Annotated in this window: 44 protein-coding genes, 1 other RNA gene and 1 pseudogene (1 of these 46 only partly in view); 29 read left to right on the top strand and 17 right to left on the bottom strand. The window is 41.5% G+C overall.

Going from position 1 to position 57671, the window contains the following annotated elements:
• Window positions 1-263 precede the first annotated feature (263 nt).
• A complete protein-coding gene (locus H6F92_RS10385; RefSeq protein ID WP_190357772.1) occupies window positions 264-1130 on the top strand; it encodes an alpha/beta fold hydrolase in 867 nt (288 codons plus the stop codon).
• Between the two features lie 345 nt (window positions 1131-1475).
• Here H6F92_RS10385 and H6F92_RS25910 read toward each other — a convergent pair whose 3' ends face one another.
• From H6F92_RS25910 to tnpA, 3 genes and pseudogenes are all read right to left on the bottom strand, one after another.
• Complete coding sequence (locus H6F92_RS25910; protein WP_242030090.1) at window positions 1476-1598, bottom strand: DUF29 family protein; 123 nt, start codon at window positions 1596-1598, stop codon at window positions 1476-1478.
• 142 nt (window positions 1599-1740) lie between these two features.
• Window positions 1741-2181, bottom strand: a complete 441-nt coding sequence (locus H6F92_RS10375) for a DUF29 domain-containing protein (RefSeq protein WP_190357771.1) — start codon at window positions 2179-2181, stop codon at window positions 1741-1743.
• Window positions 2182-2564: 383 nt separating this feature from the next.
• A pseudogene (tnpA, locus tag H6F92_RS27045) lies at window positions 2565-2849 on the bottom strand (IS200/IS605 family transposase).
• Window positions 2850-2994: 145 nt separating this feature from the next.
• Between tnpA and H6F92_RS10365 the strand changes: the two are divergent.
• Both H6F92_RS10365 and H6F92_RS10360 read left to right on the top strand, forming a co-directional pair.
• The gene (locus H6F92_RS10365; RefSeq protein ID WP_190357770.1) at window positions 2995-3999 is read left to right on the top strand and encodes a glycoside hydrolase family 10-like protein; all 1005 of its coding nucleotides are present in this window, start codon (window positions 2995-2997) and stop codon (window positions 3997-3999) included.
• Between the two features lie 404 nt (window positions 4000-4403).
• Window positions 4404-7466: an N-6 DNA methylase gene (locus H6F92_RS10360; RefSeq protein ID WP_190357769.1), complete on the top strand. Its 3063-nt coding sequence runs from the start codon at window positions 4404-4406 to the stop codon at window positions 7464-7466.
• Window positions 7467-7590: 124 nt separating this feature from the next.
• Here the strand turns inward: H6F92_RS10360 and cruG are convergent, their stop codons facing one another.
• Entirely contained in the window at window positions 7591-8778 is a 1188-nt protein-coding gene (gene cruG, locus H6F92_RS10355) for a 2'-O-glycosyltransferase CruG (RefSeq protein WP_190357768.1), read from the bottom strand.
• A 1-nt stretch (window position 8779) separates the two neighbouring features.
• On the bottom strand, window positions 8780-9694 hold the full coding sequence (gene cruF / locus H6F92_RS10350; protein ID WP_190357767.1) for a gamma-carotene 1'-hydroxylase CruF: 915 nt from the start codon (window positions 9692-9694) through the stop codon (window positions 8780-8782).
• Window positions 9695-10162: 468 nt separating this feature from the next.
• Here cruF and H6F92_RS10345 point away from each other — a divergent pair, with 468 nt between their 5' ends.
• On the top strand, window positions 10163-11701 hold the full coding sequence (locus H6F92_RS10345) for a serine/threonine-protein kinase (RefSeq protein ID WP_190357766.1): 1539 nt from the start codon (window positions 10163-10165) through the stop codon (window positions 11699-11701).
• 344 nt (window positions 11702-12045) lie between these two features.
• Here the strand turns inward: H6F92_RS10345 and H6F92_RS10340 are convergent, their stop codons facing one another.
• Window positions 12046-13635 (bottom strand): glycoside hydrolase family 57 protein, encoded by a 1590-nt coding sequence (locus tag H6F92_RS10340; RefSeq protein WP_012268235.1) that lies wholly within the window; start codon window positions 13633-13635, stop codon window positions 12046-12048.
• 147 nt (window positions 13636-13782) lie between these two features.
• Between H6F92_RS10340 and H6F92_RS10335 the strand changes: the two genes are divergently transcribed.
• On the top strand, window positions 13783-14937 hold the full coding sequence (locus H6F92_RS10335) for a histidine kinase (protein WP_190357765.1): 1155 nt from the start codon (window positions 13783-13785) through the stop codon (window positions 14935-14937).
• Here the strand turns inward: H6F92_RS10335 and H6F92_RS10330 are convergent.
• Window positions 14915-15742 (bottom strand): alpha/beta fold hydrolase, encoded by an 828-nt coding sequence (locus tag H6F92_RS10330; RefSeq protein ID WP_190357764.1) that lies wholly within the window; start codon window positions 15740-15742, stop codon window positions 14915-14917. The two genes, H6F92_RS10335 and H6F92_RS10330, sit on opposite strands and share 23 nt — an antisense overlap.
• 386 nt (window positions 15743-16128) lie before the next feature.
• On the opposite strand from H6F92_RS10330, the gene rnpB reads away from it, so the two are divergent.
• Both rnpB and rnc read left to right on the top strand, forming a co-directional pair.
• Window positions 16129-16604, top strand: an RNA gene (gene rnpB, locus H6F92_RS10325) — RNase P RNA component class A.
• A 281-nt stretch (window positions 16605-16885) separates the two neighbouring features.
• Window positions 16886-17590 carry a ribonuclease III gene (gene rnc / locus H6F92_RS10320; protein ID WP_190357763.1) on the top strand — a complete coding sequence of 235 codons (705 nt, stop codon included), beginning with the start codon at window positions 16886-16888 and terminating at the stop codon, window positions 17588-17590.
• Between the two features lie 16 nt (window positions 17591-17606).
• Here the strand turns inward: rnc and H6F92_RS10315 are convergent, their stop codons facing one another.
• The 4 genes from H6F92_RS10315 to H6F92_RS10300 all read right to left on the bottom strand — a co-directional run bounded on the left by H6F92_RS10315 (window position 17607) and on the right by H6F92_RS10300 (window position 21678).
• A complete protein-coding gene (locus H6F92_RS10315) occupies window positions 17607-18677 on the bottom strand; it encodes a WD40 repeat domain-containing protein (protein ID WP_190357762.1) in 1071 nt (356 codons plus the stop codon).
• 87 nt (window positions 18678-18764) lie between these two features.
• Complete coding sequence (locus H6F92_RS10310; RefSeq protein ID WP_079206042.1) at window positions 18765-19058, bottom strand: hypothetical protein; 294 nt, start codon at window positions 19056-19058, stop codon at window positions 18765-18767.
• Between the two features lie 544 nt (window positions 19059-19602).
• A complete protein-coding gene (locus H6F92_RS10305) occupies window positions 19603-21018 on the bottom strand; it encodes a mechanosensitive ion channel domain-containing protein (protein ID WP_190357761.1) in 1416 nt (471 codons plus the stop codon).
• A 9-nt stretch (window positions 21019-21027) separates the two neighbouring features.
• Entirely contained in the window at window positions 21028-21678 is a 651-nt protein-coding gene (locus H6F92_RS10300) for a nitroreductase family protein (RefSeq protein WP_190357760.1), read from the bottom strand.
• A 461-nt stretch (window positions 21679-22139) separates the two neighbouring features.
• On the opposite strand from H6F92_RS10300, the gene H6F92_RS10295 reads away from it, so the two are divergent.
• On the top strand, window positions 22140-23564 hold the full coding sequence (locus H6F92_RS10295; protein WP_190357759.1) for a PP2C family protein-serine/threonine phosphatase: 1425 nt from the start codon (window positions 22140-22142) through the stop codon (window positions 23562-23564).
• Between the two features lie 13 nt (window positions 23565-23577).
• Here H6F92_RS10295 and H6F92_RS10290 read toward each other — a convergent pair whose 3' ends face one another.
• A complete protein-coding gene (locus tag H6F92_RS10290) occupies window positions 23578-24819 on the bottom strand; it encodes an AmpG family muropeptide MFS transporter (RefSeq protein ID WP_416338796.1) in 1242 nt (413 codons plus the stop codon).
• A gap of 306 nt (window positions 24820-25125) precedes the next feature.
• Here H6F92_RS10290 and H6F92_RS10285 point away from each other — a divergent pair, with 306 nt between their 5' ends.
• Window positions 25126-25746, top strand: a complete 621-nt coding sequence (locus tag H6F92_RS10285) for a GNAT family N-acetyltransferase (protein ID WP_190357757.1) — start codon at window positions 25126-25128, stop codon at window positions 25744-25746.
• A gap of 418 nt (window positions 25747-26164) precedes the next feature.
• The gene (locus tag H6F92_RS10280) at window positions 26165-27577 is read left to right on the top strand and encodes an LCP family protein (protein ID WP_190357756.1); all 1413 of its coding nucleotides are present in this window, start codon (window positions 26165-26167) and stop codon (window positions 27575-27577) included.
• Window positions 27578-27671: 94 nt separating this feature from the next.
• Here H6F92_RS10280 and H6F92_RS10275 read toward each other — a convergent pair whose 3' ends face one another.
• Window positions 27672-28355, bottom strand: coding sequence for a Uma2 family endonuclease (locus H6F92_RS10275; protein WP_190357755.1), 684 nt, complete (start codon window positions 28353-28355; stop codon window positions 27672-27674).
• A 155-nt stretch (window positions 28356-28510) separates the two neighbouring features.
• On the opposite strand from H6F92_RS10275, the gene H6F92_RS10270 reads away from it, so the two are divergent.
• On the top strand, window positions 28511-29152 hold the full coding sequence (locus H6F92_RS10270; protein ID WP_190357754.1) for a Uma2 family endonuclease: 642 nt from the start codon (window positions 28511-28513) through the stop codon (window positions 29150-29152).
• Window positions 29153-29350: 198 nt separating this feature from the next.
• Window positions 29351-29854: a hydrogenase maturation protease gene (locus H6F92_RS10265; RefSeq protein ID WP_190357753.1), complete on the top strand. Its 504-nt coding sequence runs from the start codon at window positions 29351-29353 to the stop codon at window positions 29852-29854.
• Here H6F92_RS10265 and H6F92_RS10260 read toward each other — a convergent pair.
• From H6F92_RS10260 to H6F92_RS10250, 3 genes are all read right to left on the bottom strand, one after another.
• Window positions 29781-31463 carry a mechanosensitive ion channel family protein gene (locus H6F92_RS10260; protein ID WP_190357752.1) on the bottom strand — a complete coding sequence of 561 codons (1683 nt, stop codon included), beginning with the start codon at window positions 31461-31463 and terminating at the stop codon, window positions 29781-29783. The two genes, H6F92_RS10265 and H6F92_RS10260, sit on opposite strands and share 74 nt — an antisense overlap.
• A 3-nt stretch (window positions 31464-31466) precedes the next feature.
• Window positions 31467-32564, bottom strand: a complete 1098-nt coding sequence (locus tag H6F92_RS10255; protein ID WP_190357751.1) for a saccharopine dehydrogenase family protein — start codon at window positions 32562-32564, stop codon at window positions 31467-31469.
• 91 nt (window positions 32565-32655) lie between these two features.
• Window positions 32656-34095, bottom strand: a complete 1440-nt coding sequence (locus tag H6F92_RS10250; protein WP_190357794.1) for a sensor histidine kinase — start codon at window positions 34093-34095, stop codon at window positions 32656-32658.
• 702 nt (window positions 34096-34797) lie between these two features.
• Here H6F92_RS10250 and H6F92_RS10245 point away from each other — a divergent pair.
• From H6F92_RS10245 to H6F92_RS10170, 16 genes are all read left to right on the top strand, one after another.
• Entirely contained in the window at window positions 34798-36147 is a 1350-nt protein-coding gene (locus H6F92_RS10245) for a glycoside hydrolase family 10-like protein (RefSeq protein WP_242030084.1), read from the top strand.
• Between the two features lie 221 nt (window positions 36148-36368).
• Window positions 36369-36590 carry a peptidoglycan-binding domain-containing protein gene (locus tag H6F92_RS10240; RefSeq protein WP_190357750.1) on the top strand — a complete coding sequence of 74 codons (222 nt, stop codon included), beginning with the start codon at window positions 36369-36371 and terminating at the stop codon, window positions 36588-36590.
• Between the two features lie 27 nt (window positions 36591-36617).
• Window positions 36618-37400, top strand: a complete 783-nt coding sequence (locus H6F92_RS10235; protein WP_008198577.1) for an SH3 domain-containing protein — start codon at window positions 36618-36620, stop codon at window positions 37398-37400.
• Window positions 37401-37513: 113 nt separating this feature from the next.
• The gene (locus H6F92_RS10230) at window positions 37514-38386 is read left to right on the top strand and encodes an SH3 domain-containing protein (RefSeq protein WP_151696143.1); all 873 of its coding nucleotides are present in this window, start codon (window positions 37514-37516) and stop codon (window positions 38384-38386) included.
• Window positions 38387-38427: 41 nt separating this feature from the next.
• A complete protein-coding gene (locus H6F92_RS10225) occupies window positions 38428-39327 on the top strand; it encodes a glycoside hydrolase domain-containing protein (protein ID WP_190357749.1) in 900 nt (299 codons plus the stop codon).
• 32 nt (window positions 39328-39359) lie between these two features.
• On the top strand, window positions 39360-40145 hold the full coding sequence (locus tag H6F92_RS10220) for an SH3 domain-containing protein (protein WP_190357748.1): 786 nt from the start codon (window positions 39360-39362) through the stop codon (window positions 40143-40145).
• Window positions 40146-40231: 86 nt separating this feature from the next.
• A complete protein-coding gene (locus tag H6F92_RS10215) occupies window positions 40232-41530 on the top strand; it encodes a family 10 glycosylhydrolase (RefSeq protein WP_190357747.1) in 1299 nt (432 codons plus the stop codon).
• 49 nt (window positions 41531-41579) lie between these two features.
• Complete coding sequence (locus H6F92_RS10210) at window positions 41580-42344, top strand: alpha/beta hydrolase family protein (RefSeq protein ID WP_190357746.1); 765 nt, start codon at window positions 41580-41582, stop codon at window positions 42342-42344.
• Between the two features lie 7 nt (window positions 42345-42351).
• Complete coding sequence (locus H6F92_RS10205; protein WP_265795791.1) at window positions 42352-42621, top strand: 3D domain-containing protein; 270 nt, start codon at window positions 42352-42354, stop codon at window positions 42619-42621.
• A gap of 41 nt (window positions 42622-42662) precedes the next feature.
• Window positions 42663-43460 (top strand): DUF2272 domain-containing protein, encoded by a 798-nt coding sequence (locus H6F92_RS10200; RefSeq protein ID WP_002750566.1) that lies wholly within the window; start codon window positions 42663-42665, stop codon window positions 43458-43460.
• 42 nt (window positions 43461-43502) lie between these two features.
• Window positions 43503-44990, top strand: a complete 1488-nt coding sequence (locus tag H6F92_RS10195; RefSeq protein ID WP_190357745.1) for a hypothetical protein — start codon at window positions 43503-43505, stop codon at window positions 44988-44990.
• Between the two features lie 58 nt (window positions 44991-45048).
• On the top strand, window positions 45049-46050 hold the full coding sequence (locus H6F92_RS10190; protein ID WP_190357744.1) for a hypothetical protein: 1002 nt from the start codon (window positions 45049-45051) through the stop codon (window positions 46048-46050).
• Between the two features lie 149 nt (window positions 46051-46199).
• Window positions 46200-47180: a DUF3616 domain-containing protein gene (locus H6F92_RS10185; protein WP_190357743.1), complete on the top strand. Its 981-nt coding sequence runs from the start codon at window positions 46200-46202 to the stop codon at window positions 47178-47180.
• 414 nt (window positions 47181-47594) lie between these two features.
• The gene (locus tag H6F92_RS10180; protein ID WP_190357742.1) at window positions 47595-50717 is read left to right on the top strand and encodes a DEAD/DEAH box helicase; all 3123 of its coding nucleotides are present in this window, start codon (window positions 47595-47597) and stop codon (window positions 50715-50717) included.
• A gap of 13 nt (window positions 50718-50730) precedes the next feature.
• On the top strand, window positions 50731-51570 hold the full coding sequence (locus tag H6F92_RS10175) for an SWIM zinc finger family protein (RefSeq protein WP_190357741.1): 840 nt from the start codon (window positions 50731-50733) through the stop codon (window positions 51568-51570).
• Window positions 51571-51720: 150 nt separating this feature from the next.
• A complete protein-coding gene (locus tag H6F92_RS10170; protein ID WP_190357740.1) occupies window positions 51721-53745 on the top strand; it encodes a potassium channel family protein in 2025 nt (674 codons plus the stop codon).
• 50 nt (window positions 53746-53795) lie between these two features.
• Here the strand turns inward: H6F92_RS10170 and H6F92_RS10165 are convergent, their stop codons facing one another.
• Entirely contained in the window at window positions 53796-55592 is a 1797-nt protein-coding gene (locus H6F92_RS10165) for a hypothetical protein (RefSeq protein ID WP_190357739.1), read from the bottom strand.
• A gap of 533 nt (window positions 55593-56125) precedes the next feature.
• On the opposite strand from H6F92_RS10165, the gene groL reads away from it, so the two are divergent.
• Window positions 56126-57671 carry the 5' portion of a chaperonin GroEL gene (gene groL / locus H6F92_RS10160; protein ID WP_002759846.1) on the top strand. Its footprint extends 128 nt past the window's final position, so the window shows 1546 of its 1674 coding nt (coding positions 1-1546); the start codon lies at window positions 56126-56128; its stop codon lies beyond the right edge, outside the window.

Raw genomic sequence — 57671 nt, 5'->3', positions numbered from 1 at the left:
AGCTGTTATTTAGGAGTAATTCTCTAGGGTTAGCCACCCATACTAGGAGATTAATCCCGCTCAAGATTTTTTTGAGAGTGTTTTTTAGGGTTATTTGCCCAAAAATGAAGGGTTTGCAGGCAGGCACGGATTCCCATTATATATATAAGTATATGTCAAGTTCCGTTTTCAGTCAAGGGGTTTGGCTAAAAATCTCTAGCTTTGTCTCCAGTTTCTCAATCGGTTAGACTAAGAATTATTAACATTACTTAACAAAACACCAGATGAATACAGCTGCTCTGACGATAAAGCAAAATTGGCAATGGCAAGGACATTCGATACACTATGTGCAAGCGGGTACTAGAGTCGCGGGAAAACCCCCTTTACTATTAGTCCACGGTTTTGGTGCTTCCACCGACCATTGGCGAAAAAATCTGCAAGGTTTAGCCTCAGAATGGGAGGTATGGGCGATCGATCTGTTAGGATTTGGTAGATCAGCTAAACCGGATCTTGTCTATAGTGGCAGTCTTTGGCAGCAACAATTAAATGATTTTATCAAGGAAGTTGTGGGCCAACCGACGGTTTTAGCGGGTAATTCTCTGGGGGGTTACGCTTCTCTCTGTGTGGCTGCTAATCACTCTGAGAATGTTCGGGGATTAATTCTCCTCAATAGTGCCGGTCCCTTTAGCGATACAGAAAGCAATCGTCAGCCTAATTTAGCACAAAAATTACTGCGATCAATCTTGCTGCAACCCCACGCCAGTTATCTCTTATTTCTCTATACCCGTCAACCCAAAACTATCCGCAAAACCCTAGAGAAAGTATATCTCGATCACAGTGCCATTACTGAGCAGTTAATAGAAGATATCCGTCGTCCTTCCCTGGATGCGGGAGCAGCCAAAGTTTTTGCTTCTGTGTTTAAATCTCCCCGGGGGGAAAATGTGGATATTCTCCTGCAAAAGTTAAGTTGTCCCCTGTTGATGTTATGGGGTGAGGGGGATCCTTGGATGAATACGAGGGAACGCGGATCCAAATTCCGTCAATACTATCCTTCTCTGACAGAATATTATCTAACTGCTGGTCATTGTCCCCACGATGAAATTCCCACAGAGGTTAACCAGTTGATTAGTGATTGGGTGAAAAGCTTATAGGTAGTTAGGGATCGGTTATCAGGTTTTTATTCTCTTGACGCTTATCTAACCTGAAAAAAGAGGGTTCGCAGGCAGGCACGGATTCCCATTCTATATATAAGTATCTGTCAAGTTCGAGGATTTGTCAAGGGTTTTTCTGAAAAAATCTGCCGGAATTTGACTGGTAAGCTGTTGACTATCTAAATTACTCGTTAAGACTGCACTGGACTTGGGAGCAGGGAGAAGGAGTTTGAGCATTTGTACTCAAACATCCAATACGCAATTTAAATTCAGTACAGCTTAGGGAAGACATTGGCCGGTATTGGTAGAGAAGCAAATGGATGAGTAATTGTAGGGGATAACTATCTACTTGATGTCTCTGTTGGTTCCCCAATCTAATACATCTGTCTGTCTTTGTCGCAGTTGTTGGGTCGTTTCTTCTAACCAACCAAGATAGTCTTGTTTGTATAAGTCTTTAGTAGTGGTCAGGTATTAGGTTTTTATTTTCTTGACGCTTATCTAACCTAAAAAAAGAGGGTTCGCAGGCAGGCACGGATTCCCATTCTATATATAAGTATCTGTCAAGGGCGGGGATTTGTCAAGGGTTTTTTTGAAAAAATCTGCCGGAATTTCAGGGGAGAAAATCGGAATCGAGGATTTGTTCAGGACTATAGGGGCAGCTTTCGGCAAAGATAGCGGCCGGTAATTGGCTTTTTTGTCGGACTCTCTTCACTGCTTTGGGGTAAATAACGGCGATTCTGGTTAAAAAATAGTTATAAAGGGTTTTCGACTCCAATAAAAGTTCTAATTCCACCCGAAAGTTACCGATTTCGTCCTGCCATCCCTTCGCACATCTTTCTCGTTCCTCCGGCCAGTATTGATAGAGAAGCAGATGAATGAGTAATTGTAGGAGATAACTATCTACTTTATGTCTCTGTTCGTTCCCCAATGCTTCGATTTCTTCTCCGAGATGTTCCCAATCTAATACATCTGTCTGTCTTTGTCGCAGTTGTTTGGCCGTTTCTTCTAACCAAGCAGGATAGTCTTGTTCGTATAAGTCTTTAGTTGTCATAACCTATCCTCTTTAGCACCGGTCAGGTATTAGGTTTTTATTTTTTTGACGCTTATCTAACCTAAAAAAAGAGGGTTCGCAGGCAGGCACGGATTCCCATTCTATATATAAGTATCTGTCAAGGGCGGGGATTTGTCAAGGGTTTTTTGGGAAAAAATCTGCCAGAATTTGGCCGGTAGGAAAGACAAGCGATCGCAAGATATTGGATAAGTATAGAAATGCGGACAAATTAAGAGTTTCAGAGGGATAAGAGAGTGTTTCACCTTTGCCTGTGGGTTACAAAAGCATTTGACAACGCAGTTACCTGTAATGTCGGCTTGAAGGAACCCTTTGTTTCACCTCGGAGATGAAAGGTTCGGCCAATATAGAACAGCGCAGCACAACTAATAGTTAGGAGAATCCTGATTCTCGACATATTTTTTAAGTTGGTCTATCGTAACACCACCACAACTAGCCACGAAATACGTCCCTGTCCACAAAACCCGTTTGTCTTGCCAATAAATCTTTTAAAAATGGTTAGGATAATTGTCCCACATTAATTGGCAAGAAGTTGCTTTTAGGTTGACTATTAACCCACTTAAGAGCATCAGGGGTGGGTAAGTAAGAAGAATGCGAACATGGTCTGATACTAAATCCGTTGAGTATAGGCTACATATCAGGACAGGCACTCATGCAAAAAGGGGAATAAATAATCAGTCTTTAATAACCGGATTTAGTATAACTAAACAGCGATCGCTGATGAGGAACTGAATATCAAAAATCGGACTACAATAATACTATTATCAAATATCTGGGTGGGATCAATCGGTAATCATGGTTAAGTTTAGCAAGTACCTAAAGAGGCTTGGGATTGTTGCTGGAGTGGCTTTTTTGTTGTTGGTTACTCACCGAGCGGCTCCCCGAAAGGCAGTGGAAAATGAGCAGATGAAGGGGGTTTGGTTAACCAATATTGGCACGATATTGTTACATCACACTACGTCCTTAGATGAGGTGTTAAATCATCTTTCGCGATCGGGTTATGACCGGGTGTATTTTAGTGTTTATGGGTTTGGGGGAACACTTTATCCGACTTCCCAACGTCCGACGAATTGGTTGTTTGTGCCGCCGTTGATCAATCCCTGGAGGGCAGCGGTTAAGGAGTCTTTACGGCAGGGTTTGAAGCCATTTGCTTGGTTTGAGTATGGTTTGATGTTATCGCCTAAGGATCCCATTGCCAAAAAGCATCCGGATTGGCTATTAAAAACGCCCGCAGGGAAGACGGTGGTGGAAACCAATGTCTGGTTAGATCCGGCGAATCCGGAGGTGCAAGCCTATCTTTTGGGCAATATGGAGGATATTTTAAAAGAAAAAGATTTGGCGGGGATTCAGTTAGATGATCATTGGGCGGTTCCGCGTGTTTTTGGTAATAAAAGTCAGGCTTTAACGAATTTAACCCGCAAGTTGCACGATCATGTCAAGGCGATTAATCCCAAGTTGGTGGTCAGTCTTTCGCCTAATCCTCACTCTTTTGCGGTGAATAAATATAATCAAAATTGGTTGGCTTGGGTGCGTCAAGGGATTGTGGATGAGGTGGTCCTACAGATCTATCGGAAAACTCCCAATCAGGTGGCGGCAAGTCTTTCGGGTTCGGGACTGGCGACAGCTTCCCGGTATGTGCCGGTGGGGGTGGGTTTATATGCGGGTTGGAATCCTGATTTTTCCTTAAAGGGTTTACAAGCTCAGGTGAGGACGGTGGAGCAGCAGGGTTATGGCTATTCGTTATTTTGTTGGGAATTTGTGGTCATGCGTTATCTTTTTAATCATATTCCTCGGTTTTAAGTGAAAAGGCTAGTATAATTAAGGGTGTTCTAAGTAAGTGGTTCTAATTACATAGAAGATAGATTTTGCCTTCGATCTCCCCCTGCCCTCCCTAATCCCCCCTTGATAAGGAGGGTGCCGATCCCCCCTTAATCCCCCCTTGATAAGGGGGGTATCTGACAATTTTGGCTCTTCTGGTTTCTGTGTGGAAACGGGGTCTATACTGATAGTTTCTTCAGCAAAATAGTCCTAAAAATCTTTCAGAGTAAACATTTCAGGATTCTATAAGCAAAAATTATCACACAAAGTCGAGAAGAGCCCAATTTTTAACATCTACCTACTTATCTTTTAGGGAAATGATTACCTTGTCATCAAAAATTAATATATTTTTAAGGCTTACGATCTAATTTTTTGCTTTTACTAAAATGTCAAATGTTATTGAAATTGTCAAAAACTTAGCCAATAGAGAAGCCAAGCGCACTGAAGCCGATATACAAGCTGGCATCAGGGATTTATTACTTCAAGCTTCACTAGATCTCGATGATGAAGATCTTGATGTAAAACTTGAATCTCAATTGGGTGATCGCCGTAGAATTGATGTTGAAGTAGGATCGGTAGTCATTGAAGTCAAAAAAGATTTACGGAAAGCAAAAATTCTCGCTGATGCGATAGAGCAATTATCGGGCTATGTCGCAGTTCGGACGCAGCAAACGGGGCAAAACTATATTGGTATTTTATCGGATGGTTTGGAATGGCGGTGTTTTCATCTCAAACCATCAAAGGATTTTGTTGAAGTCTCTAAACATTTAGTAAATGCAAATAATCCCGATGCCGATAAATTAATTGCTTGGTTAGATGGGGTTTTGGCAACAAAGCAAGACGTTATTCCTACTCCAGAAGAAATCAATAATAAGCTGGGTGTAGAAAGCTCTTCCTATGCCATTAATCATGCAACTTTATTAAGTTTGTATGAGGAAAACAAAGAGCTTCCTACAGTAAAAATGAAGCGTCTATTATGGGCGAAACTTCTGACGACAGCGTTAGGTAGTCAATTCAAAGATAGTGATGAATTATTCGTTGAGCATACGTTACTGGTGAATGTATCTGAAATTATTGCTCATGCTGTTTTAGGTCTAAATGTTAATGATTTATCGCCCGCTTCTCTTTTATCAGGTTCTCAGTTTGAGATTAGCGGTATTTATGGCGTAATTGAAAGCGACTTTTTTGATTGGGTGATAGAAGTTGAGGAAGGTGATATTTTTATTCGTTCATTAGCTCGTAAAATTTCTCGTTTTAATTGGGGGGAAGTGGCCTATGACATTATGAAAGTCTTATATGAATCAATCATTGCTCAGGAATTAAGAAAACAATTAGGAGAGTATTACACACCAGACTGGCTGGCGGAGGCTATTGTTGAAAAAACAATTAAAGACCCCTTAAATAAGCGTGTTTTAGATCCGTCTTGCGGTTCTGGAACTTTCTTGTTTCATGCGGTTAAAAATCTTTTTAAAAAAGCAGCGCAAGAGAAATTGTCTCTGCGTGAATCTCTTGAAACTTTGGCAAGGAATGTTATTGGCTTTGATATTCATCCAGTCGCAGTAACGTTAGCTCGTGTAACTTATCTTTTGGCAATTGGTCGTGATAATTTGACTAATCCAAGCAGAGGGGAAATTAATATTCCTGTTTATTTGGCTGATTCTATGCAATGGCGACAAAAGCAATATGATCTATGGTCAAGAGATCACGTCATTATTGAAACGGATAGTGAAGGACAGTTATTTAAATCGGAGTTACGTTTTCCCCATGAGCTTCTAAAAAGTTCCCATACTTTTGATGAGCTTGTAAAAGAATTAGCAGATAAAGCTACTCAAAAAGATTACGGTAAACCGATACCTTCTTTAACGGGGGTATTTCGGCGATTAGCTATCCCTGAAAAGTTTCATGAGACGATTAAAAGTACATTTTCCGTTATGTGTGAACTCCATGAAAGCGGACGGGATCATATTTGGAGCTATTATGTGCGTAATTTGGTCCGTCCTGTTTGGTTGAGTTTGCCGCAAAATCGGGTTGATATTCTAATTGGAAATCCGCCCTGGCTTTCTTATCGGCATATGCCTAAAGAGATGCAACAATCATTTAAGGAAATGAGTGAAGAGCGATCGCTTTGGCATGGGGCAAAGAATGCCACACATCAAGATCTTTCAGCATTGTTTGTCGCTAAAACTATTGAAACTTATTTGGGTGAAGGTGGCAAGTTTGCTTTTGTGATGCCTAATTCAGTAACGGATAGAGAATATTTTGGAGGATTTCGAGAGGGGAATTATTGCCTAGGGAAAGGAGCAACAACATACGTTGAATTTGCAGAATCTTGGGATTTACGAAGACTAAGACCCCATTTTTTTCCTAGAGGTGCATCGGTTATTTTTGGTAAGAGGTCTCAAAAACCTGTAAAAATGCCTTTGATTGCTGAATATTGGACAGGAAAAATCAACGAACCTAAATCATCGTGGAGCGTGATTAAAAAATCCCTTAAATTCCCTAAGGAAGAAATAAAAATAGGCTCAGAAAATAAAATTTCTCCCTATCATTCCCAATTTTCCCAGGGAGCTACAATAGTTCCTAAAGTTCTTTTATTTGTTGAAGAAAAAATATCTAGTCCGTTAGGTTTAGCTTCTGGACGTAAGTTAGTTCAGTCAAAAAGATCTGCTAATGAGAAAAAACCCTGGAAAGATCTTCCTACTTTAGAAGGAACAATTGAAAGTGATTTTATCAGACCTTTATATACAGGGGCATCTATTGTACCTTTTCGTTGTCAAGAACCCGAATTAGCAGTTATTCCTTGGAATGGAAAAGTCTTAATGAATGGAGAATCTGAGTTAATTGATATGTATCCTGGCTTATGTGCTTGGTGGCGCAAAGCAGAAGAAATATGGACAGCAAACAAATCTAGTAGTACCCGCTTATCTTTGATTGAACAAATTGATTATATGAGCAAGCTGACTCAGCAGTTCCCCATACCAAAAGAAAGAATTTTATATGCAACCTCTGGAATGCACATTTGTGCGGCTAGATTATCCAATAGACAAGCTATTATTGATAGTAAACTGTATTGGGCAACGACTGAAGGACTAGAAGAATCCCATTATTTATGTGCAATCTTAAATGCAGAGATTACAACTTTAGAAACTCGTCCTTTAATGTCCTATGGAAAGGATGAAAGAGACATACATAAGCACGTCTGGAAACTTAACATACCTAAATTTAATCCTCAAGATCAATTGCATCTTAAAATCTCACAAATTGGTCAAGCCCTAGAAAAAGATATTTCTCAACTTGAATTGAGAGATGTTTATTTTGCTAATATTCGTCAAGATATTAGAAAATATATAAGAAATAGTAGCCAAGGGAAAGAGTTGGAAAAATTAGTAGAAGAACTTTTACTTGCTAAAAAAGTGATTGAAACCGATGCCACCAAGGTTACTGATTAGATCAATCAACAACTCCAAACCTTAAATATTCAAATTTAATAGGGAAAAATTATGCAAACTTCATAAAAGAAACCCTTAAAGTTGGGTTTCTACGAAACTTCTGAGGGCCTTCACCCTAACATTTTTAATACAATCGACCGCGCCAACTTTGGGGACGGGTAAAAGCAGAAATAAAAATGCGGATAACTGCCAGCGGATCCGCTAGGGGAGATAGCCAAAATAATCCCGAAGATAGATTGACTTTTTCGCCCCGATAGTAGCTAGGAGAGACAGCCAATAAAAGGGCAAAACGAATCAATAACAGCAGCAGGTTTAAAGTCAAGACAATTTTTAAACTCAGGAAATCGTAGCCAAAAATCAAAGCTGTGAGCAGTAAAGGGGTGATAATTATCGGTAATCCCTGAGTAAGAGCTAATAAAGCTAAATCGCCCCATAATTGCCCCTGATAGGAGGCATCTTTGAGGTCAAGGGATCTGCCCCATTCGCGCCAAGTTTCCTTAAGTCCTTCGTACATCCGCACGCGAATCAACTTCGCCCCATCGAGAAATCCCACCCGATAGCCTTTCGTCGCCGCTAGACGGGCCAGGGTGACATCATCGCAAAAAGAACCTTTTGCCCCGCTATAACCGTCTAAAGCCGCTAAAACTGACCGCCGACAGAGAAAACATTGACCATTGGCCATCACTCTTTCGGGATCTTGCTCGCGCACTCCGGCCGCATCAAAGCGATAGAGCAAAGTCATCAATAAAGCTGGCTGTAACCACCATTCTCCCGGATAGGAGAGGATAAATTGCGGCGACAGGGAAACTAAATCGTAACCTTCTGCGATCGCAGCTTTGACCAAACTAGCGACTAAATTTGCTTGGGGTTGGGTATCGGCATCAATGCCCAAAATCCAGTCACTTTTAGGAGAACTAAACAAAAAACCATTGTGTAACGCCCAGGGACGACCTACCCAATCGGGGGGCAAAGGATAATCGGTTTTCAAGCGAAAGCGGGGGTCTTTTGCCGCTATCTCTTTGACTTTTTCCCGCGTACCATCTTGGGAATTGCTATCGACAATCAGAATTTCTCGCACTTCGTAACTCTGTTGACTCAATCCCCGTAAACAACCGTCAATCCTGGCCACTTCGTTTAACGTCGGCACAATCACGCTTACTGTCCCTAACATCTCCGGGGTGGGGGGTTGGGGAGTCAGGGGAGGACGACGACGCGCCCCTTTTAGCAAACGGGAAAGAAGGATAAAAAAGGCAACAGCCTGAGACAGCAGTAGCCCCAGGCAGAATGCACCGAGAATTATCTCAGTTAACAACTTATTTGGCTCCTCTCACCGAAACAACGGGGATTTTTAGGGTTGTTACTTCGCTGGTTGCCACTGTTTGCCCGGAAGCAACAGTCTTGGCGCGATTATAGAGGAGTGTTAAAGGCAGAATACCGGTGAGTAATCCTAAGAAAATCGGCGGATAAATACCAGCACCCATACTCATGACCGTAGCAAAGCCAAAATTACCTAAATACATCACAAAAGGCAGGGTTAAATCTTGACTTGGCAGTTTCACCGGTTGCACTTGCCAGATTAAAGTGGCTACCGTCATAAAAACACAGCCTGTACCGAACCAACCGGCAAAATTTTCATAGGGCATCCCAAAGAAGGCCCCCGGTTGTTCCCAAATCCAGAAGGGGATGGTAGTTTGACTCATGGCCGGATCTAGGACAAAATCCCAGGAAGTTAATAATACCGCCCCGATAGCGATCGCTGCTAGATTTTGTAGCCACTGGGGTATAGCAAGAGTGGATAAACCGACGCGAGCGATGATATAGGCACTAAAACCGAGATAAAACCAAGATAGGGGGATAGTAAAGGGTACTAAATCCGCAATTTTGTAACCTAAGCCCGAAAGATAACGATAATGACCGAAAGGAAAGCCGGTACTGGTTCCCAAAAGTTCGCTACAAAGGGATAAACTGATAGCAGGAACCATGAATCCTAACCAGTGCCACACTCCTAGAGTCCGATAGGCATAAACAGCCACCGCTGCCATTCCTAACACCATATACACCACACCCCCGCCGGCCATTGACCAAGCAAAGACGGTTTTGCCAAAATCCGGTAAATTGGCCACAAACTCGGGATGGGGCAGAACTAGCAACAATCCCGCTAGTCCAAAAGCCATCGATACAATATGACCGATGAGCAGAGCTTTTTCGATCGCAATTAGTCGTCTCATTAAATCTCTAGCACTGCGAAGGGATAATCATTTTTAAGTTTACAAATCTTTATTAAAGAATTATTACCCAGATCGGTCACTTGCGGCAAAAAAGTTTTACGGGGGTTAGGGATTTCAATGTAGCATCTGTTTAGGAGTCAGTAGGCAGGCTTCGGCCGTGAACTCAGCGTTCGACAAAAGCTCACGCCGAGGTCCGAACGGAGTCAGTGGTCGTAATAATCAATTAAATGGTCTATTTAGAGATTTTATGCTACTTTATACTTAGTTTTTTCATTTTTTTCAACCCCCAAAAATTGATTATGCAAGGGGCAAGGACTAAAAATGCCTGAAAATATATCTTAACAATCATGCTTTTAGCCCGAAAAAAGGGCATTCTCAGGTTAAGTCCTCTCGATCACCCAGGGATTGCAGCGGTTCTTAAGAAACTCTTTCCACCAGACTCACTATAATTAACACAGTAGCCTAGCTATGTCGGCAGAATCTAGACATCGGAGTTTACTTGCCAATCGATACCAACTGGTCGAGTTGATCGGTAGCGGTGCCATGGGACAAGTATATCGAGCAGCAGATAAACTCTTAGGGGGCGTAACCGTCGCCGTGAAATTCCTCTCGCAAACTCTCCTCAACCAAAGGATGCGCGATCGTTTCGAGCGAGAGGCGACTATTTCGGCACTTTTAGGCGAAAAAAGTATTCATATTGTTAAAGTTCGTGATTATGGTGTAGATGAAAAGGAAGTCCCCTTCTACGTCATGGAATTTTTGCAGGGGGAAAGCATGAGTGAAATCATCAAATATCACCCACTGCCTCTCTCGCGTTTCCTCAATCTCACCCGTCAGATTTGTTTCGGCTTGGAATGCGCCCATAAGGGTATTATCTTCCAAGGCGAGAGCTGTCCGATTATTCACCGGGACATCAAACCAGGCAATATTATCGTGATTCAGGATTCGGGATTGGGGGAATTGGTGAAAATTCTCGATTTTGGCATCGCTAAACTCATCCAATCGGGAGAATCCCAAACCCAATCGTTTATGGGAACCTTAGCCTATTGTTCCCCAGAACAGATGGAAGGTAAAGAACTCGATCATCGTTCCGATATCTACAGTTTCGGGATTGTGATGTACGAGATGATCACGGGAGAAACGCCCCTTTTTCCCGATAATCTCTCCTTTGGCGGTTGGTATGAGGTTCACCACTACGTCGAACCCCGTCCCTTTAATTCTAGCTTGCAATTACCGCCAGAATTAGAACAGTTAATCCTACGCTGTTTAGCCAAATCACCCAGCGATCGCCCACAAAGTGTTACAGATATACTACAAGTTCTCGAACGACTCGAACCCCTAGCCAAAAATGCTCAACCCAACAAATTGAATCGTGTCGATGAAATAGTCAAAAAAATCGACGATTACACCACTAGAATCAAAACCCTTCATGATTTAGATCAAACCACTGCTTCTGCTGCTAATGCCAAGGATGTCTGTCTCAAGTCCAGTTGGCCCGAGGACAAACCCCGCCAAAAAATTGTCTTCCCACGCTGTATCAAGGCTGCTGACGGCGTTTTTGCCAGTTTATGGGTAATGTTGGATCGAGAGGATATCCCCGTCCGGGTTGCTAGTGTCCGTTACAATCAATTCCTCTTTTTACCCGCACCCCACCCGATGATTCTCTGGATTACTGTCCTCTATCATCGTCAACAGGGACCCCGTTGGTTGCCCTGTTATTTGGACTTAAAAACCCCCCAGGGTCAAAAAATGACCAAAACCCTCGGCGAAACCGGTCAATACTGGATTTTATTTTTCTCCCTCGAAGGCGGCAACATCTGTGAAAATGTGATCACCGCTAATATTCCCGCCAATCAACGCCAAATTTTGCAGCAATGGCTGACCGATAGTCAATCGGGCCAGGGTGGCAACCCGCAAATTAGCAAGCGGATGCTAAAACAGAAACTTGATGAACTTAAACCCAAAATTTTGGCCAAATTAGCCTCGGAATTACCCGCGCAGCCCTAAAAAATTAGGGAGGGTATTAACTAGGGTCTGCCGAAAAAGTTTTTTGGTGGGGGCAGGGTGTAGGGTTTTACCCATTTTCAGGGAAAAAGTACCTGAATTTCTGCCCCCGATCACTCCCAGATCCGGTACTTTTTGATGGCTAAAAAGTCTAAAAGTCTTACCCAACAAAGTTTTTAGATTTATTCAGCCAACCCTATACTATTCATACTAAATCTGGTTATTAAAGACTGATTATTTATTCCCCTTTTTGCATGAGTGCATGAGCAGAAAACGGGTTTCTCCGAGAAACCCGTTTTCTGTGCGTTACTCAACGGATTTAGTATCACCCAGATTACAGAGGCAGATTACAGAGGTCGATAGACGCGATAATCGATATTGGGGAAAATATTATCGATTTCCTCGACTTTTTCCAGCCAACCAGCATCAATCTTCTCGGATTTCACATCTTCATAGATTTTATTTAACCGCAGCAGGTGGGAACGAGTGCGCCGGACAGCATAGGGAACCATTGTACCAGTTCGCATAATAAAAGCCCAGTCAGAAGATTGCGCTAATAATAACTCCCGGGCTGCCTGATTTAAAGCCCGTTCCTGCAATTCATCCTCCGCTTCATGATGACTTAATTCAATCATCCGTTCCGTGCCTTTGTGCAGGTGAGGATAGATCCAAGCGTTGGTTTCATTCAGCCAGTATTCATGGAAACCCTTATAACCCCAACTGGATTGGGAAGGACGACAGACCTGCTGGGTCGGGTTAGACCGGAGATAATCGGCTAAATGGGTCATTTGGTAGATATTTTGGTCATACCAGGACTTGCGGAACAGAAAATCAATAAACCAGGGTCCCTCATACCACCAGTGACCAAATAACTCGGCATCGTAAGGGGAAACAACTAGGGGAGGACGGCCCATAATTCCGGCTAAACTCTCCACTTGCCGCTCGCGATTATACATAAAATTGCCCGCGTGTTCGGCGGCTTTTTCTTTGGCCCAGTAGGGGTCATAAAGCCCTTTTTCCGATAAACCACCGTCCCGGCTAGTAATTTTGTGGTATTTGATGCCTATATTCTTGCGTTGACCGTTGGGCATGATATAGGGCTTAATATATTCGTATTCCGCTTCCCAGCCCAAATCTTTATAGAATTCCCGATAAACTATATCCCCTGGATAACCGACTTGGGAAGACCAAACCTGTTGGGAAGATTCGTGGTCACGACCGAAAGCGGCCACCCCGGTTTCCGTGAAAATGGGCGCGTAACTGCCGTAACGGGGGCGCGGACGACCGTAGAGAATACCGTGGCCATCGACGAGGAAATAACGAATGCCCGCATCGGCTAACATTCTTTCTACCCCTTCGTAGTACGCACATTCCGGCAACCAAATGCCCTTGGGACGACGACCGAAATTTTCCTCGTAGTGTTGACAGGCCACCTCAATTTGCGCCCACACCGCTTGCGGGTACATTTTCATCAGGGGCATATAACCATGGGTCGCACCACAGGTGATAATTTCTAGGTTATTACTGTCGAGGAATTGTTTAAAAGCTTTGACCAGATCTCGATCGTATTTTTCCCAAGTTTGTCGGATACTTTGGAAGGATTCAGCGTAATATTCGGCTAAGTAGCGAATATGGCCATTATGTTGATTATGGTCGATTTCTTTAGCAATTAATTCTTCTAACTTACCTAAGTGTTCTTCATAGCGCTCTTGCAGTAACGGATCCCGCAGCATCGACACCAACGGCGGAGTCATGCTCATGGTCATTTTAAAATCGATACCGTCCCGTTTGAGACCTTCAAAAACTTGCAGGAGAGGGATGTAGGTTTCTGTGATTGCTTCGTATAACCATTCTTCTTCGAGGACGTAATCGCTTTCGGGATGGCGGACGAAAGGGAGATGCGCGTGGAGAACTAGGGCAACATAGCCAAAAGCCATAGGATTTCTTCTTAGAATTAAGGAATAAAACTTTAAGATTAGGTTGAGTAGATTTTATACTATCTTAAGCTTCTACAATAAAGAATATGATAAAAGTCGATCGATGATCGATCAATCCCGTTAATCCCTAGGTTTACTAATTTTCCGATGCTCCCATCTAACGAGCCACTGACTGCTTTAGGGAGAGAGACGACAACGCCTCTCTCGATTCAACTTTTGCTATTTGTTGATGACCGTCCCAGTTCTCAAGAAATTATCCGTCAAATTCAGTCCTATCTCCAGTCTTTAAAGTCTGATTACCCGATTGACCTACAGATCATCGAAATTCGCCAGCAACCTCATTTAGTCGAACATTTTCGCCTTGTAGCTACCCCAGCCTTGGTCAAAATTGCCCCCGGCCCCCGTCATACCCTCGCGGGCAGTAATCTGGTGGAACAGTTTAAAAAATGGTTGGTACGTTGGCAAAAAGGGATTAAAGAGGAGGTCAAAAATCATCACGCTGAGGATGAACAACGTCAAGAGGTGGAACATTCGGGCGAACTCATCCGCATCGCCGATGAGGTTTTTCGTCTTAAACAGGAAAAGGAAGAATTATTAGAACAATTAAAATTTAAAGACCAAATTTTGGCTATGTTAGCCCACGATTTACGCAGTCCTCTCACCGCTGCTTCCATCGCTGTGGAAACCCTAGAATTAGCCTATCATCAACCGGATACGGAGCGCAGTCTGCAATTACGAGAACAACTGCACCAACAGGCCCGCAAACAGTTCCGGATTATGAACCGTTTGATCACGGATATTCTGCAAGCTTCTAAGAGCATGGCGGCGCAATTCACTCTCCACCAGAGTAAATTTTATCTGCAAGCTCTTTGTCAGGAAATTTTGTCTCAATTTACCGATACTTTTCAGGAAAAGACTTTAATTCTCCAAAGCGATATCCCCCAAGATTTGCCCCCCGTCTATGCTGATGAGGAGTTAATCCGACAGGTGATTATTAATCTCTTGGAGAATGGGATCAAATATACTCCCGCTGGCGGCGCAATTACCCTTTCTGTCCTCCATCGTACTACTCAAAAAGTACAGGTGAGCATCAGTGATACTGGCCCCGGCATTCCCGAAGAGAAACAAGAGCATATTTTTGAGGGTCATGTGCGTCTCAAACGGGATGAGGGTAAAGAAGGTTATGGCATCGGTTTATCGGTCTGTCGCAAGATTATTCGCGCCCACTACGGTCAAATTTGGGTGGATAGTGTCCCCGACCACGGCAGTAGTTTTCACTTCACTTTGCCAGTTTATCGCTAAAATGCTCCGCTAACCAAGCATCAATGTCCCCTAAAACTAAGTCGGGGATTTCCCAGGGGAACAGATGGGCCGTATCTGGGTAACATTTCCACTGAGACAGTTTTAGTTTTTCGGCCGTTTCTTGGCTCGAGGCACTGGTAATATGGCGATCATTTGCTCCCGCTAGAACTAAGCAGGGAATTGTGATTTTGTCAAGAGATTTTAAACAATTGTTACCTTTTTTTAAAGCCCGATTTAAAGCGCGATTAGCAGCGGGAGAAGTGCCTAAGTAGGCGGGAACAGCATCTTGAGCAAGATAGCGATAGGATAGCGCTTGATGTTGTGAAAAAAGATACTGAAACAGGGAACGACGAGCAAAAGTATCAATATTCCAACGCCATCCCGGTTTGATCTGATTGAGAATTGCCGCCATCCCCGTCAAAACTAAATCTGTGGTGCGGACAGGAGGATGACTACCCCAAGGCCGCGCAGCCGAGGCCACGAGAATTAAACCGGGAAAGCGATCGGGATGCCGCAATACTAATTCCAGGGCAATTATACCCCCCAAAGACCAACCGAGAATTAAACATTGCTGGATTTTTTGGCGATCGAGTAGTCCGATTAAATCCTCTAGATGTTCTTCTAGCTGAAAATCCCGGCGATAACGACTTTTACCGTAACCGCGCAGATCCGGGGCCAGGGTTTGCCAGCGTTGGCAAAAGTGGTCAGTAAATACAGACATACTTGCTGCCGAACCGGGATGACCGTGCAGACAGAGAATCGGATAGCCATTACCTTTGATGTTAACGTTGAGAGCGATCGACATTGATCAGTTATCAGTTATCAGTTATCAGTTATCAGTTATCAGATTTGAGTTTTAAGTGAGCAGTATGTATTAAACCTCTTGCATAATTAATTTTTAAGGGTTCAAAAACGGCAAAAATAAGGATTAAATGGCATAAAGTCTGTAAATAGACCATTTAACTGATTATTATTCATTCTTAATTCTCCTGACTACTGACTACTGGCTACTGACTCCTAACCCTAACAACAATTTTTGATTTTTACAAGAGGTCTATTAAGCGAGCAGTATTAAATAGCAGTTTCCTGCTGTCTTTTCACTGTTCACTGTTTACTGTTTACTGATCACTGATTATTGACTGGGATATATGAGCGATCGAGTCTCTGGTAAGTCATACTAGAGAATAGGAGAGAGTTGGTCTAGAGGTTGCGGGATCATTTTATCAATGATTCCGAGGAAAGTCCGAACTCCCGAAAGACCACACTTGCTGGATAACGTCCAGTGCGCGTGAGCGTGAGGATAGTGCCACAGAAAAATACCGCCCCCTTTTTTCAGTAATCAGTAAACAGTAATCAGTAACGAAAGTAAATTCACTGATAACTTTCCACTGATAACTGATAACTGATAACTGATAACTGATTGGGGGTAAGGGTGCAAAGGTGCGGTAAGAGCGCACCAGCAGTATCGAGAGGTACTGGCTCGGTAAACCCCGGTGGGGAGCAAGGTGGAGGGACAAAGGTTGGTCTTTTTCCTGTCCCGTTTTTAGGAACCGCTTGAGGTAATTGGTGACAATTATCCCAGATAGATAACCTCTATTCCAACAAAGGTAAAAGCGATTTTACTGCTGTTGGGAAATACAGAATTCGGCTTATGTCTGACTCTCTCCTTTATCAGTTATCAGTTATCAGTAATCAGTTATCAGTGATCAGCTACTGAAGGCAAAAGGCAAGAGGCTCCAAAAAAGAATCTGGCAAATCTCCTACCTAAAAAGAAGGGTAGAAACTAAGTACATCAAAGCTTTTAGCTTAACAAATTAGACTTGACATTCGGCCTTTGTTACCATTTCACTGTTTACTGTTTACTTTTTACTTTTTACTGATCATTGAAAAAAATCTCCCCACTTCATAATTCATAATTTATAATTCATAATTTATAATTCCCGCTCCCATGTCCTTAAGTGATCCGCGTCGCCAAAAACAATTAAAAACCCTCGTGGAAAAGCTGGGTTTATCGGCTGATGTCCCCGTCAGGTGGGATTTATTAGATTTAGCCCTAACTCATCCCAGTATTTCCCGTGATAAGAATTATGAACAATTGGAATTTGTGGGCGATTCTGTGGTAAGACTGGTGGCGGCGGAGGTATTGTTAGAAACCTATCCGGAGGCGCTAGTGGGAGAATTTGCCGCCCTGCGATCGATGATGGTTAGCGATCGCACTTTGGCGGAATTTGCGGATCGCTACGGTTTCGAGCGTTATTTGTTGGTATCAAGTAGTACGAGTATCGATCGGGCGGGGCGAATTTCCCGACTAGCAGACGCTTTTGAGGCGGTCTTGGGAGCATTATATCTTAGTACACAGACTATGGTTTTAGTGCGTTCTTGGCTAGATGAGCCACTAAGGGAAAAAGCGGCCGAAATTCGTCGAGATCCGGCCCGACAGAATTATAAGGATGCCTTGCAGGAGTGGACACAAGCAACATACAAAAAACTGCCGCAATATTTAGTAAAAGAAATCAATGGCTTAGATCAAGAACGTTTTTGTGCGGAAGTGTGGTTAAATGAGCAGAAATTAGGAGTGGGAACTGGCAGAAGCAAAAAAGCAGCGGAACAGGCAGCGGCTAAATCGGCTTTTCTAGAAGTGGTTAAAGGCTAAATGAAGCTATTTTTGCCTAACGGACGAATTGCCAGAGGCGAATTTTAAAATCATAATTACCACTAGCCAAATACTGCCCATCGGGACTAAAAGCCAGGGATTCCACCCAGTCGGAATTATTATCAAACCAGGCCAACTGTTTACCCGTCGTCACATCCCATAAACGCACCCCGTCATTACTGGCACTAGCGAGAATTTGTCCGTTAGGATGGAGTGCCAGGGAGCGAATTCGGGCCGTATGACCGACGAGGGTAAATAATAACTGATTATTGCTCGTATCCCAGATTTTAATCGTGCGGTCTAAACTACCCGTAATTAAATTTTTGCCGTCGGGAGTGTATAAAAGCTTGCTAACCGCTTGGGGATGGGCGGAAAATTTCGATAAAAATTTGCCCTCGCGGATGTCCCAAAAATTTACCTCACCGTTTTCATGACCACTGGCAAGGGTGACACCATCGGATTTCATCCCTAGGGAATAAACAAAATTACCCACCCAATTTAAACGATAGAGGGGACGGCGGGGGGGTTGCACTGTCCAGAGGCGAATTCCTTCCAAACCACCACTAATTAACGTTTTACCATCGGGAGTAACCGTAAGGGCGAGGACAGTATTACCGTGTTCGAGGGCAATTCCTAAATACTTGCCTTCCAGCAGATTCCAAAAATTAATGGAACCATCTAAACCGCTACTAACTAATAATCTTTCGTTGGGACTAATGGCTAAAGCTTTGACGCTGGTTCTTTGGGCGCGAGTTTGGGAGACTTTTTGCCCTGTTTTTACCGACCAAATTCTCAGGAGAGGATCCGTATCACTACCGCCAGCGAGAACCAATTGGTTATCGGGACTGAAAATCAGAGCATTAGGGGTGGATTGTTGCCCTTCTAAGGTTTTAGCGAGGGTAAGTCTGCCTAAACCTTCTACTAGGATAGTTTCTGGGGTTTTTTCGCCACTTTCAGCCGCGGGTTTAGGGGGGGCAATGGGATTTTGGGCATGACTAAGCTGATGTTGCCCGATTGTCAGCGTGGTTAAGACACTGACCACAATTGCCCCGACAATTTTCTCCCCACCCATAAATCGGAATTTCATAAATTTACTTGAATATTAACAAATGAACCGTGCTATAGATTCTAGCCTTTGAGGGGATTGATTGCCAAACAAGGTCAGATTTCTGAGCTAAGAAGGTCGATTTTTTTCGTTTTTCAGGGTTGGTAAAGCCACTTGACCCGATTGGGGCGGTAAATAATATCTTGCTGCTTCTTCTTTGTTGATTGCCTCAGTTTTTTGGCTCTGTTGCCACCGAGCGAAGATAGCGATCGCCATAATCGTTGCCCCTAAAGATAGCAGTGTCCATCTTTGTCCTAGAACCCCGATGATGACATCTACTGCCGCTGCGGTAAAGATAAAGCTAGTTATTGGTTCTTGACGGTAAGCTTTCTTGAGAAAAGGCGGCCAGAGGAGATTACTCATTTTATCTATTATTTCTACGGTTTCGATAATTCCAGCTTATCCTATCACCCTGAAAAATGTTGTCGATCGGGTCAGGGGAGTTTTCAGTGTTGCCAAAGGCACGGCGTAGCCGTCCAGTAAACAGTAAACAGTAATCAGTAAACTGTGAAAAGACATTAGGCAACACCGTCGCTAAAAGTGAGGAAACCTCTTGCATAATTAATTTTTGAGGGTTCAAAAACGTCAAAAATAAGGATTAAATGGCATAAAATCGGTAAATAGACCATTTAATTGATTATTATTCATTCTTAATTCTGCTGACTACTGGCTACTGGCTACTGACTCCTAACCCTAACAACAATTTTTGATTTTTACAAGAGGTCTAGGGTTTTCACCCCGACATTTGAGATAAAGATCAAGTATGACGGGATTTGGCATCATTCCCAGACGACCAGCTACTGTGCCGCTTCTGGCGTTGCCTGTTTCCTAAAACCACCAGACTTCGTACCTCATTATTAAGATAACTGCTATAGGAGAAAGGCTGTAAATTTGTTCTCATCCCCTTTTAAGCCGTAAAAAAGCTCTTTAACCGTTGTCGCAGCCAAGAGACGGGATTTTTCAGGTCTTCCGAGTCTAAAAGACCCATTTCTCGCAATTTCTGCTGACATTCGCGCAATTCCTCTTGACGTTGGGCGAGTGCCTGAGTGAATTCCTCCGCTAGAGCCGGATAAGTAGTGATAAGATGCTGAAAACCCTGACGATCGAGCAAAAATAACAAGGTTTCCCCCACTGCTTGCATAGTGGTGGGATAGGGAACCTCTAATATTAACGGTAATTCCCCAAAATATTGCCCTTTATTAAAAGTAAAAATTTTACGACTGATTTTATCGTTTTCATAAAAAGCATCCACTTGTCCCTGCAAAACAATACAGAAATAATTAGTTCTTTCTCCCTGTCTAATTAAAATCTCCCCGTCCTGGAGATGTTGACGACAACCCATTTCAATTAATACACGCAATTGCAGATCGTTAAAATGTTTAAAGTAACTCACCTCCAATAACATTTCTTTTAACGATAGCGGTTTTGCAGGTTTAACTATCTCCTGATCCTGTTCCTTAACTGCCTCAAAACTGTCGGTATTATGCAACCATAACTCTCGCTGGGGAAAAGGAATCGTTATGCCCCGATGACGCAGATTATGCTCGATAATGAAGTGTAGGGAACTTCTCAGAAAAACGGCCTGTTCGACTTTTTCCACCCATACCCACAACTCAAAATTTAAAGCACTATCACCAAAACCGTTAAAAATCACCTTGGGAAGCGGATTAAAGGCAATTTCTCCCGACATATAGGCTGATTGCAGCAGAATTTCCGTTACTATCAAAGGATCCGTACCGTAGGCAACTCCCACCGGTACAATAACTCGAATGCGCGAGTCGGTATAATGCCAATTCTGGACGCGATTGCTAGTTAGGATTGTGTTAGGAACGATTAACTCTGCACCATCAACAGTGCGAATGGTGGTAGAACGAATCGATATTTCCCGGATATAACCCTTTGTTTGCTCAAATTCGATAAAATCGCCCACTTTTAACTTGCGTTCCACCAACAAAGTTAAACCACTGGTGAGATTTTTGGTTAACTCCTGCAAACCGAAACCGATACCCACCCCCAAACCACCGGCTAAAACAGCGATCGAAGCGAGATTAAATCCAGTCAATTGTAGGGCGATAATATAACCAAAAGCCCCAAAAGCGAAACTAGCCAGAGTCGCGATCGCTTCTCGATTACCCTCATCAAAACCAATACTTTTCAGCAGACGATTTTTTAGTAAACTTTTAAAAGCGATCGTCAGACAAGTGACAAGGACAAACAATACAAGAGTACCAATAATCCAACCAAGAGTGATGGACACACCCCCAGCGCGCCAAAGGGGAGTGTTAAAAAAGGGCGTTAACCAAGCTGAGGGAGAGAAAGTCATCGCTAAAGTTTAGATTTGATAGGGATTACCCAAGCGATCCACAAAAACATTGTAATCTAAGGGTAAACGCCCCGGATTAAGCCGCGGTTCCGCCGCGTAACCGATGGGAACGACAACAGCGATCGCCAGATGGGGATGATCGGCAGCACCGATCACAGCTTTTACCTTGTCCTCAATCCAACCGTTAAGAAAACAACTAGATAAACCGAGACTTTCGGCAGCTAAAACCAGATGAGTAGCGGCGATCATCGCATCTTTAATCGCGTATTCCCGGGTTTTTTCGCCCAAATCCTTTTGAAATCCTGGGATTGCCTGTTGAAAATATTTTACCGTGCCTTCGCTCCAAGCACCCGTACTGAGAGCCTGTTCATAGATAGGAGTTAGATCTCCTCCTCCTGCGGCAGCATCGGCAGCGAAAACAAAAGTAACCGGCGCTTGGATAATTTGCTTTTGTCCCCAAGCGGCCTCAGCTAAAGCAGCCTTTTGTGCCTCATCTTGTACTAAAATAATTCGCCAATCTTGGATGTTGAAACTACTAGGTGCGGCAACGGTTAATTCTACTAGGGTTTTCAGCACTTCCGGGGCGATCGGATCGGTGGTAAAAGTTTTAATGGAACGACGTTGATTAATCGCCGTGGGAACATCGAGAGGCAAGGTCATAAAGTCAGTTGATTGAGTTACATATTCCTAATTATTATAAGGTCAAGCTATCAGCCTCAGACTTCGGTGTGACAAAACAAAAATGGGGTGCATCTCACATTTGCAGAAATACCGACAATCAGCAATTATCAGTGACTTTTAAATGATGACAAATATATCAACAGCTTTCTGTAAGCATCCCACCGAAAAACTAATGCGCTCCAGGGTTTGAGGGGTTCTACCCCCCAAAAGCTGGGATTGAGTGATAAAATCGAAAGCAATGCCCAATTTTAAAAGGGAGTTTCCCCTGAAAAATCCCAACTTAGTAGATTGACAAAAATGAGATGCACCCACAGAAATAGTAAAACATCAGGGTTAAATTGTGGCGGTCAGGAAAAGATCGACTATACTGTTAGACTTAAACAGGTCATAACCCAATGACCATCTAGCTATAATCATGTCACCGCCACAAAGATCATTTTATGCTTTCTGAGCCGGAACCGAGCGACACCCTCACCACTCCCACCGTCAATATGGGCGATCACAGTACCGATATCAAGCCAATTTTAGCCTTAAAAGAGTTAGTCGCCAGTTTATATCGCGAACAAAACAAAGTTCAAAATCTCTTAAGTTCCCTCGGTTTTGCCCTGCGGAGTTTCAATAATTTAAACCAATTCCTCGATCTTACCCCCTTGATGGCCGCACGAGTGGCAGACGCGGAGGGAGGGGCGTTGATTTTGAGCAAAAATAAGGGTCAAGTGGCGCTCGATCAACTCCATTGCCAAGATAATCAAATTAATGGGGAACTACGCCGACAATTAGAGGCAATTATCCGACAATTAAACCAAGAACCGGCACTTGAGAATAAAAATAATCGATCGCTTCTCGATAGTCTCGACCATAAAATCCGGCAAACTCTCGGACAGGGTACGCAGGTTTATAGTACGCCTGTTTTAGTAAAAAATAGTGAGCGGGGGCGTTTATACGTTTTCAGTCGCGATCCCGATTATGGTTGGACACCCACCCGTCGTAAACTGTTGCAGCTAGTGGCCGATCAAACGGCGGTGGCTATAGCTAATAATGAATTAACGATCGAATTACGTTCTAAGGAACGTCAGGATCGAGAGTTAGAAATCGCTGCCGAAATCCAAAATCGTCTTTTACCCCGGCAATGTCCGAAAATTCAGGGGGTAGAATTGGCGGCCCACTGCCAAACGGCTAATCGCGTTGGTGGCGATTATTATGATTTTATCCCCTGCAATTACGATCAATTTAAACCGGCAAGGGAGGCGGAAATGGAAGCCAGTACCGCTCCTTGGAGTATAGTGATCGGTGATGTCATGGGTAAAGGTGTCCCGGCAGGATTATTGATGACCATGACCCGGGGAATGTTGCGAGCGGAAGTTTTAAATCGTCACTCCCCGGCCCAGATTTTGCGTCATCTCAATCGGGTTATGTATGCCGATCTCGATAATTCTCATCGTTTCGTGACATTATTTTATTCCGAGTATGATCCCCTGACGCGCCGTCTTGGCTACAGTAATGCCGCCCATTATCCCACCCTCTGGTGGCGGGCCAAAACGGGAGAGTTAGAGTCTCTCGACACGGAAGGGACATTAGTTGGTTTAGAGGCCGATTCTATCTATGATGATGCCCAAGTGCAATTAGAAGCGGGAGATACGCTGATTTATTATACCGATGGCTTTACCGATGCAGTCAACTCGAAAGGGGAAAGATTTGATCAGAAAAATTGGCTATCGGCAGTTAAAGAAGCCTGTCAAAAGTACACCGATCCCGAACAGATTCTAGAATATTTATTTGGGAAAGTTGCCGCTTTTACCGGTTTAGGAAATGACAGTAGTGACGATATGACTTTAGTAGTTATGCGAGTGAAATCGGAGGAATAAATCATCAATTAGCTCAATTGTCCTCTTGCCAAGGAGCAAATAAAGGCAATAAAGCTAACCCGGGTAAAGCGGCAATTACTGTGATTAAAAAGAACCATTGCCAACCGATCGCCTCGGCTAAAACTCCAGCGGGAGCCACCAAAATATCGCGACTAAAGGCCATTAAACTTGATAAGAGGGCGTACTGAGTAGCGGTAAAACGAGCATTGCAAAGACTCATTAAAAAAGCCACAAAAGCGGCAGTGCCTAAGCCGCCGCAGAAGTTTTCAATATTAATAGCTAAGACCATAAAAGGATAATTTTGCCCTAAATTTGCTAAAATAAAATAGGCTAAATTACTAATAGCTTGCAAGCCGCCAAAAATCCAGAGTGATCGATTAATTCCCCAACGACTTAACAGGGAACCACCTAATAAAACTCCCACCATAGTTGCTATCATGCCCATGCCCCCTTGGATCGCTCCGATATCGGTTTGACTGAAACCAGTTTTTAAGAGAAAAGGAGTCACCATATTATTAACTAAAGCATCCCCTAAACGATAGAGAACAATAAAGGCGAGAATGCCCATTCCTTGACCTAATCGATAGCGTTGAAAAAACTCTTGGAAAGGCAACCAAACTGCCTCTAAAAGAGTTTGAGGAGTATCATCTCTAGGGGGAGTAGCTGGGGCGAAAAAAGACCAAATAATCGTTAAAGCCATCAATCCAGCTAGGAAAAGATAGACGAGAGGCCAGGGAAAGTGATCGGCTAAAATTAAAGCGATCGAACCAGTTAAAATTAAAGCCAAACGATAACCTAAAACCCCGATCGCTACCCCAGCCCCCATCTCCCATTTTTCTAAAATATCTGTGCGATAGGCATCGTAGGCAATATCTTGGCTGGCACTAAAAAAAGCAATCAGTAAAGCATTAATTGCCAATAATTCTAAAGATCGTTGCGGTTGTTGAAAAGCCATGGCTGCAATCGCTAAAGTTAAACAAATTTGAGCGATTAAAATCCAACCGCGACGACGACCAAGCAGCGGGGGAACATAGCGATCGAGTAAGGGAGACCAAAGAAATTTGAGAGAGTAGGGGAGAGCGACTAAACTAAATAAACCGATCGATTTCAGATCAACTCCTTCGGTGGTCATCCAAGCTTGCAGGGTGCGACTGGTGAGCAACAAGGGCAATCCAGAAGCGAAACCTAAGAATAACAAAGCCGCCATTTTTTGACTGCGGAACACTTGCAAATAAGCGGAAATTTCTTTGATCATGGAGGGGATAGGAGGATAGATTAGATTAAAGAATATAGTTAATTGACCCAAAAAGAAAGAAATTAGTTCTGACCGGCATCGCCCCATATTAGCCATTGCCTGGAGATCAAAAAAAATTCCCGAAAAATAGCGGTCTTTCCCCCAGCCGGGGCTATAGGCAGTAGAATGGATGAGATTTTGATTCAGTAGTCTTGAAAAATTGCGGTATTCTCCTTAAGATAGATGCTTGATTCCCCCAACTAAATCCCACCCCTATTTACCCTTCCCAGATAAGGACTGTTATCCCCACCTTCCCTCCCGACTCCTGTGATTAAAGTGGACTCCTGTTTTATCTCATACCTATTGTCTCATCCCTCCGACTCGGAAGCGATCGGTGACAATGCCGCCATTACCGTCGAGGTGCGTTTGGCCCAAGGCCAAGATCTCAAAAGTTTGGCGGAGATTCTCACCGATAGTTTTTTCCCCACGGCCAATTATTGGTCTTTTCTGCGTCCTATCTTTAAATTAGGCATTTACGAGGACTTACGGGGACGATTGCGCGCCGACACCCCTTACTATCACTGTCTGGTAGTCAGTCAAACCAGCGTCACCGCCACGGGTCATCAGGAAATTATTGTCGCTACGGCGGAAATCGGCTTAAAATCCAGTTCTTTTTTAGCTGTTCCCATTCCTTATATTTCTAATTTAGCCGTTAGTCCCGATCGCCGGCGTGCCGGTCTGGCCCGGAGATTGCTGCTCAAGTGTGAACAGATCGCTAGAGAATGGGGTTTTGAGGAACTTTCCCTCCATGTTCTCGATAATAACCTAGCGGCCCAGTCACTGTACTTAAGTAGCGGTTATCGTCTGCAAAAAACCGACGGTTGGTTGATCAATTGGTTATTTAATCGACCACAAAAGTTATTTCTGCACAAGAAAATCAGCCAATGAGGAGATAGGAGATAGGAGATAGGAGATAGGAGATAGGAGACAGGATTCAGGAGTCAGGAGCCGGTCGTCAGGAGATTATTTTTATTTATTCTCCCCACTTCCCCACACCCCACACCCCACACCCCACACCCCACACCCCCCTGCCCCCCCGATGTCGGGGGGGCAGGGGGGGTCACACCCCACACCCCACACCCCACACCCCACACCCCACACCCCACTTCCCCACCAGCAAACCCTAGATATTTCGACAAAATTGCGATGCAGAACAATTGTAAGGAAAGATTCTGCTATATTATCTGCTAACCCTCTAAAAAACCCGATTAGTTTCATAATCTTTTCCGGGTATCTGAGAAAACAAATAGTTTATCTCTTTAAATATGGTTTTAGGGAGATATTTAGTGACCGTGTGAGGCAATTTGTGGTTAATAAGACGAAATCAAGGCTTAAAAGCGGAAAATCAGGCAAATTAGCGGCTAAACCTGTTAAAAAGCGGCGATTGTCCAGTAAATGGTTCCTGACAGCCCTAGGCTTAACCGGCTGCGCCCTAGTTTCCGCTACGGCCGGTGCTATGTTGGCTGTGTCTCTCTCCTCCACACCTTTGCGACAAGCTGCTCTCAGTCCCGAAGAAGCCGCCGCTTTTAACAATCAGCAGGCCATATCCTATCAAAATCTGCAACTTCCCGCCCTCAACCGTCCCGTTAATATTCTGGTAGTTGGCGCGAAAGTGTTGACATCCGATGTCAAGGAGGCACAAACCCCAGATCTGGGTTATCATGCCCCGGTTAATTCCTTGGCTGGTTTAACCGATACCATGCTGTTACTGCGTTTTGACCCCCAAAGACAGAAGTTAACCATGCTTTCCATCCCCCGGGATACCCGCACCGATATCGAGGGTTATGGGGAGAAAAAAATCAATGAAGCTAACGCCCTTGGTGGACCTGCTTTAACGGCGGAAACGGTTAGTCATCTTTTGGACGGAGTGGCTATCGATCGCTATATTCGCATTAATGTGCAGGGTGTGGAAAAATTAATTGATGCTTTGGGGGGGGTGACGGTATATGTTCCCAAAGACATGAAGTACAAAGATTTTAGTCAACACCTCTACATTGACCTGAAAAAAGGGGAACAACACCTCAACGGCGAGAAATTCCTCCAGTTTGCCCGTTTTCGTTACGATGCTAACGGCGATATCGGTCGTATCCAACGACAACAGCAATTAATGCGGTCTTTAGTGGAACAAACCCTAAAACCAGCAACTTTATTGAAAATTCCCGATATTATCGAGGTTATCCGCACTCATATCGATACTAATCTCAGTTTAGAGGAGTTACTCGCCCTAGCCGGCTTTGCCTCCAAAACTCAGCGCGCTGATGTGCAAATGCTACTGCTACCCGGAGACTTTAATGGTGATGGTCGGCAGGGGATCAGTTATTGGTTGCCCAATCAAAGTAAAATTCAAGAGCTAGTGGCTCAACATTTTAACCACGGCTCTTTTATGGCTGACATTGAGGAAACGACGCAACCGACTCGCATAGCTGTGGAAGACAGCACCGATAATCCAGAAGCGGTGCAAACTCTAGTCAGCTATCTGCGCTCATTGGGTTATGAAAATGTTTTTGTCTCTAAGTCTTCATCGCCAATTCTAGAAACTACCAAAATTATTGCTCAAAAAGGGGATAATTCCCTGGCTGCTGCCCTGCATAATAGCCTTGGTGTCGGGGAAGTTTTGGTGGAAAGTACGGGGAATCTCGCTTCTGATGTGACGATTAAAATCGGTCAAGATTGGCAAGAAAAATCAGCTAATCTTTCTGAGCCATCTCTGGGCAACTAAGAAAAAAATCAAGTTTATCTGGGTTATTTATTAGCGTTGGGTTTCATGCTTCAACCCAACCTACGTTCTCAGAGAAAAATCAAGTTTATCCGGGTTATTTATTAGCCAAAGTTTGACAAAAATTTTGGTGTTCTTGACTAGCTATTCCTTGCTTTAACACCTCCAAAACTTCGGATAAATTACCCGATAATAAAGCATTTTTATCCAGCCATAATCCAGGAAAGACTTGGGAGCAAAATATCTTATCTTGATTTGATTCTAGGGGCAAATATTCCCCATCAGTTAAGCGAAACCAATCCAATTCTTGGTCATCTACTCGCCAGATAATATACTCTTGCACTCCATGATGACGATAAACTTTGAGTTTTTCGTGTAAATCGTAGGAAGCAGTAGAAGCGGCAATTTCCACGATTAATTCCGGCGCACCTTCCAGATAACCATCTTCACTAATGCTTGATTGTCCACCGGTTTCTATTCTTAATAAAGCATCCGGTTGTGGTTCATTATCCCCATCCAGTCGCACAGTAGTATTATCTGCTAATTCTACCCCCGGTGTAACGGACCAATAGTATCCTAACCAAGTGATAATACGAGCGTGAGGATTGCCATGATTTTTGATGCGGACGGGGGATGCCATATAAACAACTCCTGCGATTAATTCAGCTTTTTTTAGCTGTGTCATTGCTTGATAACGGCGCTCGAATTCGGGAAGGGTTAATCTATCACCATTTTCGAGAGGGGGAATAATATGGGGGGAAACTGTGTTAGTCGATAGCATAATTTTTGGCTCATCAAGAAACTACTATCAAGGCTTAAGTTTTCTTACCAGACTCAGTTAATTTATCGATTAGGTTAAGCTGGGTATCGAGAGCATCGAAGATATCCTATACTTATTTTACAGCGTTTCTGATCATTTACCTGGAACCTTGCGCCATGTTTGCCTTAGTTTCACTAGATAAAATCGAGCTACCGGCGGGGTCCTTAGTGAGATTACCTGCCACTTGGCTAGATTATCAAACTTTGTCTCGGCAAAGGGGCGACAATTCTCGACCTAAAATCAAATATCACAATGGAGAAGTCTTGCTTATGTCTCCACTTCCTAAGCATGGACGTGATGCCCATTTAATTGCTAATATTATCATCACCTTATTGGATTATCTGGGGCGTGAGTACGAGGCTTTTACTCCCGTAACCATGGAATTACCAGAAACAAGTGGTATTGAACCAGATTATAGTTTTTATATTGACCATTGGCCAGCTATAGCAGGGAAAGCCAGAATTGACTGGGTAAATGATCCTCCCCCCGATTTAGTATTAGAAATTGATGTCACCAGTTACTCGAATGTGGATGATTATCTGCCTTATAAAGTGCCTGAAATTTGGTTGTATCGTCAGAAAACTCTCTATATTTATTGGCTAGAGAATCAAGAGTATATCCCTCGCCATCAAAGTCAATATTTTCCTAACTTTAACCTAGAAAATTTAGTTTCTTTCTGGGGAGAAATTGCCGACAATCGCAATAGTAGTATGGCAATTCGTCAACTAAAACAACATCTCGAAGATTTTTATAAGTAGGGAGGCACAATTATTTGTAGGATGGGTTAGCGGTAGCGTAACATGAGCGAGCGTTGGGTTTCATGCTTCAACCCAACCTACGTTCATCTTATATTTAATTCCACCCACCTACTTAGTATTTAAACTAATTTTTCCCGCTGACAGCGTCTTTCATGGCAACGAAGTAAATCCTCCCACTCCTGTTTCCTCTATTTAACCATGAATAATTTTAAAATACTGCTCATCGGTTACGGTAATACTTTAAGAAATGATGACGGAGTGGGAGTGAGAATAGCCGAAATTATTGCCGAGGAGAATTGGACTAATGTGCAAGTCATCGCTACCCATCAATTGACTCCTGAGTTAGCAGCCGATATAGCTGATGCTTCTCTAGTTATTTTTGTTGATGCGGTATTATCTAATCAAACTGATATCCGCATAGAAAAATTAGCGGCAGTTACCGAATGGAATAATTTCGGTCATGCAGAAAGTCCCGCTTCTTTATTAGCATTAACTCAAGCAATTTATCAACAAACTCCCAGGGCCTGGGGAATATTTATTGCTGCTATTAACTGTGAATTTGGTGAAGAATTATCAACAATAACTCAAAAGGGCTTGACAAAAGCGATTAAAGCTATTAGGAAAATTATTACTTCTGAGGATTTGACTGAATACCAAAAGCAGGACTTTGATAATCTTCTGGCAGATAATTTTCAGGAATAGTGCTGTGATTGCCATCCCGGAGAGCCTTGTAGTGAGGAGACATAATTTCGATACCGACTTCGTTACATTTATCCTGAATATTTTGATGTAATTCAGAATAAATATACACCATTTTGTTAGGATGATCGGTGTAGGCATTTAGCTGATAGCTGACATAAAAATCATCGAGACTGGTTTGCAAGACAAAAGGAGCAGGTTCTGAGACAATAAATTGGGTTGCTAGGGCTGCTTCTTTCAGGGTTGCGTGGACCTTACGCCAAGGTAAATCATAACCGAGAGTGACCGTGGTTTGCAAAATTAAAGGCTCTTTGAATTCCCTTTGGGAGACACTAAAGTTAATCACATTGGTGTTTAACAGCGATGAATTAGGAATCGTGATAATTTTATTAGCCGGTGTGCGAATACGGGTAACTAATAATCCTTTTTCAATTACATCTCCAATAACATCACCAATAGAAATTTTATCTCCTAGTTGAAAAGAGCGGGTATAGATGAGGATAATTCCTCCCACCACGTTAGCGATAGCAGAGGTGGAACCCAAGGAAAATAGCACCCCTAAAAATACCGACACCCCCTGAAAAGCAGGAGAATTAAATCCGGGTAGATAGGGAAAAGCGATGACTATAGCTAAGGCAATTATCAGCAGTGACAGTAAATTATAGGTTGGGTTTGCCCAATCGGGATAGAAACCATGAATTACTAAATTTTCTCTTGCCAAGGCGGTGAAAAATGGTTTAATCGCTCTCAACAGATAGTGAGTTATAAAAATAATTAGCAGTATAATAAAAATATTGGGTAAATATTTTGCTATCTCTTGGGAAAAAACTTCCAAAGCACGAAAAAAGTATTGCAGAAAACCATCACCAAATTTTCTAGTCCAGGGAAAAAGACGAAGGACAAAAGTTAAATAAAAATAGAGAATAGTTAAAATAATCAGAGTGCGGATAAATTGCAAAACTCTTAGGGAAAAAATTCCTATTGTCCTAGAACTAATAATCTCAAAATTTTGGAATCCGACCCCAGGAACTAGGGAGGTGATTAATCTCTGAATCCGGGGAAAACCCCGCGAAGATATAAAAATCATCACCCAGAAAATTAAGACCGTGGACAGGGTAGCACTTACCGTCAAAACTGCATCTTTTAAGAGGTTATCTGGTTGACGTTCTTGACGATAACGGACAATGGCCGCTTGAATCTTTGCTAAGGCTCGTTCGGCCAATACTTCTTGACTGACCGCGTGTAATTTGGCATCTTTAGAAGTAATAGTAGCAATAACCGTATCTCCCAAAATAATCGAAGGGTTTTTGTCTTCAGGATCGATTTTTATGCTTAAATCTTCAGGAGAAAGAACATCGTCATCGGCAATTTTTTCAATTCTGGCTGTAATCGATTTCGCTCTTTCTTGCGCTGAAAAAGAACCTATTCCTTGCCGAATAGTAAAAAGTTCTTGATTATCAAGCATGACGGGAAAAACTTCTCCCAAAGTTTCCAGGGGTGTTTCCTGTCCTGGTTTAGCAGGATTATTCTGGGCCGCTATCATGAGGATGGGGGATAAAGTCAGTAACAAAACTAAACAAAACAGCCCTAAGTAACGCCAGATTTTTTTCATCTTCTAAGCCACAATTGTACAGGAGCGATCGAGTTTAATACCTCTTTTTTTCATCGTAGCATGGAATAGTTCTGTGGATAACACCTGTTCCACGGGATAAATCCCGGCTTTTTGGAGTTTTGCCGCTAAGATTAATTCTGCCACGCTGCCAGTTCCCCAGCCGGCTGCTTGGGCAGTGTTCTCGTGAACCATAGTTGCTTGATAAACTGCTTTTTGCTGCCCTTGCCATCCGGCCACTTTGGCTAACATTGCTACCCCAATTCCCGAAAATTTATCGGTTACTTCTGTCATGCGATAACTGACTTGGGAAAAAAACTCGATTCCCCGAGAACTTTCTACCCAAGCATCGGGAAAAATATGGGCAGTAATCCAGGTTAAGTGATTATAAAAATCGGGAATAGAACCAAATTTTGTGATCACATTTTGCACTGGAAAAGATTCGGCAAAAGTATAGGTTTCTGGCATATCAAACCAATAAACACCAGTTTTACCCAAAGGAGCGGGAAAGTCAATTACTTCTCTAGCAGTATAGGGTTTAATCTCTTGCCATTTTCCCTCAATCCAAGCTAAAAAAGGCTTTTTTAAACCGAGAAAAGTTGTCCGCATCACAGTTAATCCCGCACCTCCTGAACCGGCTACGGCATAATTTAAACGGATCGTTTCTACCCTATCTAACTGTTCGACTCCCTCTCGCACTATACTATTAGAAATACCGGGGAAAATTCCCGTATTAACCACGGCAGTTATTCCCGCTTTTATCGCTAATTCTCGATAGGGGATTAACTTTTGATAAAAAGAACGATGATCACTAACATCAATATAATTGACTTTTTCTTCGATGCAAATTTTTACTACCCTGCCATCGCGATAATGAAAGGGACCGGCACAATGAATGACTAAATCACTATTTTTAATTGCCTGTCTAAGCTTGTCTATTTCTTCTAAATCCAAAGCAAAAAACTGCATTCTTGGCAGTAATTTAATGGCTTTTTCCTTGCGTCCTGTGATAATAATTTTAGCTGAAGTATGATTAATAATATCTAGGGCTACACTTTGACCAATGCGACCAGTGCCACCTAAAATTAAAACAGTTTTTTCCATGGCAACTATCAATAATGTTTGTTGCCCTAGTATAGCACCTCTTGGCAATTTTGCCTATTTTCCAAGATGAAAAATTCAGAATAATCCCAACTTATTTAATGCGTCCGAGGGGCAAGAAAATGGTTAAAATCTCACCTTCTTCGGGTTTTTCACGCACAATAAATTTACCTCCCAAAGCTTGAAAAAGGTTTTTAGTCACCTTCATATTCAGGCTTAAACTACCGGTTTCTGGTTGAAACATTAAGACTTTTCCCAAAGCTTTGAGGGTAAGATTAGGCGATTTTACCTGAGTTTGGAACTGCATTTTTAATTGATTTCCTGCCGTTGATATATGTACTTGCAACAGGCCACCACTAGCCATACTGCGAGTACATTTTTCCACGACTCCATTTAACATTTGATCCAATAAACTCGGGTCGCTAATTACCGAAGGCAATTTTTTCGGTACATTAACTTCTAAATTGACATTGCGCCGTTTAGCTTGTTTCTGCCACCGGGGAATACTATCTTGAAAGACTTTTTCTAGGGCAATTGGAATTAATTGAATTGGTTTATCTCCCAGAGGATTAATACCCAATTCTGCGGCTCGAAAAATTAATTCCATGCGCTGAATTTGTTCACTACATTCTAAATCGATTGTTTCTAAATATTTTTCCACATCTTCCGTTACTTTGGCCCGTTTTAACAATAATCTGGTAATGGTGCGAATGGTGGTTAAAGGGGTGCGAATTTCGTGGGTTAAAGCGCGCAATAATTCCAAATCACAACCCGATTCTAAATTAGAATTATCTTCCTTTGGGGGAGTGATTTCGGCATTGATAGACGATTTCGTTTTTTTCAGGTCTAAATTAGGCTGGTTGGGTAAATTTTGCAGTAATTGGCGACTAAATTGGCTAACTAGACGATAATCCGGCGAGGGACTGCCATTAGCCTCGATAATTGCCTCTAAAGTCTCGATTTGTGGATAACGCAGATTAACTAATCGTTGCCGCAACTGCTGCCAAGCTTGCTGAGTGAGGACGGGATCAAAGGAAAATTGAAAAGAGGACAAACCCCACTGATCTTCGCCTAAAACCAGCAAAAGAGCGAAACTTTCGCTAAAAACCAGACAAAATCTTTCATTAGCAATCGGATCCGTTGGCAAGAGAGGCAATTCATGAATCTCTGTCGGGGAAATATCGGCGGCGGATTTTTCCTGAGAAGGCAATTGCAAACCCAGCCATTGTAAATGTTTTAAAGCTTTAACGGTAAAAACACCAAATTCAAAACCCGTTAAAGCCTTGCTTTCTCTGACTAAAGCCGTCGGACCGGAGAGAATTAAACCCCGACTGGCGGCATTATTTGGGTTTTGTAATAAGATATTTTCTAAAGATGCGATCGCTGCGAACCATTCACTTTCCGCTTTCAGTTGCGATCGCTTGAGCCATTCTGATAAATTAGGATAAAAAGCATTGGGGGTGAAAGTTTCCCGGTCCTGATGGTCAGTTGGCGGGAAAATATCGCTTAATTTCGGTAAAGACCCCTCTAACATCGTCTTCATCACTGACTAGATACAAATTCCTTACCTAGAATATTACCCCCGTTAATGCTCATCCCATAACGGTAAAACCGAACTCTATTAGCAGTGATATCCGCGTTTTTACCTAGGGCAGTTATCTTAATGGTGAGGTACAAAGTTTTCGCTTTGGGGAGTCGGTCGTCGATACCAAATTAGGTTACACTTCATCGAGGATGATGAGAAAGGCTGTCAGTCGGCTTAATGATTTGTAATATAGGTTAGTCCAGTTGATTACCTATGCTGGTTGTGGGGTTCGTGGCTCAATTCAACCTCGATAAGTCTGATATTTAATTACACCTCCCGACTTATGTGTTTTTTTGTTACATTTAAGTATTTTTTTTGTTTATCTATGGTTATCATAGAGCAAGTTAAATTGTTCCCAAATTATTTCCCTAACTAACCAATCTTTGCTCCCAAACCCTTTTGCCTTGACCTTAGGTCAATGGGAGGAACCATCGGCTCTTGGTTTGCCTGTTTAAGTGTTGCTTTCAAGCTAGGTAAACAGTTGAGTGGTGGTAACTGTTCAGCAATAGTTGGGTTTGGTTATTGACTATATTTTGCCGTGAGCAAATTCTGAGAATTAATCAGAACTAAGTGCGCTTGTCTGTCTTCCGAACCCGTCGCTGCTGCGGATTTGAGGTTCATTTATCCTTTGTCTGAGAGAGAGTAAAAAATATGCTGCTGCACATTCATATTCTTCAGGATACGTTTTTCAAGTCTTCCACAGCTTTTTCTGAAACCCTCAATAGTGGGCAAAAATTCTTAATCAAAGCGGGAACTAAATTACCAATTAAATCTTATTTTCGCCAAAATAATCATTATTCTGTCAAGTTAGCCGCAGAACAAGGTTCAGTGGGGAAAGCGGGATTTTTCTTTGATGATCATGTACAAGTAGAAGAAATACGGGGCGTTTGGATCACCAATGTTGACAGTGATATTCTCAAGTCTAAAGATAACCTAAAAGCTGGGTTGGAAAAACTTAAAAATTTAGGATTTAATACTCTTTATCTAGTAGTTTGGAACAGAGGCTATGTGTTTTTTCAATCACAAATTGCTGATAATGTTTTCACTGCCGATAAGGAAAAACTCAAAAAAGTCAACCTTGAAAAAGAGTTAGTCGGTAGAGATCTACTAGCAGAAATCATTGAGATTAATCAGACAGAAAAGTATAACTTTCGGATTATTGCCTGGTTTGAATACGGTTTAATGGTTCCTCCGGCTGCTCCCTTAGTTGCCCAAAAACCAGATTGGTTTATGCTTACTCATCAACAGAAAAATACAGTTGATGGTGATGGTAATTGCCGCTTAAATCCTGCTCATCCTGAAGTTAAAGATTTTTGGGTTAGTATCATTCGTGAAGTGGTAAGAAACTATGAAATTGATGGTATTCAATTAGATGATCACTTCGCTATTCATCACGCAAAACTCTTGCCTAATGCTACTAAAAATTTTGATTTTAGCATGGGGTTTGACTCCTTTACTATCAAACTTTTTCAAGAGGAAACTGGTTCAGTTAGTCCCTTAAGTAACCCCCAATTAGCGAAATTTAAAGATTGGCGCAAGGAGAAGTTAACTCAGTTAGTGCGATTGATTTTTAAAACCATTAAAGCGGAAAAAGACGATTGTATTCTCTCCATTTCTCCCAATCCTTTAGGATTTTCTGTTGATCATGCTTTAGCTGATTGGGAAGCCTGGGAAAAGGAAGGATTAATTGAAGAACTGGCATTGCAAACTTATCGTGGAGATGTCCAGAGTTTTGAGAGAGAAATCGATAAATCAGAGGTAAAAGCAGCGCGGGAACATATTCCCACCGTCATCGGTATTCTCACAGGTTTAAAACCCAGTGATAGACGAGTAAATTTCCAATTAATTCAAGCACAAACTCAGGAGACTCGTGAGCGAGATTTTGCTGGTTTTGCCTATTTTTTCTATAGCAGTTTATTAGACCATATTCCCACCACAGAAACTGTGGCTGACAGGGAGAATAAATTGGCTCAAATTCTTGCTACAGATCAATTTGTTTGACTCTTTATCTCTTGTTACATAGGGATTATTCTTTAAGTTTATCGTCCCTCCTAGTTGTTAAAATCAGGAGATTTTTTGGTAGTTATTTTTATTTTAATTGCTATTAAGAAATATTACAAGATTCTCAAAACTTATTGACAGTTAAATAATTCAAGCAATATGCTTAGATGTAGAGTTAAATAACTTAAAACAACCCTTTAATTTTATGAAGGAACAATCTAATGTCAACCTCAACTGAGACAAGTTTTCCCAACGAATTGATGCCTAACTTATTTATAGGTATGACGGGTTCTGATGTAGAAAAATTGCAACAGAAATTACAAGAGTTAGGTTTTTATAGTGGACCCATTGATGGTCTTTTTGGTCAAGGAGTTGAACAAGCTGTCAAAGATTATGAAGACAGTAGACTTCTTCCATTGATAAACAGTTTGTTAATCGTCTAATTCTCATTAAAGGACATAGTTATTGTTATGGTTCGTGTAGTTGAAAATACCGCAGGCAAAACAAGAGATTTGCCAATTGCTTCACGCCTCAAGCAAATATTATCATTTGCTGCCTCTGTGGCTGGAATTGACGAGGTTAGAGTTGAGTCAGGTGGTCAATGTGCAATCGGTACTTGTAGTAAGCGGGTAGGGAGTACTCGACATGACTTAGGCAATGCTGCTGACTTAGACCTGATAAAAGATGGTCGTGTTCTTAAATTTACTGATTCAAATGATTTGCCTTTATTTGAGGCATTTGTTGAAGCTGCGGCAAGTTTTGGTGCTACTGGAATCGGTGGAGATGTTGGTTATATGGGGCCAACAAGAATTCATGTTGGCTTTGGGAGCCGTGCTACTTGGGGAGGAAATGCTGGCAGAGGAGCGGCTCCCAGTTGGCTAGAAAATGCTGCTACAAAAGGTTGGAATAACCCACTTTCCTTCCCAAACCCTCAAAATGGTTCATCTCTGTTTTCAGTTAACGCACGTAGTGGGCTAAATCTCAGATCTGGCCCTAGCCAAAGCTTTAAAATTATTAGAACACTTTCCTTAGGGACTATCCTTACGATACAAGGATTTGATGGAGCAGATCAAGAATGGGCTCAAGTTGATCTTGAGGGCGATGGCGTTATCGATGGCTATGTATTCAGAACATTTTTAAAACCAGTGCAAGAGGGATCACTGCGAGTGATGGCTTTTTCAGATCAGGCAAACATTGAAGAAGAGGAAGAAGGTTGTGCTGCGGATAATCCACAAGGTTTCACAGAGGAGTAAGTAATGTTATCTAAGTAGTGAAAGCTAGTTTTCGCCACTATTGCCATTTTAGGTAATACAAATTCTTGTCAACTATAACTGTAAATTTTGCAAGCCTTTAGTCCATTTTTGCTATGAGTATTCAAGACGACATTGTTTGGTTTAAAGACCAATTTCAATCAGATATCCTCGCCGCTATTGATAATACACCTTTCCGCCTTGAACTATTAGTGGCGATCGCCTTACAAGAAACTGGCTATCTCTGGCGTAATATTTACAAAAGAGAAAGTGTAGCAAGAACCCTAGAGCTTTGTGTTGGAGACACAATCGGTGCGCCTGATAGAACCGCCTTTCCAGTTGATAGAGCGGCACTGGAAGCAAAACCGAAAGGCAAAGAGATGTTTCAAGTTGCTCGTCAAGCACTTGAAGATATTGCCTTGTACAATAATGACTTCAAAGTTGCCGCCAGAAACCCAGATAGATTTTGTCGAGGCTTCGGCATCTTTCAATATGACCTACAATTTTTCTTAACCAATCCAGATTATTTTTTAGAAAAACAGTGGTACGAATTTGATCAATGTTTAGCCCGATGTGTTGAGGAATTAAAATCAAAATTAATCAGCACCTATGGCAAGGATAAAACCAGCTTGACTGATAAAGAAATGGTCTATGTAGCTATTGCTTATAACAGGGGAAGTGTTGATTTTAGCCGAGGCTTTAAACAAGGCCATAAAGATAGCAGTGGCAAGTATTACGGTGAGTATATCTGGGAGTATTTGCAATTAGCCAAAGGTAGCTCCACCAATACTCAACAATACCGAGTTAATGCTCGATCGGGTTTAAGACTCCGCTCTGGGCCTGGCACTAATTTTGATACCATTGAGTTACTTCCCCTTGGTCGTCTCGTTTTTGTTGGCAAAAGACAGGGCGAATGGGTTGAAGTAGATTTGCAAGGCGATGGAGTTATTGATGGCTTTGCTTTTGCTAGTTATTTGGCTCCAGTTTAGTTACTTTTTTAACTTTCTTGATTTTTAAGGAAATTAGTCCTATGGCACAGGGAAAAGTTACAGCCAGCACTTTAAATTTACGCACGGCTCCTAACACAGGAAGCGGCGTTTTGACGAGTTTACCGACAGGAGAAATCATTGATATTCTCAGCACCATTACAGGAGGAACTTATCCCGTAGGTAGTGAGACTTCTAATCAATGGCATAACGTACGGGTTGATGACAAAACAGGTTTTGTAGCCGCCGCTTTTGTTCAATTATTAGCTCCTCCTGGAACCTTACAAGGCAATATTGAATCTGCCCCGCCTGGATTAATTGGTTTTGATTGTGCCAGTAAATTAAATCCGACATTAATTAATAAGTTTGCCAATGATCCTAAAGGCTTTCGTTATTGTTTACGCTATCTTTCTTTAGGGGCACAACAAACCAACGTTGATATAAGCCGTCAAGAAGCGGAAGATATTTTGGCATCAGGATTAGCCCTTAGTCCTGTTCAGCGAGTCCGTAGAGCAGGTTGGTCTCCAACAGGTTCTTTGGGAACAAATACAGGACAAAATGCGTCTAATAATGCAGTTTCCGTCGGGTTTCCGCCGGGCATTAACATTTGGTTAGATTTAGAGGGCGTAAAGGCAGGGACTTCTGCCAGTAATGTTATTGCCTATTGCAATAATTGGTTTGATGAAGTAGCCGCTAAAAATTACGTTCCAGGTATTTATGTGGGAGCGGACGCCATTCTCACAGGAACTCAACTGGCGAATTTAAAGTTTCAACATTACTGGAAATCAGGAAGTACAGTTCCAAGTATTCCAGGGCGAGGCTATCAGTTAATTCAAACCATTCCTAACCCTCCTCTAGGATTACTAAGACATGGTATTCACATTGATCTCAACGTGACCCAAACCGATAGTCTAGGTGGTCAAGTGATTTGGCTACGCCGCTAAATTTTTCATTGATTCAATTCAGGAGTAAACCAATGGCTCGTACTGGACAAATTACCGCAAGTACCCTTAATTTACGCACATCTCCCAATACTTCAAGCACTATTTTATCTGCTTTTCCTACGGGAACTCTCGCCGAAATTTTAGATACCGTAACCGGCGGAAGTTACAGTTTACCGGCGGGGGGAACCTCAAATCAATGGCACAAAGTAAAAGTTGCTGGACAAGAAGGTTTTTTAGCCGCAGCATTTATTATTGATACGGGGAATCCAGACGGGACTAGCAATGTTCTTGATGCAATTTTCAAAGTTAATGCTGGTCACATCTATTACCGAGCAAAAGATATTACTGGAGATGGCAGGGCTGAAACTTTTTGTAATTGGTTTGCCGCCGATGTTTTGGATCAATTAGGGATTGATCTTCCTCGTTTAGATTCTAGTGCTGGCTCCTATGTAGAACCCCATCCCGTTTATGGTAATAACACTCCTTTTAAACCCTTTTCGGCGGAAGCTCTGTTTATTTTTTTTCAAAATCAAAATGCAAGTTCATTGGGAAAATGGAAATTAGTTAGCTCTGATACCGCCGATAAAGCCTCCGCCCAAAGTGCGGCTATCAGCATTGCCCAGGGTGATAAAGTTGTGGTTGCTTCTTTTCCTGGAGTGCGCGGTAGTCGTCAAGGTCATATTGCTATTGTTCGCCCTGATAGCTCTGCTAGTGTCAGAATTGCTCAAGCAGGTCGTGTTAGTAGCAATAATTTAGCCTTAAGTGATGGCTTCGGTAGTGCTTTAAGCTCCACTAAGTTTTTTACTTTTAAGGGTTAATCTTTTTCAAATATCCCTCTTGTTTTGAATAAGGAGGATAAAATTCGATCTCTCTATATTGTCTAATTTCTTTTAAGGTTACAATCATGGCTCAAGGCAAAATTACGGCAAGTTCTCTCAACTTAAGAAGTCAACCCAATTCCAGCACGGATAGTAACATTATTAAGTCACTACCGACAGGAACTTTGGTTGAGATTATCAAAACCCTTGCCGGTAGTAATTATACTTTTGGGGGGGGAACTCGTAATGATTGGCATCAGGTTACAGTTGGAACTGACACTGGATTTATCGCCGCCGCTTGGGTCGCTCCTGTTACACCGCCGCCACTACCACCATCAATCACAACAGAAGTACGAGGAGTTTGGATTGTTGACCGTACTCACAGTTCTGTTTTAACTTCTCCGGCAACCATTAGTAACGCTCTCAATTTTTTGCAACGTAATGGCTTTAATACTGTTTGTCCTGCGGTTTGGAATCGAGGATTTACCGCTTTTCCAAGTACTGTAATGACGAAGAATGGTTTCCCTAATCAAGACCCTGGTTATGTAGGTTTTGATCCTTTAAGGGAGATTGTTAAACAGGGCAAAAGTCGGGGAATGATGGTTTTTCCTTGGTTTGAATATGGATTCGCGGCTTCACCCGATGCTGATGGCGGTCATATTTTGGAGACTAAACCTAACTGGTCAGCTTTAGATAGTTCAGGCAATAAAGTTCAACATGGCGGATTAACTTGGATGAATGCCTTAAATCCAGAGGTTCAACAATTTATGCTGGATTTAATTTTAGAAGTCGTTAATACCTACGATGTGGATGGAATTCAGGGATGCGATCGCTTTCCTGCTATTCCTTTTAATGGCGGCTATGATCAAGCGACTAAAGATAAGTATAAAGCCAAACATGGGGTTAATCCTCCCAGTGATGGCAAAGACCCCATTTGGATTAAATTCCGAGCCGATATATTGACTAAATACTTAGCAAGTATATTTGAGAAAATTAAGAGTACAAAATCTACTTGCATCGTTTCAATGTCGCCTTCACCATTTCCTTTTGGGCTAAATAATTTGATGCAGGATTCAGAGGTATGGGTTAAGCAAGAGATCGTAGATTTTTTGCATCCTCAACTGTATCGAACCAGCTTTGCTAACTATAAAACAGAAGTAGATAGCCTGAAAACACGGCTTACGGCTAGTCAACTTAAAAAAATCGCACCTGGAATCGCTTTTACTGCCAGCCGAACAATCTTAACAACAAGTGATATTGTGCAATCCATTAAATACAACCGTAGTCAAGGTTTGGGCGGTCAAATCTTTTTCTTCTATGAAGGTTTGACAAGTAATAGCAATGCAATGGCGATCGCTCTACAAGCTCCGGGTATTTATGCTTGAGCTTAGTTTCAATTTTGTTCACTTACAATTGTCTTAAGGAGTTATTTGTATGGTCTCTATCCAAAAAATTCAGATCCCCGAAGGTACTGGTTTTGATCGCAAGGTGGCTATGGAATTAGCAAATCTAATCTCCGTTGCTTATAACGAATATGAAGTCTGGGATGCCAATGAAGAATTACAACAAGAAAGTAAACTTCCAACCGTCATCACAGGTTCGCAAGACTTCGCGGATCTGGAAATGGATAGTTTAGAGTGCCAAAAGAACCATGGTGAAAATACTAATTTTAAAAAACTTGATCAGTTTTGGAAAAATTCTAAAGAGTATAATCGTTGTGCTACCTTTTTCTTTCCTCAATGGTGGTGGTTTGAATTGTTAAAACCAAGTAATTTTAACAATATTTTACAATCAGATATACAGCAATTCTGGAAAAGCCTTAAAGATATTGTCACGACGGATGAAGTATTTGGCTTTATTGCTCAATCTCAAGAAAATCCTAATCAGCTTTTTGTTGTATTTCGTGGAACCCGTGAAGGGGCAGAATGGTTTAATAACTTTCGCCCTAAACCTAAGCCTTTTCTACCTGATGAGTTTACTGACTTAGGAGAAGTCAGAAATGGATTTAATCTGATTTATACGATTGACCGTCCTCAAAGGATAGGTGGTATTCCAATTCCTTTTTTGGATACCCTGAAAGCAAAAATTAATCAATTTTTTGCTAATCAAAATACTGTTTCTAGCAAGGAAGTCGTTGCTGATTTCTTTAGTAAATATTTCGGTAATCAGCAGAATTCTTCATCGTACCATTGCCGTTGATAAAACCGTGATCCCTTTAGGAACAGTTATTTATATTCCTGATGCAAGAGGAAAAGAAGTCATTTTGCCTTCGGGAAAAAAAGTGAAGCATGATGGTTATTTCTTTGCGGCGGATGTGGGGAGTGCAATTAAAGGAAATAATATTGATACTTTTTTGGGAATTACTAATAAAAATCCCTTCTCCCATGTTAAGAGTGATCCTAGCAAAACCTTCACTGCCTTTGTGATTACTGATACCCGGATTAAAAGTGCTTTAAATACACTGCACAAATCCTAATCGTTCAATCGTTCTTTATTTTCTCAAGGAGACTTTATATCATGGCTGACAAAACCCTAAAAGCTTTAGTGAATACCGTCATCAAGGCTTTACCTCAAGATAGCAGTACCTTAACAGATTCCCAAAAATTTCCCTTAGCAAAAGGGGATACCCTAGCCATCAAACAATATCGATCCGCTCCTAATAATCACTGGGAAATTCAATTAGAAACGCCTCGTGATGGTATGACTACTTGGTTTGCTTTTATTTCTCATGTCGAAATTTTTGTCGATCAAAATTTTAAGCAAAACTTAGTTAATATTGCTACTCAAGAATGGGAATTTTTTAAAAAAGGGACAAGAAAAGAACGAGAAGATGGGTTTTGGCAACGCATTGTTACCTATTGGAAAGAAGCTCTAAATCGTAACGATATTGACACTCGTTTTGATGTGGGTAACGTACCTTGGTCAGCAGCATTTATTTCTTGGATCATGACAAAAGCAGGTGCGGCCGATAAATTTAAGCGAGATGCGAGTCATTCAGTTTATATTCGAGATAGTGTTAAAAAACGCAAAGATCAAGTCATTAATGCTCCTTTTGTGGCTTTTAAAATTGATGAAGTAACTCCAGAAATTGGTGATTTAGTTTGCGCTCCTCGTCAATCAGGAGTTACTTATGATACCACTGACAATTATATTTCTCATTGTGATTTGGTAGTAGCAAAAAGAACGAATGAAATTGATATTATTGGAGGAAATGTCAGCGATTCAGTTACCCAAAAGACCCTAAAACTTGATACCAATGGTAAAGTAAAGGACACTACTCGACCTTGGTTTGTTGTCATTAAGAATTTGCTTTAATACTTTTCCTATCCTTTCCTAATCTCTTTCAAGGACAAAACTATGGCAACTTTACAAGACATTGTTAACGATAACAAAACTCTGACCCGTTCCCAACTAAAAGCGGATCAAGGGTTAGTAAGAGAAATTCAAACTAAACTAGCTAACTTAGGGTTATACCCCGGTGGACAATGGATTGATGGTGATTTAGGCACTGGAGATACTTTTACTTGGCGAGGACTCAAAGAATTTTGTCAAGCCTTGGATTTATCTGGACTTCCTTCTGACACAGTGGCAATTAATCCCAATATTGCTACTAATTTACTTGACACAAAACAGCTACCTTTTATCTTAGATCAAGCCAAAGATACTAAATTTATACTTAACAAATTAACCACCATCCAAGATAATTCAATCGCACCGGTTAATATTGGGGTAACTCAGTCATTCGTCGCTAGAACACTGCGGAATTCGCCTTTTGCCATGGAAGTGGACGACTATCCTGAACACTTAAAACAGAAACCAGACGGGACTAATTTAGTTTCCTACGGAACTAATTTTACTCTCGTAGGATCAGGGAAAACTATTACTTTTAGCGATTATCCCCAACGGGGAAACTTACCCAATATTGACACAAATGGCTTAAATTTTCTGGCCAGTAACATCTCTCATGCCTGTGTATGTGTGGGAAGTTTTGGCGATGGCAGCAGTCCAATCAAAACCCATTGGTTAGGGAAAGATGCCTTTAATCCAGAACAATTACTCAGTGCCACTAAATTCATTGGAGTTCTTAACGCAATTGAACAAATTAATGGGAAATTCCCTACAGTTGATGTTGATAATTGTGTGATTGAACCAGCTAATTCTCCCAAACCTAAATTTTTTGATCTGGTGGTTGATATGGTTTCCTATAGAAAAGATGCTGATGGTTCTCTGGGACGCTCGAATCAAATTGGAGCCTTGTTTAAACGCTTTACTAAACGAGCGGATTTGGAAGCTTGGCTAAAAGCTCAAACTGGAAATACCAGTTGTAAATTTACTGGGGGATATTTTAATCCTTCTCTGATTAAAGATCCAATTATCAAAGATTTAAGTAGCAGTGCTACCGTCTTAAGATCACCAGTAGATAATACCACGGGAAAAAATGATGTATCGACTTATGATTTAGTGCGTTTAATTACGATGTTAGGATGGCATCTACATTTAACTACTAATACTCGTTTTATCGGCAGTCAATGGAATAGTTTAGAAACCGTTGTTCGTGCTATGGGAACCGATGCAGCACGATATATTGATGTTGCTTTAGAAACTTTAGGTGTGATAAATGTGATTAGTCAACCTGTGGTAATTTCTAAAGTTGGCTTCGGTCCTAGTTCCTTTGCTTATGTAGCTTTCGTCAAATTTGTTGATAATCGTGTGCAACCAGCTAAACTGAGAACTTTCTCCTTAGCTCTTCGTACTCCCAACGGTTCCGACAGGGAAAGAGATACCAATTTAGCCGCCGCTGTCACCGAAATTGTCCGCCGCATTTTAACCGAGGAATTGGCTTAATTTGCTTTGGTCATAACTAAAAACAAAAACTTGTAAAATCAATAGTGAGATCTTAAAAATGAATCTAGGAACCCTTCTCGAAATTATTGTTGCTCTAATTTTTATCTACTTAGCTTCCAGCCTTATTATCTCCGAATTACAGGAACAATTGGCCGCTTTGTTAGAATTTCGGGCTAGAAATTTAAAAAAAGCTCTGGAAATATTCTTGGGAAAAAATACGGTGGAATCTTTGTACAATAATGGATCATTATTATCAAGTTTAAATCAATACACTAATTTTGGGAAGTCAGTTGGTCCTTCCTATGTTGAACCAAAAGTTTTGGCACAGTCTCTAATTAGTCTAGTTAATAGTCAACTTTCAGATAATGAAAAATTATTAAAAGCGGATTTTTTAGGAAATAATCTTGATCAACAAAAAACAGGAATATTTAAGAAGTTAGATAGTATTTCCAATTTCTCTAAAATAGACAAATTAGCGATTGACAGATTGATAGAAATAGGTTATAGTACCAAACTCAAACTTGACAATCCAACTCTGGGGGATTTTGTTGATGAAATAGCCAAGACTTTTACTCAAATTATGGAGCGAACATCGGGGGTATATAAAAGAAATGCCAAGGGAGTATCTTTTGCTTTTGGTTTTTTAGCAGCTGCTTTGCTCAATATTGATAGTTTTTATGTCATTGAGCAACTATCCAAAAATTCCAATTTAAGACAGGGGATTAATCAGGTAGCGACAGAAGTTTTTCAGACTAATGAATCTTGTTTTAAAGACGCTAAAGATGATCCTAACAAAGTCGCTGAATGTACAGAAAAATTACAAGTTAGTGTCAAGAATTTAGAAAAAATTAATCAACCTTTGCCGCTTGGTTGGAATGAAAAAGGATGGTTTAATGGTGAACAAATAAAAGAACAAAATGGCTGGTTACAAGCTATCTTTGGCTGGCTAATGACAGGAGTAGCCGTGGCGATGGGCGCACCTTTTTGGTTTGATATTTTAGGGAAGTTGATCAATGTGCGTAATACGGGTAAACCCATATTACCTAATACTCAGAAATAAATAATTATGGCTGTCAATTTAACGATTTTCCATCAATCCTCAAACCAGTCCTTTCTCAGATTATTTCTAGTGATTTCTTGTCTTTTTGTCTTTTATTGCCTATAATTTTCTTAATCCTCACTTTTCTAATTAATAAGGAGAATATAATCATGCAACCTCTCAACTTTTCTATTATCCAAGAGATCAAACATCAAGGAATTTGTGATGCTTCTGCAGCCACTGCTTTAGGAGAAAATAAATTTGTTGTTGGTAATGATGAGGCGGATACAGAATTAGGTAATATTCTCTGGATTTATTCCTCTCAAGAGTCGGGAAAAGCGCTGGAAACCATTGACATTAATGGTTGGCTAAAAAACAATCCTAAAAATAGAGAAATTGACTTAGAAGGGGTAACTGTGCTAAATGACATAATCTATTGGATTACTTCCCATGGCCGCAATAAAAATGCTGAACAAAAACTACCTCGTCATCAATTTTTTGCTAGTAAAATTAACGATCAAGGCTCTAGTATAGTTCAAGTGGGTGAGTCTTATACTCAGTTAGTATTGCGCGATATTATCGAAGACTCTCAATTGGCTAAAATATTTGACTTCAAAACAGCAGAAACCAAAGCTACTAAAGCTGAAGGAGGATTAAATATTGAAGGTTTAACGGCAACTCCAGACGGAAATATCTTGATCGGTTTTCGTAATCCTCTACCAAACGATAAAGCTCTTTTATTAACTCTAAAAAATCCTCAAAGTTTAGTTATTAATTCCACCAATGCTCGGGCTGAATTTGGTGATCCTATCTTGTTAGATTTGGGAGGATTAGGAATTCGTAGCATTGAATTTTGGCCAGCTTTAGAAGTATATTTAATTATTGCTGGAGAATTTCATGGAGGCGATCAATTTGTTTTCTATACTTGGTCAGGAAAAAAAGAAGATGCACCAGAAAAGATAGAATCACTGCAATTCCCTGACGGGTTTCGTCCAGAAGCTTTGTTGTTTTATCCCCATTTCCCAGATCGCTTTCATATTTTAAGCGATGATGGTACAATCGAGCGAGTTGGTAATACTCCCTGTAAAGATATTATCGATAAAAATAATCCCGAAAAATATTTCCGCAGTATTTGGGTAAAAGTTAATTAATACCAATTCTCACCCATAAAAACTACATCTCGAATTATCGAATTTAAGTTCCCCTTTTCCCCTTTTTCCCATTTTAAGGGAGACGAAGGCAAGGGGATCGAACTCCTGTAGCCGGATTTTGGGGAATTGCTATAATTAGCCATCCTTCTTAGTGGAACCTCAACAAAACCTAGAACAAAAATAGCTTTAAACCCATATAGGGATAAGCTTTAAGCTCAAAAAACCGCCGATCACGTCTTCTCAATGGTTTTTTGTCCTAGAAACGCTATTAACCTTTTTCTCTTATCCAGAGGACTTCTGGGTTCCCAAAGGGATAAAAATAAGAAAGTGTCGAGAATCCTCCCATAATCGCTACAATTTTTCTAGAGGCTAAGTCTTGCCCTCATTTAAGTTCTTTTGTACTTGTTAAAAACCATGAAAATTCTTCACGGTACTTGGATTCCCCAATCAACGGACGAATTTATTCAGAAGGGTAGCTTTTATCTTTGGGGAGAAACTAGCAACCCGAAAAAGAGTCGCACCACTGCTGATAATTATCATCCTTTTCAGTTAAGCAAAGAAGAATTAACTAGCTTTCTCACTGGAGAATTAGGAATAGTTCAATCGAATTATAATCCTCTTAGTCGGCAATTTGTCCCCCGCTACTTTCTTTTACCTAGCCAGGATAATCAACCTGTACCCTCCTTAGAATTACTGCGTTATCTAGAAAAAGAACCCCCAGAAAATAGCCAATGGCAATCTTGGCAAATTGATTGTTATCCCCTTAATCCTGTACTTAAACTGCTCAATGATCTGCACTTTATCTGTCTTTACAACTCCTCAGAGATTCAGTTAGGTGCAGATTTACTTTTTTGGTATCACTACAGTCAAGCTTTTAAAGAAATAATTCTCAAAGATAACTATATTCCTGCCTTTAAATATAGAGAATTAGCCACAAATAACCAGAAAACCGCTAACTTTGCTATCTATCCTCTTTGGGAAATTATATCAGCAACCTACGAACCCAATCTCGATGGCTATCTCGAATATCTTCCCCGCATTTGTCTTGCTGGTGCTGAAAATCCCCATGCTTCACCACAATTATACGATCCCAAAACCCTACTCCGGCACTTCTCCGAATGTCTCCTCAATGAAATTGTCACTAATACGGCAATTCCTGCCAGTTTTGATAAAAAAATTAGCGAGACAATTATAGGTGATTGCTTCTATGTGACTAAGACTGCTGGATTTCTGCAAACTGCCGCTGCCTTAGAAAAATATCAACAGTGGCAAACTTGGAGACAGCAATTACTAGGAGACCAAAATATATCTAGTTTTAGCCTTGGTTTTAAACTAACGGAAGCGCCAGAAGATAATATTGAACAGTGGCAAATTACCTTTATCCTCATCTCTAAACAAGACCCCTCCCTGCGATTAGAATTAGACGAATATTGGTATGCAGTCCCCGATACTAGAACAAGCATACAAGCGCATTTTGGTCAAGATTTAGACAAAAATATTTTACTAAGTTTGGGTTATGCTGCCCGTATTTATCCCCCCATTTGGCAAGGATTAGAAACGGATAAACCGACGGGATTTTATCTCAACCTTACAGAAGCTTTTACTTTCTTAAAAGAAACTGCGTGGATTTTAGAAGATGCGGGATATAAAGTGATTATTCCAGCTTGGTGGACTCCCGAAGGTCGTCAACGCGCCAAAGTTCGGCTAAAAACCACTTCTAAATCGGGCAAATCTACCCCCGTTAGTAAAGGGATTTTTAGCCTCGAAAACATCATTGAATATCAATATGAATTAGCCATCGGTGAAGAAACTATTAGTCAAGAGGAATGGCAACAATTAATTAACACAAAAACACCCTTAGTTAAATTTCGAGGTCAATGGGTAGAATTAGAACAAAATAAAATGCAGCAAATGCTGGATTTTTGGCAGAAATATCAGCAGGAAAATCCTGAGATGAATCTGATTGAATTAATGAAAAAAGCTGCCGAATACCCAGAGGAGATTATTGTTGAAACCGATGATTTTTTGGGTTCTATGCTAGAGAAATTACAAAATCCTAGTCAACTAGAACCGATCGAAAATCCTCCCCAATTACAAGGAACGCTGCGGGAGTACCAAAAGCGGGGGGTTGCCTGGATTCAATACCTAGAACAATTGGGGTTAAATGGTTGTCTTGCTGACGATATGGGATTAGGAAAAACCCTACAAGTAATTGCTAGATTGATTGGGGAAAGAGAGGGAGATAATAATGTTTTACCAACTCTGCTAGTCGCACCCACTTCTGTGGTGGGAAATTGGGCAAAAGAAATTGAAAAATTTGCCCCCCATCTTCAGGTTTTAATTCACCATGGTAGTAAGCGCTATCAAGATGAGAACGAATTTCAGATAGTAGCTAGTCAAAAGGATATCGTCATTACTTCTTTTACCTTAGTTCGCAAGGACTTGAAATTATTTAACTCGCAATCTTGGCAACGTTTAGTAATTGATGAAGCACAAAATATCAAAAATCCTAAAGCGGCACAAACCAAAGCAATCTTGAGTTTATCTGCACAACATCGTCTCGCATTAACGGGAACTCCTGTGGAAAATAGACTGCTTGATTTATGGTCAATTTTTAACTTCCTTAACCCCGGTTATTTAGGCAAAGAAACTCAATTTCGTAAAGCTTTTGAAGTGCCAATCCAAAAACAAAATGATCGTCTCCAGTCCACGGTTCTCAAAAAATTAGTGGAACCTTTTATTCTGCGTCGGGTAAAAACCGATAAGCAGATAATTAAAGATTTGCCTGACAAAGTGGAAAACAAACAGTATTGTAATTTAACTAAAGAACAAGCTTCTCTCTACGAAGTTGTTATCAAAGAAGTGGAAAAACAATTAGAAGAAGCGGAGGGAATAAAACGCAAGGGATTAATTTTATCTACCCTGATGCGCTTGAAACAAATTTGTAATCATCCCCGTCAATTTTTACAGGATAACAGTGCTTTTACTCCTGAGCGATCGCATAAGTTAGAGCGTTTGGGAGAAATGCTAGAAGAAGTAATTTTAGAGGGAGATAGTTTGCTAATTTTCACTCAATTTACTGAAATCGGTGACTCCTTACAAAAGTACCTCAAACAAACTTTTCGCTACAATACCTATTACCTTCACGGGGGGACTTCTCAACCAAAACGAGAACAAATGATCGAAGAATTTCAACATCCCGAAACAGAACCTTCCGTATTTATTTTATCCCTAAAAGCTGGGGGAGTGGGGATTACTTTAACCAAAGCAAATCATGTTTTTCATTTCGATCGTTGGTGGAATCCTGCGGTGGAAAATCAAGCAACTGATCGCGCTTTTAGAATTGGTCAACAAAAAAATGTTTTCGTGCATAAATTTGTCACATTGGGAACCTTAGAGGAAAGAATTGATGAAATGATCGAGGAAAAGAAAAAGGTAGCTAATGCTATTGTTAGTAATGATGAATCCTGGTTAACGGAATTAGATAACGAAAGTTTTCGTCAGTTAATCGCATTGAATAAACAGACAATTATTTAATCGAGGTAAACCTATGAATAAATTTAGTAAAACTTGGTGGGGACAACGCTTTATAGAAGCATTAGAGGAATTTACCGACTCAGCGCGTTTGAGTCGAGGACGTTCCTACGCTAAAAATGATAAAGTCAAGAATTACGAAATTGACGGTAATTTAATTACTGCTCAGGTGCGAGGTTCCATTAATCCCTACTTTGGGGTTTACAAAGAACCTTTGTATAAGGTGAGTATCGAGATTAAACCAATTACTAAAGCAGAGTGGTCACAAGCTTTATACAATCTTGGTTCAAGAGCGAGTATGATCTCTAAACTGCTGCTCAAAGAAGTTCCCGATAATATTGATGAAGCATTTAGCGATCTGAATATCCACTTATTACCCCACAGTCAAAAGGATTTTATCACCAATTGTTCCTGTCCCGATTGGGAAAATCCCTGTAAACATATTGCTGGAGTTTATTACCTCGTTGCTTCCCAATTAGATCAGGATCCTTTCCTCTTATTTGAATTACGCGGTATCTCTCGTCAAAAATTACTGCAAGAGTTAGCAAAAACTCCCCTCGGTAAGCTGCTTTCCTCCTCTATCCAAGAGGAAAAAATTCCTCTTAACCCCGTTACCTCCTATCACACTAAACCCGAGACTATACCAGCAGCAGAAACAATTGATCTCAAAGAATTTTGGCACTCCCATCACCGTTTACCCGAAAATCCTCAGTTAGTTAAATCCGCAACTATTCCCGCAATTGTTATTAAAAAAGCTGGTGATTATCCTGCATTTTGGGATAAGGATACCTCCTTTATCGAAGTAATGGAAGAAATGTATCAACGGGTACGCAATAAAAATGCAGGTATGTTATAATTAGGTAGGTGTTAAAAATTGTCAGACCCTCTTCTTATTAAGAAGAAATTAAGGGTAGATTAAGGGGGAATCGGCACCCCCCTTATCAAGGGGGGCAGGGGGGATCGGAATTTTGAAAAATCCTTCTATTTTTTAAGACAAGCAGAATCTATGAACCAAGAATCTCTCAGCTTTGTCGATGGGAATGTCAAGTTAGCCGATCGCTTTTTAGTTTGTGGATTGGGTAGTCTCGGACAACACTGCGTCAAGTCTTTAAAAGAGTTTGGGGTTAGCGTCGTCGGTATCGAACTAATACAGCCTCCCAGTTGGGAAATTAATGATTTTCCCGATTTATTAGAGGAAATAATTATCGGTGATTGTCGTCAAAAAAACATTTTAGCAAGAGCGGGAATCGATCGCTGTCGGGCTGCTTTAATTGTCACCAGTGATGAGCGAATTAATGCCACTACTGCCCTAATTATTCGGCAATTAAATCCCCTTACCCGCTTAGTGGTGCGTTCTTCTAAAGATAATCTCAATCAGCTACTTAAGGAACGTTTGGGCAATTTTATCGCCTATGAACCCACCCAACTACCTGCCAATGCCTTTGCTTTAGCCACATTAGGCACAGAAACCCTCGGTTTTTTGCATCTTGACGGTCAGAAATTGCGGATTATCCAGAGACAAATTAGCCCCGAAGATGGTTTACTCGATCGCTTTTTAGGTGATTTAAATACTCCCACCCGTCGTCTGTTAGCACACACAGCCCCCGATGAACCTTTAAGGGCCGGATTTTATCAATGGTCTCCCACCACCACTATCCGGGCTGGTGATACCATTACCACCATCGAAACTACCTATCAAAACATCGATGCTGTCCGCCAGAAACCGTCAAATTCTCCCCAGAAGTTGCGGGATTTTTGGCAGAAATTCCTCAAAGAAATCCAACAATTCTGGCAATTGAGTTTTCAGCAGCAAATTCACCGGGTGGCTTTCCTGTCAGTATTTATCATTATCCTCCTAGTAATTATCGGGACTTTTCTTTTCCATCTCTACGCCCCGAGAGCTTCCTTTATTTCCTCTCTTTCAGGAACAGCGATCCTTTTATTAGGTGGTTACGGCGATGTTTTCGGTGGCTCTAACCCCGAAGATTTAAATGCGGTTCCCTGGTGGATGCAGCTATTTAGTCTCTTTTTAACCTTAGCTGGAACCGCTTTTATCGGGGTTCTCTATGCCATTTTGACAGAAACTTTATTATCATCAAGATTTCAATTTATCCCTAACCGTCCCCCAGTTCCCCAACAGAATCATATCGTTATTGTTGGCTTAGGTCGAGTCGGCAGAGAAGTGGCTAATTTATTACTAGAAATGCAACAGGCGATCGTCGGGGTCAGCTTAAATAGGGATTTTGATGCAACTATCCTGCCAAAAATGCCCCTGATGACGGGAAATATCGAAGAATCTTTAAAAAATGTCAATTTAGATAGGGCTAAAAGTATAGCGATCGTTACCGATGACGAAATCCTCAATTTAGAAGTGGCCCTAACCACCCGCAAACTCAACCCCCAAAGCTACTTAGTCATCCGCACCACCGACGACAACCTTAGTCAACAATTAAGTCAAATTCTGCCCCGCTCTCACATTTTAGGAACCAACACCGTAGCGGCAGAAGCCTTTACGGGAGCGGCTTTCGGAGAAAATATTATCTATCTGTTCCGTTGGGCGCAAAAAACGATTCTGGTGACAGAATACGAGATCGAAGCCGGAGATACTCTCAATGGTAGCTCGATCGGGGATATTGCCTACGGTTATCGAGTCGTGCCGATCCTACACCAACGAGAACGGCAAGCCCCGAAATTAATGCCCGAAGATTATCTCAATTTACGCATCGGCGATCGCATTGTGGTGCTGGCCACCATCAACGGACTGCGACGGGTGGAGCAGGGTCGTCGCACTCCCAAAACTTGGCGCGTGCGGGTGGAAAAAGCCTTTAACCGCAATATTGCCGCGGAAGCACCCACCGTGATCAGTCGTTTTTCTAATTGTCCCCTGAAAACCGCCAGCGATCTCATGGAAAATTTGCCAGCGACTCTCGGCGCTCCCCTCTACGAACAGCAGGCGATTCGATTAGTTTCCGAGTTAAAAAAAATTCAAGTTCAAGCATTGGCCATTCCGATTAACCCGAAATCGGGGTAAATGGGAGTTATACTTTTTTTGTCAAACTAGAAGGCTCTCTCGGTCTTTTTTTATGCAGTTAAAGTGATAGTAGCCTTGGCAGTTTGTCCGGAATCAGAAGTGGCAGTAATAGTAATTGTATCCCCAGCATTTCCTTGTGCAGGTGCAGTGTAGGTAAATTTGGCATCAGTGGTATTTTTATCAATTTTACCGCTGTCTGGCGGTGAGATTGTGATGGTGTATTTACCAACGGGGTTAATGCTAAATTCCTGGATTTTATTTAATGCTAAATTTTGGCTAGGCGGAGCGATCAAAATCGCTGGAGGTAGTCCCTGTCCAGTAGAACTAGCCTCTACAATTACTTTTTTCTCTACTTGACTAATTAAATCGGGAATAAGACGTTCGCTAAATCCAGCCACAAAAGCCATTGCCAAAAGTCCATATAAATAGGTGTCATTCCCATTATCTTCAGTGCTACGCCGAATATCTATGGGAAAAATGTTAGAGTTAAGAATTAGCAGAATAAAGAAAGCGAAACTTCCCCCTAAAATGGGTTTGGTTAAACCAATTAACAATGGCAAGAGGTCATCGTCATATTTTTGATTTTTGGGATTATCAAAATCTTGCAAACGAGTTAGAAGACTAACTCCTCCCCCTAAAGTGCCTGTCATCCATATCAAAATTATAAAATTTATTGCCTCTTTACTTGTGCTTGGCAATGAAGTATTTCCGGAAGCAGTTTGTTGTTGGCTAGGTTTGGAAGCAGTTTCTTGTTTATTAATTGTAATTGGAGGTAAAGAGGAAAGTAATTCATTCACTGAAGGGTGTTTAATAATCCACAAATTTAAAGGGACAGCTAACAATAATCCAATTAAAACTTTTGTAGGTATTTTGAAAAAATGGAAAAGCTCATCTTTGAAGTTTGCTAAACTACTAACCTTAGAACCTTTTGGGATTTTTCTTAATCCCGTTCTGGCGGCATAGCGTAATTTTTGTGCCAAAATAATATTAGGTTGACCTGTTAAAGATTTAATCGCAATTTCCCCGGCATCTACCACCGACTTTACTTGCATGATATCACAAGGTTTTGAAATGTTCATGAGTTCTACCTGCGCTATCCCTAGTATTTTAATTAATTTGGCTAATTCTCCCTGTACTTCCCGGTCTAATTCTTGAGTGAATCCCGCTACTTGTTCTTGGGTTTTTTCCAGCAAAATATCAATTCTTTTATTTAGTTTGATTCCCTCATCTCTAGCTTTAATTTCATTGATTAAATCGTCTAAAGTTTGAAATAAAACACTTTCTTCTTGTACTTGTAGTTGTGCAAAATTATCTTTAAATTCCTTGACTAACTCTTCAAAGGGTTCATCTACTTCAGGAATTGAACTATATTTGTCTAAGTTATCCTTCAGTTCAGCAATCAAAGACTCATTTTTCTGTTGTAATTCCACAGTGGTGGAAAATTTAACCAAAGTATCTTTAACTTTTGTTTGCCAAGCAGTTATCTTTTCCTTAAGTTTTGGCAAGTTTGCATCGTTAGCATTAGCATCGAATAGAGTCGTAATTGTTGCAACTAAACTATCAGTTTCTTGGCTGAAAGTATCAAGAGGAGTTTCTGAACTTTTACCCGTAGATAAAAGGTTGATTGTCTCCACAAGCTGATCTATATGAGCTATTATTTGTTTTTCTAATTCTTCTCTGCTAGGTAAAGGGTCTGAAAAAGTTAATCCACCTAGTTTTTGAATAAGTTCATCTTTTAAATTCTTCGTTTCTTGAATGATATCTGTGGCTTCTTTTTGGTGAGCTAATTTAACTTTCAGAATAAATTCATTAATTTTTTGTTCGATAGCAGGATTAAGATTAATCATGATTGTCTTCTCCTAAAAAAAGGCGAAAATGGGCTAAAATTCGATTATCTCCCCGATGCTACAATAGTTATCATTGATTTTCTGCAATTATTCATAAATCTTGATAAATTTTTATTTTTTTCCCACATTCCGCACCCTAGTCGTTGAAATCAAAAGTTGCTCTAGCCCTTGTATAGTAAGACTTTTAGCGATTACTAAGAATCATGAAGTGTCACACTCTAGTCAGCGATCGCCAGCTTAATGAGAGTTTATCTCAATAATTTGGTATCAGAGCTATCAGATTTTTAGCACCAATTGTGCATCTGCTGGGCAAACAAATTAGCCTGTAATTCAGAGCCGGCAATCGTTTTGACGATTTAGATAAAATTTTCAATGTGACAGTTGAGGGTGCGGAATGTGGGTTTTTTAACTCAATTCAGTCTGCCGTGGGGAGATAACACCCTGATCTCCTCAATGACCGCACACCTGGATTAGCACTCAAGCCCTAAGAGTGCTAAATTAACTATAAGGAGTCCTATCACAACAGCGATACCATGTCCAAAATCATTGCCTTTAAAGATGAATCCCGTCGCGCCCTAGAAAGAGGTGTCAACGCCTTGGCCGATGCGGTAAAAATCACCCTCGGTCCGAAAGGACGCAATGTCTTGTTAGAAAAGAAATACGGCGCCCCCCAGATCGTTAATGACGGCATCACCGTCGCCAAAGAAATCGAATTGTCGGATCCCCTCGAAAACACCGGGGCGAGATTAATTCAGGAAGTAGCGGCAAAAACCAAAGATTTAGCGGGAGATGGCACCACTACCGCCACCATCATCGCCCAGGCTTTAATTAAAGAAGGTCTGAAAAACGTTACCGCCGGGGCCAATCCCGTCGCTTTAAGACGCGGACTAGACAAAACTATCGCCTATCTGGTGGAAGAAATCGCCGCCGTCGCTAAACCGATCGCTGGAGATGCGATCGCTCAAGTGGCCACCGTTTCTTCCGGCAACGATGAAGAAGTGGGACAAATGATCGCCACCGCCATGGAAAAAGTCACCACCGATGGCGTAATCACCGTGGAAGAATCGAAATCCTTAACCACCGAATTAGAAGTAGTGGAAGGGATGCAGATCGATCGCGGTTATATCTCTCCCTATTTCATCACCGATCAAGAAAGACAGATCGTCGAGTACGACAACCCCCTGATCCTGATTACCGATAAAAAAATCAGTGCGATCGCTGAATTAGTCCCCGTCCTCGAAGCCGTTGCTCGTCAAGGTCGTCCCCTATTAATTATCGCCGAAGATGTGGACGGCGAAGCTTTAGCCACTCTAGTGGTCAACAAGGCCCGGGGAGTCTTAAATGTCGTCGCCATCAAAGCCCCCAGTTTTGGGGAACGTCGCAAGGCGGTTTTACAAGATATCGCCATCCTCACCGGTGGTCGTCTGATTTCCGAAGAAGTGGGCTTAAGTCTTGACACCGTTAGCCTCGATCTGCTAGGGCAAGCGGCAAAAATCACCCTAGAAAAAGACAATACAATTATTGTCGCCTCCGGGGACAGCCGCAATAAGGCCGATGTGCAGAAACGTCTCGCCCAACTGAAAAAACAGTTAGAAGAAACCGATTCCGAATTCGATAAGGAAAAATTACAGGAACGCATCGCTAAATTAGCCGGCGGTGTGGCCGTGATTAAAGTCGGGGCAGCCACAGAAACCGAACTCAAGGATCGCAAACTCCGCATCGAAGATGCCCTCAATGCCACCAAAGCCGCCGTGGAAGAAGGTATCGTCCCGGGCGGTGGTACAACCTTGATTCATCTGGCTTCTAAGGTGAAGGCTTTCAAAGCTTCTCTCACTAACGATGAGGAAAAAGTCGCCGCCGATATCGTCGCTAAAGCCCTAGAAGCACCCCTGCGTCAGTTAGCTAATAACGCCGGTGTGGAAGGGGATGTGATCGTGGAGGGTGTGCGCGAAACCGCTTTTAGCGTCGGTTACAATGTCCTCACCGGCAAGTACGAAGACTTAATCGCCGCCGGAATTATCGATCCGGCTAAAGTGGTACGGTCAGCCGTTCAAAACGCCGCTTCTATCGCCGGTATGG

This window comes from Microcystis wesenbergii FACHB-1317 (assembly GCF_014696875.1).
Lineage (GTDB): Bacteria > Cyanobacteriota > Cyanobacteriia > Cyanobacteriales > Microcystaceae > Microcystis > Microcystis wesenbergii_A.
Note: the sequence above shows the minus strand (reverse complement) of the source record. Positions and strands in the feature narration are given on the sequence as shown.

What these genes read in the sequence shown, in the direction of transcription:
- H6F92_RS10385 (WP_190357772.1), top strand. Translation starts at nt 264, where the DNA reads ATGAATACAGCTGCTCTGACGATAAAGCAAAATTGGCAATGGCAAGGA.
- H6F92_RS10375 (WP_190357771.1), bottom strand. Translation starts at nt 2,181, where the DNA reads ATGACAACTAAAGACTTATACGAACAAGACTATCCTGCTTGGTTAGAA.
- H6F92_RS10365 (WP_190357770.1), top strand. Translation starts at nt 2,995, where the DNA reads ATGGTTAAGTTTAGCAAGTACCTAAAGAGGCTTGGGATTGTTGCTGGA.
- H6F92_RS10360 (WP_190357769.1), top strand. Translation starts at nt 4,404, where the DNA reads ATGTCAAATGTTATTGAAATTGTCAAAAACTTAGCCAATAGAGAAGCC.
- cruF (WP_190357767.1), bottom strand. Translation starts at nt 9,694, where the DNA reads ATGAGACGACTAATTGCGATCGAAAAAGCTCTGCTCATCGGTCATATT.
- H6F92_RS10345 (WP_190357766.1), top strand. Translation starts at nt 10,163, where the DNA reads ATGTCGGCAGAATCTAGACATCGGAGTTTACTTGCCAATCGATACCAA.
- H6F92_RS10340 (WP_012268235.1), bottom strand. Translation starts at nt 13,635, where the DNA reads ATGGCTTTTGGCTATGTTGCCCTAGTTCTCCACGCGCATCTCCCTTTC.
- H6F92_RS10335 (WP_190357765.1), top strand. Translation starts at nt 13,783, where the DNA reads ATGCTCCCATCTAACGAGCCACTGACTGCTTTAGGGAGAGAGACGACA.
- H6F92_RS10330 (WP_190357764.1), bottom strand. Translation starts at nt 15,742, where the DNA reads ATGTCGATCGCTCTCAACGTTAACATCAAAGGTAATGGCTATCCGATT.
- rnc (WP_190357763.1), top strand. Translation starts at nt 16,886, where the DNA reads ATGTCCTTAAGTGATCCGCGTCGCCAAAAACAATTAAAAACCCTCGTG.
- H6F92_RS10315 (WP_190357762.1), bottom strand. Translation starts at nt 18,677, where the DNA reads ATGAAATTCCGATTTATGGGTGGGGAGAAAATTGTCGGGGCAATTGTG.
- H6F92_RS10310 (WP_079206042.1), bottom strand. Translation starts at nt 19,058, where the DNA reads ATGAGTAATCTCCTCTGGCCGCCTTTTCTCAAGAAAGCTTACCGTCAA.
- H6F92_RS10305 (WP_190357761.1), bottom strand. Translation starts at nt 21,018, where the DNA reads ATGACTTTCTCTCCCTCAGCTTGGTTAACGCCCTTTTTTAACACTCCC.
- H6F92_RS10300 (WP_190357760.1), bottom strand. Translation starts at nt 21,678, where the DNA reads ATGACCTTGCCTCTCGATGTTCCCACGGCGATTAATCAACGTCGTTCC.
- H6F92_RS10295 (WP_190357759.1), top strand. Translation starts at nt 22,140, where the DNA reads ATGCTTTCTGAGCCGGAACCGAGCGACACCCTCACCACTCCCACCGTC.
- H6F92_RS10290 (WP_416338796.1), bottom strand. Translation starts at nt 24,819, where the DNA reads ATGATCAAAGAAATTTCCGCTTATTTGCAAGTGTTCCGCAGTCAAAAA.
- H6F92_RS10275 (WP_190357755.1), bottom strand. Translation starts at nt 28,355, where the DNA reads ATGCTATCGACTAACACAGTTTCCCCCCATATTATTCCCCCTCTCGAA.
- H6F92_RS10270 (WP_190357754.1), top strand. Translation starts at nt 28,511, where the DNA reads ATGTTTGCCTTAGTTTCACTAGATAAAATCGAGCTACCGGCGGGGTCC.
- H6F92_RS10265 (WP_190357753.1), top strand. Translation starts at nt 29,351, where the DNA reads ATGAATAATTTTAAAATACTGCTCATCGGTTACGGTAATACTTTAAGA.
- H6F92_RS10260 (WP_190357752.1), bottom strand. Translation starts at nt 31,463, where the DNA reads ATGAAAAAAATCTGGCGTTACTTAGGGCTGTTTTGTTTAGTTTTGTTA.
- H6F92_RS10255 (WP_190357751.1), bottom strand. Translation starts at nt 32,564, where the DNA reads ATGGAAAAAACTGTTTTAATTTTAGGTGGCACTGGTCGCATTGGTCAA.
- H6F92_RS10250 (WP_190357794.1), bottom strand. Translation starts at nt 34,095, where the DNA reads ATGTTAGAGGGGTCTTTACCGAAATTAAGCGATATTTTCCCGCCAACT.
- H6F92_RS10245 (WP_242030084.1), top strand. Translation starts at nt 34,798, where the DNA reads ATGCTGCTGCACATTCATATTCTTCAGGATACGTTTTTCAAGTCTTCC.
- H6F92_RS10240 (WP_190357750.1), top strand. Translation starts at nt 36,369, where the DNA reads ATGTCAACCTCAACTGAGACAAGTTTTCCCAACGAATTGATGCCTAAC.
- H6F92_RS10235 (WP_008198577.1), top strand. Translation starts at nt 36,618, where the DNA reads ATGGTTCGTGTAGTTGAAAATACCGCAGGCAAAACAAGAGATTTGCCA.
- H6F92_RS10230 (WP_151696143.1), top strand. Translation starts at nt 37,514, where the DNA reads ATGAGTATTCAAGACGACATTGTTTGGTTTAAAGACCAATTTCAATCA.
- H6F92_RS10225 (WP_190357749.1), top strand. Translation starts at nt 38,428, where the DNA reads ATGGCACAGGGAAAAGTTACAGCCAGCACTTTAAATTTACGCACGGCT.
- H6F92_RS10220 (WP_190357748.1), top strand. Translation starts at nt 39,360, where the DNA reads ATGGCTCGTACTGGACAAATTACCGCAAGTACCCTTAATTTACGCACA.
- H6F92_RS10215 (WP_190357747.1), top strand. Translation starts at nt 40,232, where the DNA reads ATGGCTCAAGGCAAAATTACGGCAAGTTCTCTCAACTTAAGAAGTCAA.
- H6F92_RS10210 (WP_190357746.1), top strand. Translation starts at nt 41,580, where the DNA reads ATGGTCTCTATCCAAAAAATTCAGATCCCCGAAGGTACTGGTTTTGAT.
- H6F92_RS10200 (WP_002750566.1), top strand. Translation starts at nt 42,663, where the DNA reads ATGGCTGACAAAACCCTAAAAGCTTTAGTGAATACCGTCATCAAGGCT.
- H6F92_RS10195 (WP_190357745.1), top strand. Translation starts at nt 43,503, where the DNA reads ATGGCAACTTTACAAGACATTGTTAACGATAACAAAACTCTGACCCGT.
- H6F92_RS10190 (WP_190357744.1), top strand. Translation starts at nt 45,049, where the DNA reads ATGAATCTAGGAACCCTTCTCGAAATTATTGTTGCTCTAATTTTTATC.
- H6F92_RS10185 (WP_190357743.1), top strand. Translation starts at nt 46,200, where the DNA reads ATGCAACCTCTCAACTTTTCTATTATCCAAGAGATCAAACATCAAGGA.
- H6F92_RS10180 (WP_190357742.1), top strand. Translation starts at nt 47,595, where the DNA reads ATGAAAATTCTTCACGGTACTTGGATTCCCCAATCAACGGACGAATTT.
- H6F92_RS10175 (WP_190357741.1), top strand. Translation starts at nt 50,731, where the DNA reads ATGAATAAATTTAGTAAAACTTGGTGGGGACAACGCTTTATAGAAGCA.
- H6F92_RS10170 (WP_190357740.1), top strand. Translation starts at nt 51,721, where the DNA reads ATGAACCAAGAATCTCTCAGCTTTGTCGATGGGAATGTCAAGTTAGCC.
- H6F92_RS10165 (WP_190357739.1), bottom strand. Translation starts at nt 55,592, where the DNA reads ATGATTAATCTTAATCCTGCTATCGAACAAAAAATTAATGAATTTATT.